This is a genomic window from Catenulispora sp. GAS73 (assembly GCF_041262085.1).
Lineage (GTDB): Bacteria > Actinomycetota > Actinomycetes > Streptomycetales > Catenulisporaceae > Catenulispora.
The window spans coordinates 224,831-276,249 of record NZ_JBGCCM010000011.1; the positions used below are offsets into that span (position 1 = coordinate 224,831).

Below are 51,419 nucleotides of genomic sequence, written 5' to 3' on the forward strand. Positions count from 1 at the left end.
CTCCGGTATGCCGGGGCCGTCGTCGCGGACCGTCACCGTCACTCCTTCGGGCTCGTCCTCGACCAGGATCCAGGCGCGGGCGCCGAGGCCGTCGGCGCCGGGCCCGCCGTGCACGCTGACGTTGTCCAGCGCCGCCGCGACCGCCGCGGCCACCTCGCGCGCCACCGGGCTGGGCAGCGTCACCGGCGCCCCGGGCCCGGCCAGCGTCACCCGGGGCCCGGCCAGCCGGCCGAGCAGCGCGCTCAGGTCCAGGTCCACCGGGTCGCCGGCGTCCTGGTCGTCCTGGTGCCAGCTGTTCACCAGCGACCGCAGCGCCAGCTCCTGCTCCCCGGCCATGCGGCCCAGGTCCCGGCCGGCGCCGCCGATCTCCGCGCCGCGCCGCTGGACCAGCGCGAGCACCTGGAGCACGCCGTCGTGGATGTCGCGGGCCAGGCGCTGGCGCTCCCGGGTGGCGGCCTCCAGGCGCTGGGCCCGGACCAGGGTGAGCTCGGCGGTGCGGCCGAGCTCGGTGAGGTAGCCGACGGCCGCGCCGGTCAGGCCCATCAGGACGATGTTGTGGATCGAGTCCTGGCTCAGCGCCCCGCGCTCCAGCAGGTCCACACAGCCCATCAGCGCGGCCGCCGCCACGCCGCCGCGCCAGCCCAGCGCGATGGCGACGGCGATCACCGGGGCCGAGGACCAGACGGTGGGCAGCGTCAGGGCGCCGGAGTCGATGCGCGCGGCGGTGTCGACCAGGTCGGTGCTCAGGACCGAGGCCGCGCCGACCGCGAAGTCGGCGGCGAGGAAGGACAGCAGCGCGCGGCGGGTCGTGGTGGTGCGGTGGTAGACGATGCCGGTCCAGGCTGTCCAGACAGCCATGGTGAAGAGCACGGCGATCGCGCCGCCTATGTGCGCGTAGCGGTCGTACGAGGCGGCGAAGCGGGCGATCGCGTAGAGGAGCGCGAGAGAGCGGAAGAAGCCGAGTGCGCGCCACATCGCGGTGTCGACGGCTCCGCGCTGCTGCGGCTGCGGGTTCTGCGGACTGTGTGAGTTCTGCGCGCTCTGCGGGCTCTGCACGTTCTGAGAGCTCTGCAAGCTCTGCGTACTCTGCAAGCTCTGTGCGCTATGCAAGCTCTGCGCGCTCGGCAGCTGGAGGCTCTGCGACTGCGGATCCTGCGACAGCGCAGCAAGCGACGACGGATCCCCCGGCCCGCTCATTGCCGCTGGGCGTCCTCGTCGGCTTCGAGCTGCCGCTGCTCCTCGATCGCGGCCCGGCGCTCCTCGGCGGCGGCCTTCTTCGCCTCGGCGCGCTGCTCGGCACGTTCGGCGGCCTTCTCGGCGGCCAGGATCTTCTTGGCGTCGGTGGCGTACATGTCGACGTACTCCTGGCCCGACAGGTCCATCAGCGCGTACATGATCTCGTCGGTGATGGAGCGCAGGATGTAGCGGTCGTCGACGGCGCCGGGCACCTCGCGGTAGCGGGAGAAGTCCAGCGGCTCGCCGAACCGCACGCCGACCCGCTTGATCTTAGGCATCACCTGGCCGGTCGGCTGGATCTCGTAGGTCCCGACCATCGCACAGGGCACGACCGGGATGCCGGACTCCAGCGCGATGCGCGCGATGCCCGTGCGGCCCTTGTACAGGCGGCCGTCGGGCGAGCGCGTGCCCTCCGGGTACAGGCCCAGCGCCTTGCCCTCGGACAGGATCTTCAGCGCGGTCTTCAGCGCCGGGTCGGCGGTCTTGGCGCTGGCCCGGTCGATCGGCACCGAGCGCACGCCGCGGAAGAACGCCGCGGTCAGCCGTCCTTTGACGCCCTTGCCGGTGAAGTAGTCGCTCTTGGCCAGGAAGTACACCGGCCGCGGGACCATCAACGGCATAAAGAAGGAGTCGGAGAAGGACAGGTGGTTGCTGGCCAGGATCACCGGACCGTCGGCCGGGATGTGCTCAAGCCCCTTGGCCCACGGCCGGAAGAGCACCCGGAGAAGCGGCCCCAGGAAGATCACCTTGAGCAAGCCGTAGAACAACCGTCTGCCTCTCCGTAGGGCGATATACGCGTACAGTGACTTCATACCTGCAACGCGCGGGGTTATCTTCGGGTTTCCGAAGCGAACACTACTGCGTGCGGCGTCGCTGTACTCCCCCCGTCCGCCGTGGAACGATGGTGACCATGACCGCGCCCGTGCTCCCCGGTGCCGAACCCTTCTCGCACGACCAGACCGAGGCGGCCGGCCAGGCCGCACCGCGGATCGGCGTGCTGTTGTGCCACGGCTTCACCGGCTCGCCGCAGTCGCTGCGCCCCTGGGCGGAGCACCTGATGGAGGCCGGGTTCGGGGTGCGGCTGCCGCGGCTGCCCGGCCACGGCACCGACTGGCACGACATGCAGGTCACCACCTGGGACGACTGGTACGCCGAGGTCGACCGGGCGTTCCACGAGCTGCGGGCCGGGTACGACCTGGTGTTCGTCATGGGCCTGTCGATGGGCGGCACGCTCACCCTGCGGCTGGCCGAGCGGCACGGGGCCGACGTCGCGGGGATCGTGCTGGTCAACGCCTCGGTCAAGCCCGACAAGGCGGTCATCAAGCTGGTGCCGGTGCTCAAGCACCTGGTGCCCAGCGTCCCCGGGATCGGGAACGCGATCAACAAGCAGGGTGTCAGCGAACTGGCTTACGACCGGGTGCCGCTGAAGGCCCTGCACTCCTTCGCCGGGGGCTGGCGCACCGTTCAGGCCGACCTGCCCAAGGTCACGCAGCCGACCCTGGTGTACCGGTCGGAGAAGGACCCGGTCGTCCATCCGTCGAACAGCGCCGTGATCCTGTCCCGCATCTCCTCCACCGACGTGACCGAGAAGGTGCTGGAGAAGAGCTCGCACGTGGCAACCCTGGACCACGACGCGGAACAGATCTATGCCGGAAGCGTGGAATTCGTCCGGCGGGTCGCCGGGTTGGGGAATTGATGTGAGCACCGCCAGCGAACAACCGGGGCCCGGTCTGCCCGAGGAGCCCGCCGAGTCGAGGGAGCCGGCCGACGCGCCCGCCGAGGAGGTGGCGACCGCCGAGGCCGCCGCCGACGGCGCGGGGTCGGACCTGCCCGAACTGAACGAGCTGAACGAACTGAACGATTTGACCGAACTGCCCGGGCTGGTCGACCTGTCCGGCCTCACCGGCAGGTCCGGGGGGTCCAACGCGCCCGACACGCCCGACCCGCACGCTTCCGACCCGCACACGTCAGCCCCGCACACGTCCGACGAGCCCGAGACCGAGGACGAGCGCATCGCGCGCGAACGCGTGGAGTTCGACAAGCTCGTCGCCGCCTTCCACGGCGAGTCCGCCCCCGACCCGCAGCCGCAGGGGCCACAGACCCCGGCGCCGCGCAAGATCGTGCGCTACCCGGTGCTCGACCCGCAGCCGGAATGGCACCCGGAGATCGTCGAACCGACCGACGAGACCACGGTCGACCCGCTGGACCACGTCGAGCACTACGAGCCGCCGGACCCGCCGCTACCGCAGGTCGCCGCGGCCACGCTGGCGTCATGGACGCTGCTGCTGGGCGGCGTGGGATTCCTGGTGCTGCACACGCTGCTGAAGTGGAATACGCCGGACTACTTCGGGTGGCTGGCCATCATCGGAGTGTTCGGCGGGATCATCAGCCTGGTGGCGCGGATGAAGCCGGACCGGGATGAGTACGACGATCCGGACAATGGTGCGGTGGTCTGAGGCGCTGCGGGGCTGAGTCGCTGCGGGGCTGCGGGGCTGAGTCGCTGCGGGGCTGCGGGGCTGAGTCGCTGCGGGGCTGCGGGGCTGAGTCGCTGCGGGCGCGGCATTTTGTTAGGCACTTTCGCCCCCTAGCACATGTGTACAGCAGGCCACCGACACTGCCGCCTACATAACCACCGCCACGGCCGTCACCAGGCCGCCGCCACCGCCACGGGCCCATCACCGCCGCCCCCTCAGATCCGCACCACCGCCAGCACCGGCCGGTGGTCGGTCGCCAGCGCCTCGTCGGCCTTCGAGATGAGGTCCGTGGGCACGCCGGCGCGCACCACGTGGATGTCCCTGGAGACGAACACCGCGTCCAGCCGCTGATAGGGATTCACCCCGGTCGACGTGAACTCGTCCCCCACCGGGGCCAGCATCCACGCGTCGTTCATCCGCTCGGTGATGATGTTCCACTCGACGCTGCCGGGGTAGCTGTTGAAGTCGCCGGCCAGGATCCGCGCCTTCGTCCGGTTCCGTTCTGCGAACCCGTCGAGGTGTCCCAAAACCTCCCCGGCCTGGTAGACGCGCTGTTCCAGGTTCATGCTCAGGTGCGTCGAGGCGAGGGTGAAGCGGCTGTCGCCGATCCGCAGCGCGGCCAGCGCCATCCCGCGCAGGTGGTAGCCCCTGCGGTGCTTCAGGTAGAGCACCTCTGTGGCGTCCACCTTTACGTCGGGGCCTGCCAGCAGCAGGTTGCCGGAGGCGTTGGCGCCGCCGGTCACGACCCGCAGCCCGAAGGACGCCGCCATCGCCAGGGCGGCGCGCCGCCAGCCGAAGAAGCGGGGTGCCTCCTGGACGCAGACCACGTCAGGGGCACAGGAACGCACGACACGTGCGAGCGCTGCGCGGTCGTCTCTTAAGGACCGCACGTTGTAAGTGAGTATGCGTACTGTCTCCTCCATAGCGATCACCACGCTAGGCGGTGATCGCTATAGAGGAAAGCGCTCACACCCGTGCGAGGTCGGCGGCGCCGATGAGGCCGGCGTCCGGCCCCAGGGTCGCGGTGAGGACCTGCGCGTAGGGGCGGTGCCCCTGGCCGGCCAGCTTGCGGCGGTAGGCCTCGGCGGCCGGGGCGCGGAGCAGGTCGCCGGCCTCGGAGACGCCGCCGGCCAGGACGAAGGCGCTGGGGTCGAGCAGGGCGGCGATGTCCGACATGCCCTGGCCGAGCCAGTCGGCGATCTCGTTGAACGCGGCCAGCGCGATCACGTCGCCGTTGCGGGCGGCCTCGGTGACGTGCGCGCCCTGGATGCCCTCGACGGTGCCGTCGCCGAGGCCGAGCAGGTCCTTGGCCCGGCCCGGGGCCGCGGCGGCGCGCTCGCGGGCCGCGCGGACCAGGGCGTTGCCGGAGGCGTACTGCTCGAAGCAGCCGCGGTTGCCGCAGCCACAGGGCCGGCCGTCGGGCACCACGCGGTAGTGCCCGGGCTCGCCGCCGATGCCGAAGCGGCCGCGGTACAGCGAGCCGCCGAGGATCAGGCCGCCGCCGATGCCGGTGCCGACGGTTATCACCACCACGTCGTCGTGCCCGGCGGCGGCGCCGAACTTGGCCTCGCCCCAGGCCGCGGCGTTGGCGTCGTTCTCCACCACCACCGGCAGGCCGATGCGCTCCTCGATGCGGGTCTTCAGCGGCTCGTTGACCCACGAGACGTTCGGGGCGAACAGCACGGTGGCGCGGTCGGCGTCGATGAAGCCGGCGGCGCCCAGGCCCACGGCGCCGATCTCGTAGTCCGCGCGGACCTTGCGTACCGCCTCGGCGATGGCGTCGGCGGTCAGGTCGGAGTTCTCCGGAGTGGAGACTTTGACCGAGTCGAGGATCTTCCCCGTCTCGTCGACCACGCCGGCCAAGATCTTCGTGCCGCCGATGTCTACGCCGATGGTGAGAGTCATTAGTCCCTGTTCTTCTGTTCGGGCGGATCGATCCGGTCCACCCGCTCGACGGTGATGTTCTCCTGCTGCCGCGCCTTGTCGCCGTCGGGCCCGCCGGTCCGCCAGGACTGCTCGGAGCCGCGTACCGCCGACCGGAGCGCCGCGGCGACCTCCCGGCCGGCGGCGCCCAGATGGCGCGCCACCTCAGGGTACGACTGGACCGCCGGGGCCACGACGCGCGCCTCCAGCGTCGCCCAGAGCTTGCGCGCCTCCTCGGCGAGCGTCCCGAGATCCTCGCGCACGCCGGTGGGCCCTGTCGAGCCGGGGCCGGGCGGTGTCCGCTCCTCGGAAGCCTTCGCGGACGGCTCCGCGGGCTCGGCGTCCGGGTTGCCGGTTTCGGGACCCTTGTGCCCCTGATCTGCGGTGTCCGCACCGCCGGTGTGATCAGTGCCGGCGTGATCGGCGCCAGCATGATCAGTGCCGGCGGGTCGTGGCGGACTGTCCTCGAAGGGGATGTCTTTCTGGTCGTCGCTCACGGCTGTGTCCCTCCCGTCACCGGTCGCCGTTTTGTGTGTCTTCACTATGGTCCGTCAGGAAGCGCTCGGGCCACAGGCTCTCGTCCGGCTTGAAGCCGACACGCAGCACGCCGTCGGCGATGCGCGCGGTGGCGATCCGGCAGCGCCGCAGCGCGGCCGGCAGCGGGAACGCCCGGCGGTGCGCGGCGACCCCCGGCACCTCGATGCTGACCACCAGCTCGTCGCCGGAGCGCACCAGGCCGAGCTGGTCCCGCTCGACCCCGGGCAGCGGCACGTCGTAGCGGTAGCCGTCGGCCTCGGTGATCATGGTCGGCTCGGGCGGGTCGACCAGCCCCGGGCCGGGATCGGCGTCCTTGTACACGAGCCCGCCGAGGGCTTCGAGCGCCGCGACTCCCAGCGGCTCGTCCGGGACCCGGGTGACGTCGGCGAGGGTGCCGAGATCGGCGCGCAGGCCCTGCAGCGCGAGCAGCGTCGGGGTGGCCTGCAGCAGCGGCTGCGCGGCGGCCGAGGACGAGCCGACGACGCGCACCACGCTGCCGGGGTGCACCAGCGCCGCGCGCACGCCGGCGATCTCGGCGGCGGCGTTGTCGGTCCACTGCGTGACCATCGCGAACGGCGTCGGCAGGCCGACGAGCCCGGCCAGCAGCGGACGCAGCGCGCGGGCCGCCTGGCCCTCGATCGGCCGCACCCGGCGCAGCGCCGCCGCCGCGGTCTCCGGCCAGGCCAGCATCGCCAGCGCGGCCTTCAGCGGCGGGCCGTCGACCACGACGGTGTCCCACTCGGAGGAGGCGACCGCGGTCGAGATCTCGCGCAGCGCGAGGATGTCCGGCAGCCCGGGCACCGGGCCAAGCTCGGCGGCGTCCGGCGCGGACAGCCCCGCCGCGGCCAGCGGACCGGACAGCAGCTTCGCGAGGTCGGCCAGGGCGGTCTCGGTGGCGGCGGCCGGGTCGAAGCGGCGGACGGTCAGGCGGGCCAGGGTCTCCCGGCGGGCGGCGCGCTCGGCGGCGGGGCCGAGTTCACGGTCGGCTTCGCCGTCTTCTTCGAGTTCTTCGAGGTCGAATCCCTCGTCGATATCGAGGACGTTTCCGTCCCCCGACACGCCCGAGGCGCCGAGCACCGCGGCTAATTCGCCCGCGTCGGACACCCCGAGCAGCAGCACCCGGTGGCCCTCGGCGGCGGCCCGCAGCGCGGTGGCCGCGGCCAGGGTCGTGGTGCCCGCACCGCCGGGGCCGGTCAGGAAGAGCAGACGCGTCACGCGGAGATCGCCTCGACACGCTTCTTCAGCCCGGACAGCGCCCGGTCGATGATCAGCTTCTCCACCTTGCGCTTGAGCAGGCCCACCATCGGCAGCTTCACGTCCACCGCGAGCTGGTAGGTGACGTGGCTGCCGGCCTCGGTGGCCTCCAGGACGTAGGAGCCGTCCAGCGCGCGCATCATGTTCGAGGACACCAGGCTCCAGCGAACCTCAACATCGGAGGGGTACTCGTAGGCCAGCGTGTGCTCGTCGCGCAGGGCGCCGGCGTCCATGCGGTACCAGGCCTTGGTGGCGCGGCCCGCGTCGTCCCGTTCTTCGATGCGTACTTCCTTCACTTCAGAGGTCCACTGTGGGTAGGCCTCGAAGTCGGTGATCACCCGCATCACGGCCTCAGGCTGAGCCGCGATGTCGATGCTGGACTTCGTGCGCTCGGACATGGCCCGCCTCCTCGCCGTCGGTGGTTGCGGCCAAGGCTATCGCGTACGCCGCACCTGACGACCGGCCGAGGGTCGAGGCAGGGCATGATGGTGTCCAGCAGTACTGGCATGGCCAGGAGTCGTACAGGTTACGAAACAGCATCAAGTACTACCTACCGGTTGGTAATAAGCAGTAGCGTCAGGGCGCGCCTCGACCCCACGCGGCGCCCGGCCGCCCCGTCGTCCGGCCTCGAAGACGAGGAGTCAAGACAACCGTGCGTGAGTTCAGCGTCCCGCCGCTTTACGAGGTCGGAGCCACCGGCAATCTGACCGACGTGGTGCACAACGCGGCCGAACAGGCCCCCGCCGCGGCACTGCTGGGCCGCAAGGTCGGCGGTGTGTGGCGCGATGTCACCGCCAAGGACTTCCTCGGCGAGGTCACCGCCGTGGCCAAGGGCATCGCCGCCGCCGGGATCGCGGTCGGCGACCGCGTGGCCCTGATGTCCCGTACCCGCTACGAATGGACGCTGCTGGACTTCGCGCTGTTCGAAGCCGGCGCGGTCGTGGTGCCGATCTACGAGACCTCCTCGGCCGAGCAGGTCGAGTGGATCCTGTCGGACTCCGGCGCGGTCGCGGTGTTCGCCGAGACCAGCGCCAACGCCGAGTGCGTGGAGGCCGCGCGTACCGGCGAGACCAGCTCGGGCCTGGGCGGCGCGCCGCTGGTCCGGCAGGTCTGGGTGATCGAGCCGGACAGCGGCAAGACCGCGGTCGAGGAGCTCACCGCGGCCGGCAGCGCGATCAGCGACGAGGACCTGGCCGAGCGCCGCCGCGCCGCTACCCCGGAGTCGCTGGCCTCGATCATCTACACCTCGGGCACCACCGGCCGACCCAAGGGCTGCGTGCTGACCCACGGCACGTTCCTCGCCGAGTGCGAGAACGTGACGCGGATGGCGGCCGCGGCGTTCAACGACTCCGGCTCCACGCTGCTGTTCCTGCCGCTGGCGCACGTTCTGGCCCGGGTCATCCAGACCGCCGCGCTGACCGCGCGGGTGAAGCTGGGGCACTGTTCGGACACCAAGAAGATCGTCGATGAGCTGGGCGGCTTCAAGCCGACCTTCATCCTGTCGGTGCCGCGGGTGTTCGAGAAGGTCTACAACGGCGCGTCGCAGAAGGCGCACGCCGAGGGCAAGGGCGCCATCTTCGACAAGGCCGCGGCCACCGCGATCGCCTGGTCCCGCGCCGAGTACGCGGGCAAGGTGCCGCTGGGCCTGAAGGTCCGGCACGCGGTGTTCGACAAGCTGGTCTACGGCAAGCTGCGCGCGGCCCTGGGCGGCAACGCGACGCTGGCGGTCTCCGGCGGCGCGCCGCTGGGCACCCGGCTGGTGCACTTCTTCCACGGCATCGGCCTGCAGGTGCAGGAGGGGTACGGCCTGACCGAGACGTGCGCGGCGATCACGCTGAACCCGATCGGCAAGTCCCGCCCCGGCACGGTCGGCGTCCCGGTCCCCGGTGCCTCGATCCGTATCGCCGAGGACGGCGAGATCCTGGTCAAGGGCCCGATGCTGTTCTCCGGCTACTACCACAACGACGCCGCCACGGCCGAGGCCATGCAGGACGGCTGGTTCGCCACCGGCGACATCGGCTCGCTGGACAACGAGGGCTACCTGTCCATCACCGGCCGCAAGAAGGAGATCCTGGTCACCGCCGGCGGCAAGAACGTCGCCCCGGCCGTGCTGGAGGACCGGATCAACGCGCACCCGCTGGTGAACCTGTCGATGGTGGTCGGCGACAAGCAGCCGTTCATCGGCGCCCTGGTCACCCTGGACCCGGAGTCGCTGCCGACCTGGGCCGCGGCGCACGGCAAGCCGGCCGACTGGAGCATCGCCGACGCCGCCGCCGACCCGGAGGTGCACGACGAGGTGCGGAAGGCGGTCGACGACGCGAACCGCGCGGTGAGCCACGCCGAGGCGATCAAGAAGTTCACGGTGCTCGGCACGGAGTGGAGCGTCGAGGGCGGGCAGGTGACGCCGTCGATGAAGCTCAAGCGGAACGTGGTGATGCTGGAGAACGCCGCTGACGTGGAGGAGCTTTACGCCGGGGTCGGGTCGACGACCGGGCAGTAGACGGCTGGGCAGTAGCGGTTCTCACAAGCTGGAAGGGCGTCCCTCTGGGGGCGCCCTTTTTGCGTTCAGAAAGGTCCTTCCTCGGCGAAGCGGCGCAGCCCTCGCGCGAAGGCCTCAGCCTCGCCTGGAGGCCACGTCGAAAGCGCCGACGCGACCCGCTCGGCGAAGCGCCCGCGCATCTTTGCGACCGCGGCCGCGCCATCATCCGTGAGGACGAGCAGCACCGAGCGGCGGTCGGCGGGATCGGCCTCGCGGCGGATCAGGCCGGCCGCCTCCAGGCGCGAGGCGTGCCGGCTCACGCCGGAGCGGTCCAAGCCGATCACGGCGGCCAGGTCGGCGGCGTTGCGGGGGCCGGTGCGGGCCAGGCCGCTCAGGACCGGGTAGGCGTTCTCGTCGAGGCCGTCGGCGACGTCCTCGACCAGCGCGGCGTAGAGCCCGGCGCGGGTGCCGCGCTGGATCAGCAGGCCGAGGGATTCGGCGACCTCGTGGCCGAGGTCAGGGTTGTGATCGGGGCTGGGGTCATCGTGCACAGTTTCAGAATAGCGTGCATCGCGCACGCATCTGCTACAGTTCGAGGCACGAGATGCGTGCACCTCGCACGCATCACCGCTTCGGAAGGACTATCCCCATGCCCGCGACCATCGCCACCGCCCTGACCGACCTGCTGCTGACCCCGGGCCTGCCCCTGGACGATGCCCTCGACCGGCACTTCGCGCCGGAGTACCGCCAGCGCACCGACGGGGCGTGGATCGACCGCGCCGGGTTCGCCGAGCACATCGCGCACCTGCGGGGCGTCGTCGCCGACGGGACGATCCGGGTGCACGACGAGCTCGGCGAGGGGGCGGCGTACGCCGAGCGGCACACGATCGACGTCGTGAAGGCCGACGGCTCGACGGCCTCGCACGAGGTGTACGTCTTCGCCGAGCGCGCGCCCGACGGCCGCTTCGTCCGCCTGGAGGAGGTCACGCTGATGGTGGCCGGGAGCGAGGCGGACCGCGGCCTGGGTAGCGCGCGGTAGGTGCTGACCGCAGTACGCAGTGCGTGGTGCGCAGCTACGGCTGCGGCAGCGGCCGCGGCGTCGTGAGCCGGATGTGGTTGCCGGACGGGTCGCGGAACGAGGAGTCGCTGCCCCAGGGCTCGTCAGTCGGCTTCTCGACGAACTCGACGCCGCGCGCCGTCAGGGCGGCGTACTCGGCCTCCAGGTCCTCGGTCGTGAGGAAGAGGGTGCCGGCGAAGCCCTTACCCATCAAGTCCTCGACCTTGGCCCTGGTGGCGTCGTCCATGATCGGCTCGCCGGGGATCGGCATCAGCACGACGCTGATCTCCGGCTGGTGCTCCGGCCCGACGGTGAGCCAGCGGAATCCCCCCATCTCGGGCAGCGTGACATCCATCCGGACCACGAAGCCGAGCTTGCGAGTGTAGAAGTCGAGGGCCACGTCCTGATCGTGGACCCAGAGCTGGGTGCTGAGGTAGGAGATCATGGCCTCACGCTAGGACCCCGGCCCGCGGGTGTCTTCTCGAAACGTCCGGTTCTTCGGCCGGCCGTACGCGCGCAGCACGCAGCCGGGCACGAGGGCGTAGTCGGCGGCCGGCGGATACGCGGCGCGGTAGGCGGCCGGCGGCATGCCGTAGACCCGGGTGAAGCTGGTCGTGAAGGACCCGACACTGGTCAACCCGACCGCGCAGCAGATGTCGGCGACGGCGTAGTCGGTGTACCGCAGCAGCGCGGCAGCCCGCTCCAACCGCCGCGTGAGCAGATAGGCGTGCGGCGACTCCCCGAACGCCCGCCGGAACTCCCGCGAGAAGTGCGCCCGCGACAGCCGCGCCGCCTCGGCGAGGTCGGCGACGGTCAGCGGCTCGGCGTAGCGCGAGTCGGCGAGGTCTTTGGCACGCTGCAGGTGGCGGGCGGGCGGGACGGGGGCCACGGTGCGAGCGTAACCGGGGCGGGTGACATCTGCGGAGCGGAGTCGGGGCTGGTCAGGCTCTTCGCCCCCGGTCTTCGTCGCCACAGACTTCGTCGCCACAGACACAAAGACATGCGTCCCCAGCCGCCCGCCGATACCGTGATCGCATGGTCGACACGCCCGCTGAGCAGCCGAGCGCGGGCTCCGATCCGATGATCCGGGTCCACGACGCCACCGAGCACAACCTCCGCCACGTCGACCTCGCGGTGCCGCGCGACCGGGTGGTGGCGTTCACCGGGGTGTCGGGGTCGGGGAAGTCGTCGCTGGCGTTCGCGACGATCTACGCCGAGGCGCAGCGCCGCTACCTCGAATCCGTCGCCCCGTACGCGCGCCGCCTGATCGAGCAGGCCGGGGCGCCGCGGGTCGGGGGCATCAGCGGACTGCCGCCGGCGGTGGCGCTGCGGCAGCAGTACGGCGCGGGCAGCGCGCGCTCCAGCGTCGGGACGGTGAGCCGGGTCTCGAACGTGCTGCGCATGCTCTACTCCCGCGCGGGCACCTATCCAGCCGGGGCCGAGCCGGTCGACTCCGACTGGTTCTCGCCGAACACCGCGGTCGGCGCCTGCCCGACCTGCCACGGGCTCGGGCGCCGCCACACCGTCGAGGAGGACCGGCTGGTCGGCGATCCCGAGCTGAGCATCCGGCAGGGGGCGGTCGCCGCGTGGCCCGGGGCGTGGCAGGGCAAGAACTACCGCGACATCCTCGGCGAGCTGGGCATCGACATCGACGCGCCGTTCCGGACGCTGCCGGCCGAGCGGCGGCACTGGCTGCTGACCACCGAGGAGCAGCCGGTGGTGACGGTGCATCCGGTCCGCGAGGCGCACCGGATCACCCGGCCGTATCAGGGGACGTACATGTCGCCGCGCAGCTGGGTGCTGCACACCTACGCCACCACGAAGAGCGCGTCGCTGCGGGCCAAGGCCGCGTCTTTCCTGACTGAGGAACCGTGTCCGACCTGCGAGGGACGGCGCCTGAACCCCTTCGCGCTGAGCGTCACCATCGCAGGGGTCGATATCGCCCGCGCCACCGCGCTGCCTCTGACCGAGCTGGCCGATCTGCTGCGTCGGGCTCGTGTTCATCCCGACACCGAGGCACTGTCGCCGGAGCGGCGGCAGGCTGCGGTGGCGCTGATCGAGAATCTTGAGGAGCATCTCAAAACCCTGACTGAGCTCGGTCTCGGGTATCTCGGCACCGATCGGGCCACGTCCACGCTTTCTGGCGGCGAGTCCCAGCGTCTGCATCTGGCTACGCAGCTCGGCAGCGGTTTGTTCGGGGTCTTATACGTGCTCGACGAGCCGTCCGCCGGCCTGCATCCGGCTGACACCGAGCTGCTGCTGACCGCGTTGCAGCGGTTGCGGGCTGCGGGGAACTCGGTCTTCGTGGTCGAACACAACCCGCGGGTGATCGCCGACGCCGACTGGCTCGTCGACCTCGGGCCGGGGGCCGGGACGCATGGTGGCCGCGTGCTGTACAGCGGGCCGGAGGCGGGGCTGAAGGACGTCGCGGAGTCGGCGACCGCGCGTTATCTGTTCGGGAACGCGCCGAGCATCGCGCCGGGCGGCGTTCGCGAGCCGTCGTCGTGGCTGACGCTGCATGACGTCACGCGGCACAACCTCGACGGTGTCACCGTGCGCTTTCCGCTCGGCACGTTGACCGCGGTGACCGGCGTTTCCGGCTCGGGCAAGTCGACGTTGGTCGGGCAGGTGCTGGCGGCTACGGTGCGGGACCACCTCGGTACTTCGGAAGTGGCCGAAAACGATGCGGATTCTTCGGATGAGGACTCCGCCGCGCTGGACGACGACCGTATCGTAGCGATCCCGAAGGCCGAGGGGTTGGAGGCCGTTCACCGGCTGGTTCAGGTGGATCAGAAACCGATCGGGCGGACGCCGCGGTCGAACCTGGCGACTTATACAGGGCTCTTCGATGCTGTTCGCAAGCTGTTCGCGGCCCAGCCGCTCGCCAAGTCGCGCGGGTACACGGCGAGCCGCTTCAGCTTCAACCTGCCCGACGGCAGGTGCCCGAACTGCCAGGGCGAGGGCGTGGTGAGCGTGGAACTCCTTTTCCTGCCTACGGAATCCGCGCCGTGCCCGGTGTGCCACGGTGCGAGGTACAACCCTGAGACGCTGCAGGTTCTCGTCGACGGCAAGTCGGTCGCCGACGTTCTCGCGCTGAGCGTCGAGGACGCGCTGGGCTTCTTCGACGCGCTCGGCGAACTGCCGGCCGCGCACCGCATCCTGCGGCTGCTCGACGACATCGGGCTGGGCTATCTGACGCTCGGCCAGAGCGCGACGACGCTGTCGGGCGGGGAGGCGCAGCGGATCAAGCTGGTGAGTGAGCTGCACCGGGCGCGGCGGGGGCACACGTTGTACCTGCTGGACGAGCCGACCAGCGGGCTGCACCCGGCCGACGCCGACTTGCTGCTGGCGCGGTTGCAGGAGCTTGTCGACCAGGGCAACACGGTGGTGATCGTCGAGCACGACCTGCGGGTCGCGGCGGCTGCCGACTGGCTGCTGGACCTCGGGCCCGGGGCTGGGAGGGACGGTGGGCGGGTCGTGGCCGAGGGGACGCCGGGTCGGGTATCCGGTGGCGGGTCGGGGGTCACGGCGCGATTCTTGGCTGCGTACATCTCTTAGAGGGGTTAGAGGGTTTAGAGGGGAATGAGTAATTTGGAACAGACACGACTGGGCCGCAGTGGTCTGAAGGTCTCGCGCCTGTGCTTGGGCATGATGAGCTACGGCAGCCCGGAGTCCCGGGCCTGGATCCTGCCCGAGGATGCCGCGCTGCCTCTGGTGGCCCGTGCGGCCGAGGCGGGGATCACGTACTTCGACACGGCGGACATGTACTCCGGCGGGGCGAGCGAGGTGGTGACCGGACGGATTCTGCCGAAGCTGTTCGCGCGCCGGGAGGACTACGTCCTGGCGACCAAGGTCTTCTACCCGACCGGGCCTGGCGCGAATGACTCTGGTTTGTCTCGTAAGCACATCATGGCCTCGATCGACGCCTCGCTGCGTCGGCTCGGCACGGACTATCTGGACCTGTACCAGATCCACCGCTGGGATCCCGAGACGCCGATCGAGGAGACGATGGAGGCGCTGCACGATGTGGTGCGCGCCGGGAAGGCGCGGTACATCGGGGCGTCGAGTATGGCGGCGTGGCAGTTCGCGACGGCGCAGTACACCGCGGATCTGAACGGGTGGACGCGGTTTGTGTCGATGCAGAACCACTACAACCTCGTGTATCGCGAGGAGGAGCGGGAGATGATCCCGTTTTGTATCGATCAGGGCGTTGGTATCTTGCCGTGGAGTCCGCTGGCGCGCGGCCTGCTGGCCGGGGCTAGGGATCGGGAGGGTGCGGCTACGACGACTCGGTCGACTAGCGATCCGTTCGCGTCGGAGCTTTACAACGCGGAGGACTATCCGGTGGTGGACGCGGTCGAGGCGATTGCTAAGGCGCGGGGCGTGCCGCCGGCGCAGATCTCGTTGGCGTGGCTGCTGACCCGGCCGGGGGTGACGGCGCCGATCTTCGGCGCGACGAAGCCGCATCACGTTGATGATGCGGTGGCGGCTTTGGAGATCGAGCTTACGGCGGAGGAGGTTGCGGCTGTGGAGGGGCCTTATCGGGCGCGGGGGCTCGCGGGGAGTGGGGGGTAGAGGGTAGGGGGCCCTGTGTCAGGGGGCTGCGGGCGTGGTTGGGTGACTTGGTTGCGGTTGGCGTGTGGTTGGTTTTGCAGGCGATCTTTACGGCTTCGCCAATGGTTGGATGGCCTCGCAGGGGGACGCAGTTCGGTTGAGCGACTCATTTCGCGCTGGCGGCTGGCGGTTTTCGGGGGCACGACCACGCATGCGTCCGAGTCACTGCGCATGTCGTAGGCGGCAATCGTCGTGCGTGGTGGGCACCTTGAGGCCTCCGGCGGGCGCTCTACAGCGAGGGGGCGACCCGTGCGTCCGGCGCTTCGGCGGCGGTCCGCGACTGGTCGGCTTTCTGTCCGCTGTTGCCTGCGTTGCGCTGCTTGGTGGCGGTGTTGCTTGTGGTCGCCGGGTTCTGTGCCCCTCGCCGCGTCGTCGCCTTACGGAACCAGCCCGGTTTGGTGGCGTCAGAGGCTGTTGTCAATCCGAACATAGTGTGTGAGCTGGGAGAATGGTGTGGTTTGGGTGGTGTGGGCTGGTGTTGTTGATGGCAGTGTTCGAGGCGTAGTTGTTGTTCGTTTCGGTGCTGTTGGAGGTGTCGCGGGTGGTGTCGGTGGATGCGCTGCTGGATGGGCATGAGGTGGCGGTGCGGGCGCAGGTGGAGCAGTTGCGGTCGCAGTTGACTGATGCCGAGCGTGTGCTGGAGGAGGTGGCGATCACGCGGCGGACGTTGGCGTTGGTGCTGGCCGGACCGTCGGGCGGGGCCCGGTCGGCCGGGCCCGGTCGGCCTGCGGGGCCGCCTGCTCAGGTGCCGGTGTGTGAGCGGGGTATGAGCGGTGAGGTGTTGCCGGGGGTGTATCGGCAGGTGTGGTCGGCGGTGGCCGACAGTGCTGAGGGGTTGCGGTCGGTGCAGGTGTGCCGGGTGGTGGGCGCCGGTACCGGGACCAATGAGGTGGAGTTGATGCGGTCCAAGCTCAAGCGGCTGGTGCAGCGGGGCTGGCTGGCCGAGCCGGCGCCGGGGTTGTTCCGCCGGGTGTGAGTGGTGCCGCCGGCAGGCCCAGGCGGCGGATCATGGTTTTCAGCATCGCCCAGAAGGTCATGGCCTCGGCGGTGTCGGTGCGGCGTTCGTAGTCGCGTACGCAGCGGCGGCAGCAGCTGATCCAGGCCAGGGTGCGCTCGACCACCCAACGGCGGGGCAGGACCTGAAAGCCTGGGGCGGTTCCGGTGCGTTTGACGATCTCAAGGTGCAGCCGTAGTTGTTCGGCGAGGCAGTCGACCAGCCGTCCGGCGTATCCCCCGTCGGCCCACAGGTGGCTGATGCGCAGGCAGGTGCGGCGCATCCGGGTCAGCAGCGGCAGCGCGCCGTCTCGGTCGTGCAGCCCGGCGGGGGTAAACAGCACCGCCAGCAGCAGCCCCAACGTGTCGGTCACGATGTGTCGTTTGGTGCCGGCCACCTTCTTCGCGGCGTCGAAGCCACGCCGGTCGGCGCCCACCGTGGCCGCCGCGCGCAGCGACTGGGCGTCGATCACCCCGGCACTGGGCTCGGCACCACGCCCGGCCTCCTCGCGGCAGGCCCGCCGAACCCGGTCGTGCAACACCTGCAGCCCCCCGCCATCCCGCCAGCGGCCGAAGAACCGGTAGACCGCGTCCCAAGCCGGGAAATCGGTCGGCATCGCCCGCCACTTGATGCCGTTGTCGACCAGATACAGCACCGCGTCGATCATCTCCCGGTGGCAGAAACCCTCCGGCCGGCCGCCGCGCCCACCCATCCAACCCGGCACCGGAATCAACAGCCTGATCTGCCCCCACTGCGCATCGGTAAGATCGGTGGGATAGACCCGCGCCCGCACCGGCCGGTCACCGGCATTGCCGAACCTGTGCGCCAAACAATCACACGACACGGCGTGGTGCACCGACGACCCAGCATCGATCACGTACAAAGAAGACAACAAGGCCTCCGGCAGCCACTGGCTTAGACACCTGTGAGCTACACCGGAGGCCTTGCCCCTACTCCCAGATCACCCGAACGAGACCACACCAAGCACCCTGTTCGGATTGATAACAGCCTCTCAAGCCGCATCGCTGTTGCTGTGGTCCGGCTCCGTCCGGCTGGACACCACCAAACCGGCCAGGTTGGCTTCGCCCGCCGACGCGGCGAGGGACCCAGAACCAACACCCCGCATGGTCCGGTCGGACACCACTCACCACGTGGCCAGCCGGGGCTGGCCCGTCACCGCCCGGGCGGCGCCCTGCACACCGCCGGGCCGCACCAGCCGGGCCGCCATGAGGCGAGTCAGGCCTCTGCTCCGGCCTCCGGCGCCGCGCCCATCCCGAACCAGTCGTGGATCGGTCGCACCTCGACAGCCACCACGTGGAAGTCCAGTACTCGCGCCGCGATCTCCTTCGCGCGCTCCGCGCTCTCGCACTCGACCACGTAGTACGCCGTCACGTGCTCTGCCGCCGCCGCGAATGGTCCGTCCGCCGCCGTCGGGGCGGCGTCGGGTTGCCAGCGCAGGGTCGTGGTGTCTGCTGGGAACGCCAGGCCGGCGCCGTTCAGCATCTCGCCGGTGCTCTCCAGGTCCTTGTGGAGGGCTTCGTGGCGGGCGAAGACGGCGGTGCGTTCGGTGGGGGTCATCGCGGCGGTGGTTGCGGGGTCGGCGTACATCAGGACCATGAATTTCATGGGGCGACGGTAGCTGTCGGGTCCAACAGGCGGCGGAGGGTGGCGGCGATCGAGTCCCACTGCCAGGTCTGCTCGACCCAGGCTCGGCCGCGTTCGCCCATGGCCTTGGCCTTCACCGGGTCCTGCAGGAGTTCCACGCAGCGGGTGGCTGTGCGCTCGACTGAGTCGCCGGGGACCACGTAGCCGGTTTCGCCCTCCAGGACTGCCTCTGGGGCGCCGCCGCTGTCGCCGGCGATTACCGGGAGGCCGACTGCTGAGGCCTCCAGGTAGACGATGCCGAGGCCCTCGACGTCCAGGCCGAAGCGGCGGGTGCGGCAGGGCATTGCGAAGATGTCGCCGACTGCGAACAGGGTTGGCAGTTGCTCCCAGGGGACCGAGCCGGTGAAGATCACGTGCTCGGCGACGCCCTGCTCGGCCGCCAGCTTCTGCAGGGTCTCCTTGTATGGGCCGCCGCTGCCGATCAGCAGGGCGGCGTCGGGGACGGCGCGGCGGATCAGGGGCAGGGCCCTGATCAGGGTGTCTTGGCCCTTGCGGGGTACCAGGCGGGACACGCAGGCCACGACCGGGCGGTCGGCGAGGCCGAGGGAGGCGCGGAGCTCGGCTGCGCCGGCGGGGTGCGGGTGGAACATGTCGACGTCCACGCCTGGTGTGAGCTGCACCATGCGGGACGCTGCCGCGGGGCTCAGGGCCTGGGCGATGCGCGCGCGGTGGTACTCGTTGAGGTAGGTGACGCAGTCCACCTCGTCGGCGATCTTGCGGAGGAGGTCGCGGGCGCCGGGGAGTTTGGCCCAGCCGGACTCGTGGCCGTGGGTGGTGGCGACCAGGCGCTGGACGCCGGCCTTGCGGAGTGCGGGTGCCATCAGCCCCAGGGGAGCCGCCGCGCCGAACCACACCGATTCCGCGCCGATCTCCTTGGCGATCGCCACGGCGCGCTTCGTCCGGTCCGGGGTCGGCAGGAGCATGCCGGTCTTCTCGCGGATCACCCGGTGCTTCTGCTGGGAGTCGAACTCGCGGCAGCGCGACGGGTCGCCGTGCCAGGAGGAGGCGTAGACCACGGTCTGCTCGGCGGGCAGCCGCTCGACCATGTTCTGCACGAACTGCTGGATCCCGCCGGGCCGGGGCGGGTAGTCGTTCGTGACCACGAGAATCGTCAAGGTCGGCCTTCCATCTGCGACAGCCCGCTAACTCAACGGAGTTTAGCCGGTGCCGGCCCCCGGTTCGGACGCGCCGGGCCGAGCACCGCGCGGGGCCGATTAGGATGGCACGCACCATGAGGATCGTCCGCCGCCAGCCCGTCGTGCCCTGGTACGCGGCCACCCGCGCCCTGCTGCTCCTGCTGGCCCTGAACGTCCTCCCGTACTTCAACCGCGGCGCGGTCACCGGTGACGTCAAGCTGTACCACCAGTGGATCACCGAGTCGTTCGACCACGGACGGTTCCCGCTCGACGACCAGAAGTGGCAGTACCCGCCCGGCGCCGCCGCCCCGCTGCTGCTCCCGCACTGGCTGCCCGGCAGCTACTACGTGCTGTTCTTCCTGATGTGCCTGGCGGCCGACGTCGCGGTGTTCGCGATGCTGCTGCGGGCGGCGAGACGAGGTGATCCCGAGCAGCCGTCGCCTGCCGGCCCCTGGCTGTGGACGCTCGGGATCGCCGCGATCGGGCCGATGGCCTACGGCCGCTACGACCTGGTCGTCACCGCGAGCGCCGTCGCCGCGCTGACCGTGACGCTGCGTTCCAAACGGTCCACAGCCGTGGCGCGCGGCGTCCTGATCGGCGTCGGCGCGTTCCTCAAGCTGTGGCCCGCGGCGTTCCTGTTCGGGGCGCCGAAGCGGCGCAACGGCCGGCTGCTGTTCGGCGTGGCGGCGGCCACGGCTGCGATACCTACGCTGGCACTGGAGCTGTTCTTCCCGGGTGTGCTGTCCTTCTTGACTAATCAGAAGAGCCGCGGGATCCAGATCGAGTCGGTGTTCGCGACGCCGTTCCTGGCCGGCAAGTGGTTCGGCTGGTCCGGACACATCGAGAACACTCAGTACGGCGCGTACGAGTACATCGGACCTGGCGTCTCGTTGGCCGGCAAAGCGGCGCTGGTCTCGACCGCGGTCGGGGTGGTCGTGCTGCTGCTGATCCGGCGGCGGGTGGCGGTACGCGGCGGTTTCCCGTTCCCGGCGATGATGGCCGATGTGGGCTTCGCGGGCGTACTGGTCTTCGTCGTCACCAGCCGCGTGCTGTCGCCGCAGTACCTGGTGTGGCTCCTCGGCGTGGCCGCCGTGTGCCTGGCCCGCCGCGAGACCCTGATGCGCACGCCGGCCTGGCTGGTCCTCGGCGCGGTCTCGGTGACCCAGCTGATCTTCCCGCTCTTCTACCACTCGCTGCGCGGCGGCCAGATCTACTCCGGCCTGATCCTGATGGGACGCAACGCGGCGTTGGTGGTCGCGGCGGTGCTGGCGCTGCGCGCGCTCTGGCGGGCGACCGGACCGGCGTCGGGACCTGTGCTGTCAGGGGTGCTTCTTGGCGAGGATCGCCGTGACGGTGTGCGCCTCGTTCAGGACGAAGGTGCGCCACTTGACCGTGAAGTCGGCCGTGGTGGTGTCGAGCACGGTCCGGAACGCGTGGTCGACGGGGTCGTCGGTCCCGGACGGGTCGGTGCCGACAGCCTTGTAGAACGCGACTAGCTTCGCCTGTCCGTACTTCTGCGCGATCAGCGCGCATGCCAGATTGCTGATCTGGTACGTCCGCGACACCGAGTCGCCCGATCCGGCGAAGTCGTCGGTGGTCGGCAGCTCCTGAGGCCGCCAGCCGTCCTTCGACACCGCGCTCGCCAGTTCCTCGAACCGCCGGTCGAGGGAGATGGACGAGCCGAGGTAGCCGGTGTAGTCGGCCGCGCCCTCGGAGAGCCACAGCGGCACCGCCGGCGTGGTCCAGGCGCGCGTGGCGACATGCGTGAGCTCGTGGTCGAAGAAGAACTGCCAGGCGTCCGGCGCTTCGCCGTTGAAGGCGTCCGGGTTGACCAGCACCCGGCTGGCCGGGGCCGCGGTCAGTGCCTGGCCGCCCTCGCCGGCGGTGATCGCGACCACCCCGGTCAGGCTCCCGGCGGCGCTGTTCAACAGCGTCTCGACCTGCGCCTGGGTATTCGGGACGACGACCACGACGGTCCCCTTCCAGCCCGCCGCGCCCCACACCGACGCCGCCTTCGTCGCGGCGTGGTCGGCCAGGTCCGCGAACGGCTTGAGCCGCTGCTCGCCGCCGAGCCCGAGGACCAGCGACCGCGAGCCGTGCACGACCGAGACCGCGCCCTGATCCCAAATCTGGGTGTCCGAGTGCAGACCAGCGGCTGCGGCGTCGCTGTTAGTGGACAGCAGCCACCTGTCTCCGCGCTCGACGAATGTCAGATACCGGGTGTCGGTCACCGGCTTGTAGTCGACGCCGGATAGCTCGTAGGACTCGGTCACCTGGTACAGGCGCGCCGAACCGAGCTTCCTCGCCACCGTGCTCTGGCCGGCGGTCAGCGTCACGGTCCACGAGGCCAGCGGCAGCGCCGTCAGGTTGTCGAAGACCTGCGCGTCGGCGGCGCCGAACGTCCCGCCGACGTCGGTGGCGAGGTAGGCGGCCTTGTCGTGGGCGGCGACGGCGGCCGTCCGGGCGGCCAGGGTGGCGGCCACGGCCGCCTGCACCTTCGCCTCGGGCTGCGCCCCCGAGGAGTCGACAGCGCATCGCGCGGCGACGGCCACGATCACGACCGCCAGCAGCGCCGCACCGGCGCGCACCGGTCCCCTGCCGAGGCGGGAGGTCGGCCCGTCCGGTCGCCGCAGCCCTGCTATGCCCGCCATAGCGGACCATGCTAAGCCTTGCGGTCGAACATCCGGGCCACCCCGGCGACACCGCAGGCAGCCTGCTCACCTGCCGGTCTCACGCACCGTCACCGGCAGGAGCGCCAGTCCTCGCAGGTTGATCCGGCCGTTCCACACCGGCTCCCCTGCCAGCCCCAGACCGGGGAACCTCGCGACCATCCGCTCGACCGCGACCCGGGCCTCCAGGCGGGCCAGCGCCGCGCCGAGGCAGTGGTGCGGGCCGCCGCCGAACGCCACGTGGTTGCGGGCGTTGGGACGGTCCAGGCGCAGCTCGTCGGCGTCCGGGCCCCAGTACGCCTCGTCGCGGTTGGCCGCGGCCAGGCCGGCGATGACGAACGCGCCCTTCGGGATCAGCTTGCCGCGCACCTCGTACGGCTCCAGGATGATCCGCCGCGACTGCTGCACCGGGCTGTCGTAGCGCAGCATTTCCTCAACGGCGTTGACGGCCAGCTGCGGCGCCTCGCGCAGCTTCTTCAGCTCCTCGGGGGCGTTCAGCAGGGCCAGCGTGCCGTTGCCGATCAGGTTGACCGTGGTCTCGTGGCCGGCGACGTACAGCAGCACCACCTGGGCCACCAGCTCCTCGTCGGAGAGCCGGTCGCCGTCCTGCTCGGCGGCGATCAGCGCGGTCAGCAGATCCTCGCCGGGATGCTCGCGCTTGTAGGCGATCAGACCCCGGACGATGTCCTGCATCTCCAGACGCGCCCGGTTGATGTCCATCAGCAGATCCGGGTCGCCTATCGGCTCCAGCGTGCGGACCAGCAGGCCGCTCAGCTCCCTGATCCGCACGTGGTCGGTGTCCGGGATGCCGAGCATCCGGGAGATGACGGCGAACGGGATCGGGAAGGCGACGGCCTCGATCAGGTCGCCGCCGCCGGCGTCGGCGAGCCGGTCCAGGGCGGCGTCCACGAGCTCGGTGACGAACGGCTCCAGCGCGGCCACCGAACGGGGCGTGAAGACCTTCGAGACCAGGCAGCGCAGCCGGGTGTGGTCCGGCGGGTCGCGGTCGAGCATGGACATGCCGTACGCGTCGAGGGTGTCCCCGGTCGCGGGACCGGCGGCCTCGATCATGGCATCGGCCTGGAGCCGCGCCGCGCTGTCCTCGGCGGAATTGCGGTAGTCGACGGAGTTGGCCGAGCGCAGCAGCGCGGAGACGTCGTCGTGCCGGGACAGGACCCAGAAGCCGAACGGGTGCTCGTGGACCGGTTCCTCGGCCCGGAGCCGGCCGTACGCCGGATAGGGGTTGTCGGTGTATCCCGGGGCGAACGGGTTGAAGAGCGGTTCGGGCTGTTCGAGCGTTTCGAGATCAGTCATGCGGACTCCCCTCGGTCTCCGGGTCCGTCGGGGCCCGGACGACCCTTCGGATACTCAGAGTCGGAAACATACACTGTGTATGTCGTATGCTCTGGGCATGTCCGGTGTCAAGAGCAGGCGCGAGCAGTACTCGGAAGCGACCCGCGCGGCTCTGTTGGAGGCCGCCGCGCGCCGGTTCGCAGAGCACGGCTTCGCCGGTACGGCGCTGGAGGACGTCGCCGCCGACATCCAGGCCACGCGCGGCGCGGTCTACCACCACTTCGCCAACAAGACGGCGCTGTTCCGCGCGGTGCACGAACAGGCCGAGGCCGAGATGCTGAAGCGGGTCGAGGCCGCCGCCGCGGTGCACGCCGACGACGTCCGCGCCGCCGCCGAGGCCGCGCTGGAGGAGTTCCTGGAGTGCTGCTGCGAGCCGGAGTACGGCCGATTGGTGTGGCAGGAGGCGCCGGTGGCGCTGGGCTGGTCGGACTGGAAGGCGAGCGAGGAGCAGTACGCCTTCGGGCTGATCGAGCGGACCATCAAAGCCCTGATCGACGCCGGCGCGCTGCCTCCACTTCCAGCCGGCACGATGGCGCGCGCGGTGTTCCAACTGCTCGGCGCGGCCGGGATCGAGCTGGCGCTGACGGCGGAGTCGGACAAGATCCGGGTGAAGGACGAGTACGCGCAAGTGCTGCGCTACATGGTCGGTGACAAGTCCTGATCTAATCGGGACATGGCCGAGCTGATCGGGAAGAACGGGACGTGGACCTTCGACGGTGACGTGGTGCGCGTCGTGCCGAGTCACGAGAAGGATGTCCCGCGGCTGCGTTCGGCACTGGGCGAGATCGCGGTACCGCTGGAGGCGGTGGCCGGAATCGCTTTCGAAGCCGGGACGAAGGCGAAGAACAGCGCGGGCCGCATCCGTCTCCGGCTGCGCGTCGGCGCCGATCCGCTGGTGCAGGCCTGCGGCGGCCGGCTCGCCGACGAGGCCGACCCCTACCAGCTAGAAGTGCCGGTCGAACGCGGCGGTGTCGCGGAGTACTTCGCCGACGAGGTGCGTAACGCACTGAGCGTGGCGCAGATCTCCGCAGAGCCGACCGACCAGTACCTGATCGCGCCGCCGTCGGTGCCGATCTCGGCCACCGGGAACGACGGCACCGCCTCCTTCGACGGCGACACCGTACGCCTGGAGTGGGGCTGGCTGGCCGACGGGAAGAAGCGCACGGCCGGGAACCGCACGTGGCCGCTGGCGGCGCTGGAGAGCGTGGAGTGGCGGCCTGCGGTGGGGATGGACTGGGGCTGGATCCGTTTCCGCGTGCGCGGGGACGCCGGGATCGTCTCGGCGAACCCGCGACTGGACCCGAACTGTCTGGCGCTGTGGGGGACGAAGAAGGAGAGCGGGACCAGCGCGGTGTTGGCCGCCGCGATCGTGGGGCGGATGGCGCACCCGAATGCGAGCCCTGAGACACCCGCGCCGTCCGCGCCCGCCGCCGTTTCCGATCACGACGCGCTGCTGCGGCGGCTGCGGGAGCTGGGCGGTCTGCACCGCGACGGCATCCTCACCGACGAGGAGTTCGCGACGGCCAAGCAGGCCGTGCTGAAGCAAATGTAGGAGCGGCCGGACCGGTGGGAGTAGGAGGGGCAGCTCAGCACCCGATGGACTTGCGGACGTCGGAGGGCGCCCCTCGCACGACGCCTTCGCAGATCGCTGTCCCGAGATCGACCGCAGTCCATTGGGCGCCGTCGTATTCGTAGACGACCACGGCGTTGCCGAAGCTCACCGACGTGAGTCGGCCCCCGGCCCAGCCCTGGTCGCACTTCTGGACGGTGACCTTCGCGTCGGAGGGCAGCGAGCCGCTGTTCCTCTGCTCGGCGAGGGTGTACGCCTCCTTGTTGTCGAGGCACGCCGGGTTCGGCGCCGTGTCCTTCGACGTCGGAGCCGTCATCGACGGAGCCGTCACCGGAACGTTGGTCGGCGGCGCGCCCGCGCTCTTCGAGCCGGAGGTCGCCGGTGCCGGGGTCGAGGGCTGCGAATCCGACCGGGACACCGACGGGGTGCCCGCCGACTCCGAAGGCGTCCCGAAGCCCGGCTCGGGGGCCGCCGAGTCGGACACCGGCGGGCTCGCGGCGGACGGCGACGAGCCGGAGCTCGTCGAGACCAGGGCCGCCGCCGTGCCGCCGACCGCGAGCGCCGCCACGGCCAGGACCGCGGTGAGGGCCCGCCTCGGGCCGCGAGCACGCCGATCGCCACGCCCGCCGACGACCGTCGAGCCCTCCGGCGCGCCGGACCGGACCGAGGTCGGGGGTTCGGCGGGCCCGGCTCCGGTGTCGGATATCGCGGCCAGCAGCGGCACCACGGCGACATCCTCCGGCGCGCCGCCGTCGCGCAGCGCGGCCACCACCGCGTCGTGCTGTTCGGTGATCAGCGCGTGCACGGCGTCGGGCCAGGTCCGGGTCACCGCCGGCACGTCGCCGAGCTGCGCGAGCACCTGCTCCGGCGTCGGACGCGCGGCCGGGTCCTTGGCCAGGCAGGCCGCGAGGACGGCGCGCAGCTGCTCGGGCGCCGCCTCCAGGTCGGGCTCGGCGTGCACGACGTTGTACAGCGTGGCCGGGGTCGAGGCGCCCATGAACGGCTCGGTGCCGGTGCACGCCATGTACACCACCGCGCCGAGCGAGAAGATGTCGCTGGCCGGGGTCAGCGGCTTGCTCTCGGCCTGCTCGGGCGACATGTAGCCGGGCGAGCCGACCAGCCAGCCGGTGTGCGTGAGCTCGCTGGTGTTGCCGTCGGTGACGCGCGCCACGCCGAAGTCGATGACCCGCGGGCCGTCGGCGGCCAGCAGCACGTTGGAGGGCTTCAGGTCGCGGTGCACGAGCCCGACGGCGTGGATCTCGCCGAGCGCGGTGGCCAGCCCGGCGGCCAGCCGTACGGCGGTGTCCGCGGGCAGCGGTCCGGCGGCGTCGATCGCCTCGCGCAGCGAGGGGCCCGGCACGAACACCGTGACCAGCCACGGGATCTCGGTCTCCACGTCGGCGTCGACGACCGGCGCGGTGTAGGCGCCGGAGACCCGCCGCGAGGCGGCCACCTCCCGGCGGAAGCGCTCCCGGAACCCGGGCTCCTCGACGTGCTGCACGTGCACGAGCTTGAGCGCCACGAGCCGCCCGTCCGGCGCCCCGGCCAGGAAGACCCTCCCCATACCGCCGCGCCCGAGCTGAGCGAAGATCCGGTAGGGTCCGATCCGCCGCGGATCGGATAACCCCAGTGGCTTCATAGACGCCCACCCTAAAGGGGATGCTTTCTCTGGGGAAACGCCAGGGGGCGGTTCTGGGCGGACGCGCCGCGCGAATCCGGTGGTCGTCGGGCAGGTCCGGATTGAGGTTCGGCTGGATCCACCAGGTGATCGTCAGCGGGGCCTCAGCCGGTCGGCACGTCGGCGGGAGCGGCGGTCGCGGCGCCGGCGATCACGGCCAGCCGCAGCTTGGTCTCGTCCTCGCTGCCCGGCGCCGCGGTCATGACCACGATCTTCAGCTCGGTGTCGCCGTCGCCCAGCACATCGCAGTTCACTGTCACGGTGCCCACCGACGGATGCTCGATCCTCTTGTGGTCCTCGCGATGCGCACCGACCGTGCCGGAGGCCCACAGCTGCGCGAACCGCGCGTTGCCCGCGCTCAGGTCCGCGATCAGCCCGGCCAGCCGCCGGTCCTTCGGGAACCTCCCGGTGGCGCGCCGCAGATCGGCGACCACCGCGCGGTCGACCATGTCGGGATCGGACTCGATCACCGGCCAGTGCGCCAGGCGCGCCGCCTCGGCGCCGACCGGGAACTTGCTGCGCGCGAAGTTGCGCAGCCGGGGCGCGGTCGCGGCCGGATCGCCGAGCAGCGCGGCCCAGCCCCGGTTCCACCACACCAGCTCCCAGTCCGCGGCGAACACCGCGACCGCCGTGTCCCCGAGGCGGCTGAGCACGCGGTGCACGCCGGGCGGGATGTGGTCGCTGATCATGTCGTCCGTCGGCGGGACGAGGTGCGCCAGGCGGTACAGGTGGTCGCGCTCGGCGACCGTCAGTTGCAGGGCCCGCGCCAGCGCCGCCACGACCGGGGCCGACGGCGTCGTAGCCCGGCCCTGCTCCAGCCGGACCAGGTAGTCCACGGACACCCCGGCCAGCTCGGCGAGCTCTTCCCGGCGCAGGCCGGCGGCCCGGCGTGCACGGCCCGACGGGAGGGCCAGCGCGGAGGGCGGCAGGCGGTCGCGCCAGGTGCGGATCGTCGCGCCGAGGTCGGTTGCCGGTGGAGTGCTCACGTATTCCATGTTCGCTCACCGTCGAGCCGCGCGGCCTGCTCAAGGGTGGTACTGCCGTTCCTACCGTTGAGCCGGTCCTGGCCGCCGATTCGCAGCGGGCGAATCATGAAGCCATGGCAATCATCTTCATCACCGGGGCGAACAAGGGGCTCGGCCACGAGGCGGCCCGGCGCCTCATCGGGCTCGGCCACACTGTGCTGCTCGGTGCTCGGAACGCTCAGTCGGGTCAGGTCGCCGCCGACGCGCTCGGCGCGCGCTTCGTGCAGATAGACGTCACCGACGACGCGTCGGTCACGGCCGCGGCGGCGGACGTCGCCGGCCACGAGGGCCGGATCGACGTGCTGGTCAACAACGCCGGGATCCACGGCCCCTCCGGCGATCCCGGTTCCCTGACCGGCGCCGACGCGCTCGCCGTGCTCGACACCAACGTGGCCGGGGCGGTGCGGACGATCTCGGCGTTCCTGCCGCTGCTGCGCGAGTCGGCGGACCCGGCGGTCGTCAACGTCAGCAGCGGCATGGGCTCGCTGTCGTTCACGCACGACCCGGAGCGCGTCGAGTCCAAGGTGATCGCGCCGCTCTACTGCGCCTCGAAGGCCGCGCTGACGATGCTCACCACGCAGTACGCCAAGGCGCTGCCGGACATCCGGATCAACGCCGCCGACCCGGGCTATACGGCGACCGATCTGAACGACCACCGCGGCTTTCAGACCGTCACCGAGGGCACCGACGCGATCGTCGCGCTCGCCACCGAGGGGCCGGGGGCCGGATCGGGGCGGTTCGTCGATCGGGAGGGTGACCTCGGCTGGTGACGGGGGCCGGGACCGGGCCGGATCAGCCCACTCCCACGCTCTGCCGCTCGGGCTCGATGAGCAGGACGACGCGGTCCATGCTGTGGTCGTAGGGCTGGCCGATGTACTTCATCGCGATCGGGTCGATGATCTCCCAGGCCGCGTCGCCCTCGACCCACTCCACGACCCGGCCGCGGACAGCGACCGGCAGGTTGGGCCTGTCGACCGGGGTCAGCGACAGGGCCACGCGCGGGTCGCGGCGGATGTTGCGGGCCTTGAGGCTGTCCGGGCCGGTGAGGATCGCGATGCGGTCGCCGTGCGGTGCGGCCCAGATGGTGACCGAGTGCGGAGCGCCGTCGGGCATGACCGTGGCGAGGTGCACCAGCGGGGCGGCGTCGAGGATGCGGCGGATTTCCGGGTCGAGCGTCATTTCTGGACCTCATAACGAAGGTGGGTGACGCCGGGAGCCGGGACGGCCTCGACGAGGTTCAGCCGGATGTGCTTCGGCAGTTCCTGGAAGAAGGGACGGCCCGCACCGAGCAGGATCGGCACCTGGTGCAGGATCAGCTCGTCCACCACGCCGGCCTTCAGCGCCTCGGTGGTCACGCCGCCGCCCATGAGGCCGACGTCCTTGCCGCCGGCGAGCTTCTCGGCGGCGGCGACGGCGTCCGCGATGCCGGTGGTGACCACCGTCTGGCGATCGGAGACGCCGTCGGTGTGGTGGCTGAGCAGGACCAGCGGCACGTTCTCGTGCGGGCTGCCGCCGCCGAACCGGTCGGAGTCCTCGAAGGTGTTACGGCCCACGACCACGGCGCCGAGCCGGCCCGCGACCTCGTCGAAGACCCGGGCGCTGGGTTCGCTGAGGTGGAAGGCGGACAGCACGCGGCTCTGCGTGTCGCCGTCGAAGTACCAGTCGAAGAGCGTCCCGCCGTCGCCGAGACCGCGACCGGCCCTGGGATCGCGGCCGGTGATGTAGCCGTCCACCGAGACGGCGAGGGCGGTGAAGACCTTGCCCATGGCGGTGTTCCCCTCTGGAGTTCCTTTAAGAGACCCTGTCGCTGAGTGAACCGTAGCACCTTGGGTTCCCTGAGGGAACCCCGAGCGCTAAACTGGTCGCATGCAGCGCACGAACTTCAGCGAGGAACTGGCCGCGTGCTCGGTCGCCCGCACGCTCGACGTGATCGGGGAGCCCTGGTCGCCGCTGGTCCTGCGGGACGTGTGGGTCGGGCTGCGGCGCTTCGACCAGATCCAGGCCGATCTGGGGATCTCCCGCAAGGTGCTGACCGAGCGGCTGGGGTACCTGGTCGAGCAGGGGGTGCTGGAGCGGCGGCCGTACGACCAGCGGCCGCGGTACGAGTACCACCTGACGCAGAAGGGGACCGAGCTGGTCGATCTGCTGATGGTGATGACGGCGTGGGGCGACAAGTGGCTGTCCGGCGAGGCCGGGCCGCCGGTGTTGTACCGGCACCATGCGTGCGGGGAGATCAGCCATGCGGAGCTGCGGTGCGCGCACTGCGGCGAGCCGATGCATGCGGACGGTATCGATGCTCTGCCCGGGCCGGGGGCCACGGCCGCTCCCGCCGCGGCCGCCACCACCGGCTCTGCCGCTTGAAGCCGGTGTGCGACGCACTGAGTGCTCAGCACAATGATTGCGTCACGCAACATCTTTCCGTAAGCTGAGCCACCTCGGAGAGGGGGTCGGCCGATGGCGCGTGCCACACGCCGCGAGATCGAGCAACGCGTGATGACCGCGTTGCCGAGCTGGGTGAACACCATCTCGCAGCTGAACCGCGTGATCGCGGAGCGGATGGGCGTGACCGCCAGCGACCTGGACTGCCTGCACGTGCTGCACATGCAGGGCCCTGCGACGGCGGCCGAGCTCGCGCGCGAGGTCGGGCTGACGCCGGGGTCGGTGTCGCGGATGATCGACCGGCTCGACGCGGCCGGGTGCGTCACACGCACGGACGACCCCGAGGACCGGCGGCGCGTGCTGATCGAGGCGTCCGGCGAGGGGCTGGCGCGGATCGCCGCGTACTACGACGGGCTCACGGCGCGGTCGCACGACGATCTCGCCGAGTTCACGCTCGACGAGATGCGGGTGCTGCTGCGGTTCATCGAGCGGTCGCAGGTCGGCGCCACGGAGGAACTGGCTCGGTTGCGGAGGGGGTAGTGATGGTGGAACTGGCTTGGGACGCGGAGGGGCTTCAATCCCCGGGAGCGCTTGTATTGGCGAGCCCTGATTTCGTCGAAGGAGGGCCGATTCCGCAGATCCACGCGGGGATACGACTCGGCGGCCAGGAGCTGTCGCCGGCATTGGCGTGGTCGGCGGCGCCATCGGGAACGGCGGAGTTGTTGCTGGTTGTCGAGGACCCCGATGCTCCTATGGCGACGCCGTACATCCACGCGCTCGCGCTGATCGAGCCGTCCGTGACCGGCTTGGAGCACGGCGCGCTTTCGGCGGAACGCCCCGGTCGCGGCGTGCGACTGCTGCGGTCGAGCTCGGGACGCGGATGGATCGGGATGGCGCCGCCGAAGAGCCACGGGCCGCATCGGTACGTCTTCCAGCTCTTCGCTCTGGCCGAACCGGTGGCCATCGGCTCCAAGGGCGGCGCGGAAGAAGCACAGCCGCGCAAGGTGTTGGCGGCCGCCGGGCCGGTACTGGCCCGTGGCCGGATCGACGGCCTGTATCAGCGTTCGTAATAACGAGTAGGCAGGCAGCCGCCCCGCCTCAGTTCGCATAGGCGCGCTTGGCGCGGCGGCTCATCTCAGTGTTCTGGAACGCCACGCACTCCCAGCCCCGGCCAACGCGCCGCAGCATGCAGGTCTGGAACTTGTCGACGGCTTCTGCCACTTGGTGAAGACGTCGTGGTGGGTCTGGCCGATCTGGTCGCGACCGAACATGGCATCGCCCAGGAAGATGACATAGGAGGCGTCCTCGGCGAACAGCGCCGCGTAGGCGGTCGCGTCGGCGGCGTCCCAGGCGCGGCGGATCTGGTCGAGGAAGGCCGAGATGCTGTCGCGGTCGGCGGGTGAGGCGGTCTGGGTCAAGGTCTTCTCCGCCGCCGGCAGCGGGCCACGAGCCCCCCGATCACCAGACCCGAGCGGGCCCCACCTGCGCGTTCTCGGGCGCCACATTGCCGTACACGACGTCCAGCAACCGCCGCAGCTCGGCCTGGTCCTGCGCACTCAGCCCCGCGGTCAACCGCCGCTCCGACTCCCCCGCCAGCTCGAAGAGCCGCTGCAACTCACCGCGCCCGGCATCCGTCAGCCGCACCAGCTTCGCCCGAGCGTCCTGCGGCGCCTCCCGCCGCTCCACGAAGCCCCGGTCGATCAGCACCTGCAACAACCCGACCAGCCGGCTCGCCGGAATCCCGAGCGCGGTGGCGAGCTGCTGCTGCGACTGCTCCCGCCCGTCCCGCAGCCCCCGCATCACCGCGAAATGCCGGGGATGCACATCCGCCTCCGCCAACGCCGCCTCGAACGCCAGCGCCGCCGCGTTACCCACCGACGCGACCACGAAGCCGAGCGGTTCGTCGGCCGCGACACTGCGCGTAGCAGGGGCTTTCCTCATGGGGCCAACCTAGCAAGCGGCACGGAGACCGCTTCCGTCGGAACGGTCCGCAAGCTTGCGGCTCGCGACTCACATGTCGCATTCCCGCCAGACCGAGCAGCCACCGGTCACCCCCTCAAACTCGCACCACCGTATTCACCGGCATCGACATCAAAGGCGCCATCCGCACCTGAGCGCCCGGATGCGGAGCGTGGATGATCTTCCCGTCCCCCACGTACATCCCGATGTGGCTGCGGCCCGCGTAGTAAATCACCAGGTCGCCGGGCTGGATCTGCGAGAGCGGCACCTGTTCCCCGGCCTGTGCCTGCTCCGACGAGGTGCGCGGCAGCTCCACGCCGGCCTGGCGCCAGACCTGCTGGATCAGGCCGCTGCAGTCGAAGGCGTCGGGGCCTTCGGCGCCGAAGACGTAAGGCTTGCCGAGGTCGGCCAGGGCGGCTTCGATCGCGGCGCGGGCGCGGTCGGAGGGGGCCGGGGCGGTGTGGTCGATGAGGGTGGGGGCGACCTGCTGGCCGGCGAAGGCGGAGGTGGGGTCGGTGCCGAGTTCGGCTTGGACCGCCGCCGCGCGCTGGGGTGCGGACAGGGTGTTCAGGAGCGCCTGGGCCTTGTGCAGCTGCTGTGTGACCTGGGTGCGGGACTGCGCCGCGGCGTCGCGGGTCTCGTCCAGGGCGGAGAGCTGGTCGGCGGCGGCGTGCTGGAGCTGGACGATCTGCCGGCGCTCCTCGACCACCTCGGCGATCTTGCGGCGTTGCTCGTCGGAGAGGCGGGAGGCCATGGCCTCGTTGCTCAGGAAGGAGTCCGGGTGGTCGGCGAGCATCAGGGTCAGCTCTTCGTCGACGCCGCCGGCGCGGTACTGCTCGGCGGCGATGCTGCCGAGGGTGGCGCGCTGGCGCTGGTAGTCGGCCTGTATCGCCTGCAGTGCGGACTGGGAGCGCTGGACCGCCAGGGTGAGCTTGCCGGCCTGCTCCTGCGCGGCGTCATAGGTCTGCGTCAGCTGGTCGGCCTGGCGGTACAGCGCGGCGATCTGCCCCTTCACCGTCTGCTGTTGCACCGTCGAGCGGTCGCCGTCCGGGCCGCCGGACGGCGACCCCGGTGCCGGTGCGGCGGCGGCCGTGCCGACCACGCCCGCGGCGGCGGCCACCGCGGTCAGCGCCGCGGCGGCGACGGTGCGGCCCCGAGCGGGCAGGGCCGAGGCGCGGTGCCTCTTTAACCGCTTCGTACTGTGATGCGCCATTCTGTGATGACCTCCGCATCAGGGAACGCCGGACATTACCGGCAGAACAGCGCCCGAACCTAAACCCACCAGACACCCATGAGCAAGGATCAACCACTCAAATAGGTGAGCGGATCAGAGATGAGACATCTCGGGCAAGTCGCCGTCAGGAGCGAGCGAGCCGATTGAGCAGCATCGACGCCGGCACCGGCCGCGCCCCCGAGCGCCGCACGCCCTCGGCCACCTCGCGGTCCGAGGACACCACCACCACCGGCCGCCCGGCCGGCTCGGCCGCCACCAGGCGCCGGATCAGCTCGTCCGCGATCTCCCCCGGCGCGGAGAACAGCACCCGCACGCCGCGCGGCTGCGTGAGCCGCACCGGGCCGTCCAGCGCCGCCCCGTCGAAGACGCACGTCACCTCGGCCCCGGTCCGCGCGGCCAGCGCCGCCAGCCCGCCGACCAGCCGCACCCGCTGCTCGGCCAGCGACAGCGTCGGGTACCCGGTCTTGGTGACGTTGTAGCCGTCGACCACCAGGTGCACCATCGGCAGCGCCAAGTACTGGTCCAACAGTGCGGGATCGTCCTTGGCACGCCCCTGCATGGACATGTCCGAGGGCGCGACAGAGTCCGGAGACGTCGCCCCGACCGTGTCCGCCGGACGGGTCTCCGTCGGCGGCAGCGCCAACTCGCGCTCTATGCCCTTCACCGCCCCGGTCACGGTGTCCAGGAGCAGCCGCAGGCGCATGTCGCCCTCAGAGCGCCCTGAACGGGCCGAACGCCGCGCTGTGTCCAACGCCGACTCCGCGGCCGTCAGACGCGTCCGCAGGCGCCTTAGTTCGGCCTCTGAGGCCGACGCGGCAGATGCCGCGGCCGCCCGTTCGGCTTCCAACGCCGTCTCCGCAGCCCGCGCGGCCGCCTGAGCACGCCGCATGTCGGCTTCCAGCTGCCGCACCTTGCGACGCAACTGGTCGCCCTCACGACGGGACTCCTCCTGAGCGGCCCTCAGTCCGTCGGCCGTCGAGCGCGCCGTCTCCTGCACCTCTGCGAGTTCTGCAGTGAGCCGCGCGACTTCGTTCTCGGCAGCCTCTCCAGCGGCTAACCGCGCCCCCTGGGTAACCGCCTCCAGAGCGTCCTTGACGATCCCGGTCCAGCCGTGCGGACGCAGCACATAAGCAACCGCCGCGACCTCGTGCGGGTCCGCGGCGGCCGGTACCACCCCGGCGTACAGGGAGTCGGACAGGTCAGGGGAGCTTTCGCGCACCCGTTCGGCGACCCGGGCGCGGAACACTCCGTCGCTCTCCAGAGCCGCGGCCATGGGGATCGCCGCGGCTTTGGCGCGTTTGGCGGGGGCGAACTTGGCGAACGGACGCAGCGGGGCCGGGACGTCGGCGGCCGGGAGCTTGCCCAGCGCCTCGGAGGCGATCTCCACGACCCGCTGCCGGACCGAGTCCGGCAGCGTGATCGTGAGACGTTCGCCCTCCGGTGAGCTCACGTCGCCCCACTCCCTCGCCTAGCCGGAGAGTCCTCCGGACATCGTTCCTGATCCGCCGACCTTATCGGCCGCGCTTATGCGTCCACACCAAGCTCTCCCTTAAAGGTAGGCCCTGCGCGCCGCGTTTCGGATCTCCCGCGCGCACGGTGATGGGCCATGATGCAACAGTGGTGATCCCCATTCACGACAAGAACCCGGTGTCCCGGGCATCCGTCGTCACCTACGGTCTGATCATCGCGAACGTCGTGGTGTTCCTTTCCGGGCCGATCGCGTTCGCCGGCATGAACCCGGACGCGACACGAAAGGCCAGGGAGAACGCATACCTGTACCACTACGGCGCGATCCCGGCGCAGCTGCTGAACGGGCACGGGAATCCGGTGTGGCCGGTGTTCACCGCCATGTTCGTGCACGCCGGCTGGATCCACCTTCTGGGGAACATGCTGTTCCTCTACATCTTCGGGAACAACGTCGAAGACGTTCTGGGGCGCTTCCACTTCCTGGCGTTCTACGTCATCGGCGGCGCGGCGAGCACGTACGCCTTCGCCTGGGCGAACCCGACGGCCACCGGGCCGCTGGTGGGAGCCTCGGGAGCGATCGCGGCAGTACTCGGCGCGTACGTATACCTGTTCCCGCAGGCAAAGGTGACGCTGCTAGTACCGTTCCTGTGGTTCCTGCCTATGCGGGTACCGGCATGGCTCGTCCTGGGGTTCTGGTTCGTGATGCAGCTTCCGGAATTCCAGCAGACGATCGGAGTGGCCGGCTCCACCGACGTCGCCTACTTCGCCCACGTCTCGGGCTTCGTCCTGGGACTCCTGTATGTAGCACTGGTCATCGGCCGAGGACCCAACGACCCGGCCCGCCTGCCCGCCGCCGACGCCCCTCCCCCGCCGCCCCCTCTGGCCCCGGACTACCGCTCCGCCGACCCGGAGGATCCCTACGGCCAATACCATCGCTAGAGGAGTCCCGGGAGAGTCCCGTCAGAAGGAGCCGCTGTGATCACTGCCATCGTCCTCATCAAGTCCGACGTGGACGCCATCCCCGAGGTCGCCGAGAAGATCTCCCAGCTGCCCGGCGTCAGCGAGGTGTACTCGGTCACCGGCGAGTACGACCTGATCGCCATGGTGCGCGTGCGCGAGCACGAACAGCTCGCCGACGTGATCCCGGGCGGCGTGAACAAGGTGGCCGGGGTCAGCCACACGGTCACGCACGTGTCGTTCCGGACCTACAGCGCCATGGACCTGGAGGCGGCCTTCTCGCTCGGTCTGGACTGAGCCGCACCGGGGGACCCTTAAGGGAAACTCCCTACAAACGCTGAGCCAACTCCCGGCAATCGGGTAGGCGGGTCGGTCGCCCGACCCGCCTCCCACACCACCGGACATGCGGGCCACGCATCCGGCGGTTCGTCAGGCTGATCTCAATCTCTGCCAGGTCGGTTTCAGCAGCTTCAAGCCCTGGTCATCCCAGTAGGAGTTGGTCAGCGTGCGCTGGAGGACTGGTGAGCCCGCGATCCGCCAGTAGCCCTTACTGCTGTATGACCACTCGTAGGCGGTCTGCCGGGATGCGCCCAGCTTCAGCAGATTGGCCCGGCGCGACGCGGGACGCTTCCATTCCTTCCAGCGGATCTGCCGCATCCTGCGGCGGAACCACTCGTCCAGCTCGGCAAACACCCTCGGGGTGTCCACCAGCCGGAAGTAGCCCATCCACCCGACGACGTACCGGTTGATCGCCGCGATGCGTTCATCCATCGCAATCGACCACCGGCGGCTGGTCAACTCCCGGATCCGGAACTTCAGACGATCGATCGCCTTCGGATCGACCCGGACCCTGACCCCACCACCGGCAACGAAGTAGAAACCGAACCCCAGCATCGTCATGACAGACGCCGGAACCACCTTCGACTTCACCCGGTTCACCACCAGATGCAGCCGGTTCTCGATCACCTTCGTGACCGAGGCCAGCACCCTGGTAGCAGCCCGCTTGCTGCGCACGAAGATACGAATATCGTCGGCATAGCGCACGAACCGCAACCGCCGGGACCACAGCTCCCGGTCCAAGTCGTCCAGCATGATGTTCGACAAAATCGGCGACAGCGGAGAACCCTGCGGGGTCCCCTCCACCGACGCCGAGACAATCCCGCCGTCCATGATCCCGGCCTCCAAGAACCGACGGATGAGCCCCAGCACCCGACGATCTGTGACCTTCCTGGCCACCCTGGCCATCAGCGCATCATGCTGGACCCGGTCGAAGAACCGGTCCAAATCAAGATCCACCACCCAGCGGTGACCATCCTCGACCGCCCGAACCGCCACCCGCACAGCCTGGTGCGCCGACCGGCCCGGACGAAACCCGAACGACGTCGGACAAAAGTCCGGGTCGAAAACCGGAACGAGGACTTGGGCTATCGCCTGCTGCAGAAAACGATCCAGCACCCGAGGCACCCCGAGCATCCGCGAACCGCCCCCGGGCTTGGGAATCATCACCCGGCGGACCGGCTGCGGCCGGAACACCCCAGCGTCGAGTTCGGCTCGAACCTGCTCCCAGTGCCCGACCAACCACGGACGCAACTGCGCCGCGGTCATGCCGTCCACACCCGGCGCACCGGCGTTAACCTCGACTCGATTGAGCGCCGCCATCAGATTCTCCCGCGACAGCAGCCTCTGCCACAGGTCCCCCTGATCGCGGTGGACGACCTCCCCAGCACGCGCCGACCGGCCACTACGCTCTGCCGCAGTACTCAACGGAATGCACCGTCCCCTCCCGCAACAGGCCCGCGTTACACGGGATGGCTGCGATCACCGTGACCAGCACGAGCAACACCAGATCACCCGTCCCACTTGACGTTCAGCCCTTCCCGGCCCGCCATGCACGTTCCCGGCCGGTACTACGACCTCTGCTGACCTCTGCCCCTCGGCCCCCACCCTCACAGGCACGAACCGGTCGGATCCCCCGGCAACCCCGGCCTCCCGACACTGGAGCAGATCTCCCCAGGTAAGAACGATTGCTATCCCTGAATCCCCGCCGCGTTTACGCACCGGCCTTCTTGGTGGACACGGGCGTCACCCTCCGTTGCAGGCTGACCCAACCAGCACGCCTTCTACGCGGTTCGTGTTCCTCGGTACCCAGGTCTCGCCTCGGGCTTCCTCCAGACCCCGCCTCACGACAACGCCCTTGCCTCCGGCTCGGAGTTAGGACCACCTCTCCCTCCAGGGGACTTCCACCCCCAAACAACCGCCCATGCTGGGCGCACAACGCCGAGCCCCGCCTCCCGAATCGGGAGGCGGGGCTTGTGACGCCACGTCATTGTGTGAGTGCCGATTTCAGATCAGCACAGCGTGTTTCCCGGTGGGGCCGGGCGCCCTGCGATCAGGGCCGTCAGGCGTCGGGGTCCTCGTCGATGAGGAAGCCGCGCATCGGGGAGGGCTGCGAGGGCACCGAGGGCTGGCCCAGACCGTTGCCCTGGCCCATGAACGGCGGCTGCTGCCCGCCGCCCATCGACTGCGGCGGCATCGGCGGCGGCATCTGCGGGCGGATCGGCGCCATGGTCTGCGTCAGCGCCGCGGCGTTGGTGCCGTTGTTGCCCTGGCTCTGGAAGGAGCCGGTCGAGCCGCTCTGGAACGAGCCCGTCCCGCCGTTCAGACCCGCGCCCACCGGCGAGGGCGCCTGCGGCATCCCCGGCGGCAGCGAGGCCTGCATCGGCATCGGCGGGGCCGAGGGGGCCGGCGGCGGGGCCGACAGGCCGGTCGAGCTCAGCTGCGGACGGCCGCCCATCGAGCCGCCCATGTTGGAGGCCATGTTGTCGTCGCCGCCGGAGGCCTCCAGCTGGCGCATCTGGCCGTCCAGGTAGGACTTGAGCCGCTGCCGGTACTCGCGCTCGAAGGCGCGCAGGTCGTCGACCTTGCGCTCCAGGGCGGCGCGGGCGGTCTCCAGCGAGCCCATCGCCACGCGGTGCTTCTCCTGCGCGTCCCGCTCCAGCGCGTCGGCCTTGCCGCGCGCCTCGCGCTCCAGGCCGTCGGCCCGGCCGCGGGCCTCGCCGACGATCTTGTTGGCCTCATTGCGGGCCTCGGCGATCGCCTGGTCGGCGGTCTGCTGGGCCAGCGCCAGGACGCGGGCCGCGGAGTCGCCGCCGGGGGCCTGGAACTGCGGGGCCTGCGGCACCGGCAGGGGCGCGGGCAGCGGGGCCGGAAGCGCCGGCTGCGGAGGCGCGGGCGCGGGTATCGGGGTCGGCTCCCGCCGCATCGGCACGGGCGCGGCGGCGGCGCTGGCCGCGGCGCGGGTGGCGGCGGCCAGCTTGGCCCGCAGCTCCTCGTTCTCGCGGATCAGGCGGGTCAGCTCGGCCTCGACCTCGTCGAGGAAGGCGTCCACCTCTTCCTCGTCGTAGCCCTCACGCAGGCGTACGGTCGTGAACTGCTTGTTGTGGACGTCCTCGGGAGTCAACGGCATCTTTCATTCACCTCAGGCGTGGCGTGGTCGTCGGCATTCGCACAGACATTACCCGGTCACAGCGTAGCCGCGACCCGGATCAGCAGTAAGACGATGATCACGAGGATCATGAACGCCACGTCAAACCCCATCCCGCCGAGCCGCAACGGCGGGATGTACCGCCGCAACAGCTTCAGAGGGGGATCTGTGACCGTGTACGCCGTCTCCACGACGACCAGCATGACACCACGCGGCTCCCATGACCGGGCGAATACCAAAACCCAGCCGATGATCAGGCGGATGATCAAGCACAGCGCGAAGAGGTAGAGCACCCACAGGAGCAACGCCCCCACAACGCTCATAGCGCACTCCCCTTCCCACCTACGCCGGCGCCCCGCCGCGTGCGGTTCGTCTCACCGCCGCGGGACGCCGCCGGACCCGAAGTCTGACCGCCAAAGGCCCTCGGCGTCAGCTCTGGTTGAAGAAGCCGCCCTCGGCGATCCGGGCCTTGTCCTCGGCCGTCACATCGACATTAGCAGGCGACAGCAGGAACACCTTCTGCGTCACCCGCTCCATGTTCCCGCGCAGGCCGAAGATCAGCCCGGCCGCGAAGTCCACCAGGCGCTTGGCGTCGGCGTCCTCCATCTCGGTCAGGTTCATGATCACCGGGACACCCTCCCGGAAGTGCTCGCCGATCGTGCGCGCCTCGTTGTAGGTGCGCGGATGCAGCGTCGTGATGCGGTAGGACGCTTCGCGGTCCGCCGACCGGTCCGTCGGGACGCTGTACATCACCGGTCCACCTCTCTCGGCTCGGTCGGCTCGCGAGGACCGCTCGGAGCGGTCCGGCATCACCGTGACATTGGAAGGCGCCGCGAAAGCGCGGCGGTCGTTCTGCGCGACGACGAGCGCGCCGCCGCCAGCCGCTTCCGGCTCGCGGTGCGCGGCGTCCGGGGCCGCTGCGGGCTCGGCGGGCTCCGTCTCGTACTCGTCCTCGTAGTCGTCGTAGTACCGCTCGTCCTCGAACCGCTGTTCGTCAGTGAGCCCGAGGTAGACCGCTGCTCTGCGCATCATGCCGGCCATGGTGTTCGCCTCCGGACTGGGCCTGTTACGGCTGTCTTGCAACTGTCAACGAAAAAAGGTGCCGCGCAGGTTTCCCGTTCGCGGTCGATGAGGTGTGGCGCAGACGTGCGGTCGTCGTATCCGATGTTCGATAGATGCGACGTTACCGGAATCACCGTCTGATACCGAGTATCGCGCTGCCGATGCGGACGTGTGTCGCGCCCGCCGCCACCGCTTCGCCCAGATCCCCACTCATCCCCGCCGAGATCATGGTGGCCGAAGGGTGTGTCGATCGCAACCGCATAGCCAGCACGGACAACCGCTCGAAGGCCGGTCCCGGCTCGGCGCCCAACGGCGCCACCGCCATCAATCCCCCGAGCCGCAGACCGGGCGCCGCGGCGATCGCGTCGGCCAGTTCCGGCACCTGTGCGGGAACTACTCCGCCCCGGGCCGCGTTGTCATCCATGGGCTCTGCGTTACCCAGGTCGACCTGCACCAAACATGTCAATTCTTTGTCATACCGGACAGCCCCTCTGGCGAGCGCGCCGACCAGCCGGAGGCGGTCCACCGAGTGCACGAAGGAGGCGTATTCGGCCACTGAGGCGGCCTTGTTGGTCTGCAGCTGACCGATGAAGTGCCACCGCAGACCCAGACCCGCGGTCTCCCGGGCCTTCGGCGCGGCTTCCTGATCCCGGTTCTCGCCGACGTCCAGGACCCCGAGCTCGGCCAGGATCCGGACGTCGGAAGCCGGGTAGGTCTTGGTCACCGCGATCAGGGAAACCTCGGAAGGGTCGCGGTTCGCCTTGCGGGCCGCGGCGGCGATGTCCTCGCGCACCGCGGCCAGGTTCTCGGCGATCCGCGCACGCCGCGCGTCCGAGGCCTGCTCGCCCCGGACGCGGTCCTCGTTCTGCTCCGCCATCGCTCAGTCCAGCCAGACGAACCCGGCGAACCGGCCGGTCGTACCCTCGCCGCGGAAGGAGTAGTAGTCCTCGGACTCCTGCGTGCACACCCGCAGCCGCACCGACGTCTTCAGGTCGATCCCGGCCGCCTCCAGCTGCGCCCACACGCCCTCGGCGACGTCCAGGCCCGGCGTGCCCTGCCGGGTCACCGTGTAGCTGGCCGGGACCTTCTCGGCCACGTCCGCGCGCATCCGCTCGGGCACCTCGTAGCAGAGCCCGCACACCGAGGGGCCGGTGACCGCGACGATCCGCTCGGGCGCGGCGCCCAGGGCGACCATGCGCTCGATCGCGGCCGGCACCACCCCGGCCTTCATCCCGGGACGCCCGGCGTGCGCCCCGGCGACCACCCCGGCCTTCGCGTCGGCCAGCAGCACCGGCACGCAGTCCGCGACCAGCACCGCCAGCGCCAGGTGCCGGCGGTCGGTGACCAGCGCGTCCACGTCCGGGGCCCGGCCCTGCCACTGCGCGGCGGCGTAGGCCACGTCCGCGCCGTGGATCTGGTTCATGTACACGACGTTCCCGGGGTCGGTGAACCCCAGCTCGAAGGCCACCAGGGAACGGTTGGCGGCGACCGCCTCGGGGTCGTCGCCGACGTGCCCGCCGAGGTTGGTCGCGGTGTAAGGGGCCTTGGAGACCCCGCCCCAGCGGTCGGAGAAGGCGAAGCGGGCCGTGCCGCCCTCACCCTCCAGACCGGTGTGCTGCCATATCGCCACGGAAGAACCCGCTCCTACTTCAGGAAGTCGGGGATGTCGAGCTCGTCGGCCGCCGACGGCGCCGGCTGCACCGGGATGACCGGGACGTTCTGCGTGTCGGCCATCGGGTCGTGCGCCGGCAGCGGGATGTTGTCGGTCGGCTTGGGCAGCGTGCCCAGCACCTGCTCGCGCATGCCGTCGCGGACGCTGGTCTCGTCCCGGAACGGGGAGTTCGCCGCGGCGTGCCCGGTGCTGCGGCGCTTGGCCGGCTCGCCGCCGTCGAAGCCGGCCGCGATGACCGTGACCCGGACCTCGTCGCCCAGGCCGTCGTCGATGACCGCGCCGAAGATGATGTTCGCCTCGGGGTGCGCGGCCTCGCTGACCAGCTGCGCCGCCTCGTTGATCTCGAACAGGCCGAGGTCGGAACCGCCGGAGATGCTCAGCAGCACGCCGCGGGCGCCGTCGATGGAGGCTTCCAGCAGCGGCGAGGAGATCGCCATCTCGGCCGCGGCCACCGCGCGGTCGTCGCCGCGGGCCGAGCCGATGCCCATCAGGGCCGAGCCGGCCTCGCTCATCACCGACTTCACGTCGGCGAAGTCCAGGTTGATCAGGCCCGGGGTGGTGATCAGGTCGGTGATGCCCTGGACACCGGAGAGCAGCACCTGGTCGGCGGCCTTGAACGCGTCCAGCACCGAGACGTTCTTGTCCGAGATGGACAGCAGCCGGTCGTTGGGGATGACGATCAGGGTGTCGACTTCCTCGCGCAGCGCCGCGATGCCGTCCTCGGCCTGGTTCGCCCGGCGCCGGCCCTCGAAGGTGAACGGCCGGGTCACCACGCCGATGGTCAGCGCGCCGAGCTCGCGGGCGATCCGGGCCACCACCGGGGCCCCGCCGGTGCCCGTGCCGCCGCCCTCGCCGGCGGTGACGAACACCATGTCCGCGCCCTTGAGGACCTCCTCGATCTCCTCGGCGTGGTCCTCGGCCGCCTTGCGTCCCACGTCGGGGTTGGCGCCGGCACCGAGTCCGCGGGTGAGCTCGCGGCCGACGTCCAGCTTGACGTCGGCGTCACTCATCAGCAGAGCCTGGGCGTCGGTGTTGACGGCGATGAACTCGACGCCCTTCAGACCGACCTCGATCATCCGGTTGATGGCGTTCACGCCGCCGCCGCCGATGCCGGCGACCTTGATGACGGCCAGGTAATTCTGCGGTGCTGCCACGTCCGACGGCCTCTCCGTGGTATCCGGTAATCTTGTTGATCACCTTAGTCCCGCCCACACCGGCCGGGGACACGGCGGGGTCGTTCGACTGTGAAGTCTTTACAGGACATTAGGTCCCGCGACCTGTGAGGTTCAACGAACACGCCGAAACTGTCGGCAGGTTTTACTTCTCAGCGTTGTCCGACGACCCCGCCTGATCCGTGTGGATCCGATGAGGGGAATACGTATGTTGTTCGATAGCCCGCCAGATCTTAGCCGATCGGCGAGCCGGGATTCGAACGCTCACGAATACGCCGGAGCCGCCGGAGCGCTCACGTCATAGTGCGCCGCGCCATTTCCGATCAGCGCGGCCAGTATCCGTGCCTTGAGATCCGGCTGGTCGGGTCCGCCCCACAGAACAGTCACCGATTTCTGTTTGGCGCTGGACGGTGTCAACGTCACGGTGATGGCGTAAGGCCCGGTCGCCGAGACGGTGAGCACGCGGGAGCGCACCGGGGCCGGCAGGGCCCGAAGAGCCGCCAGCGCCCCGGCCACGGTGGCCGCGCGGTCCTTCACCGCCGGATCGGCGAACTGCTCCAGGTGGATGACCGGGATGTGCGCCGGGACCGCCGAGGCGGTGGCGGCTGTGTCGAAGGCCACGCCGTCCGCGTCCACGATCTGCAAGGAACCGTCGGCCTGCGGCAACGCCGCGGCCGGCGTCCGCTCCACGACGCCGATGTCGATCGTGTGCGGCAGCGAGCGCTCCACCCACGCGTCCTTCACCCGCGGGATCGCCATCAGCCGCGCCTTGACCGCCGAGGTGTCCACCGACGCGACCGGGGCGTGCGCCGGGATCGCGGCGGCGGCCAGGATCTGTTGTCTGGTCAGCACTTTGACGCCGGAGACCGACGTGGACCGGACGTCGAAGACCTTGGTGTGCCACAGGATCGAGTACCCGGTCAGGGTCAGCAGCGCGAGGAAGACGGTGATCGTCACCGAGAGCCGCCGCCACCGGCGCCGGCGCCGCAGCCGGTCGAGGTAGCGCTCGACCAATACCCTGCTGACCCGCGGGTGGCCGGCCTCGGTGGCGTTCATGGGCTCCAGTTTCGCAGATGGGGACCATGGCTTCGCCTCAGCGTGGCCGCCTTTAGTAGAACGGGGTGCGCTAGTTTCCGGATCCGGCCCGGATGGAAACGAAGGGTTTTGGGATTCTCGACGGATTTCTTGTTCATTATCATTCGTCCGCACTTGCGGTAGTTCATCAGGTTTGCGACACCGCCGGAAGAACGGATATTCGGGTGCCCTTCGAGACGAAGGGCGGTAGAACGGCGTCTGTGAGCGAAAACGGGGAAGAGCAGCGGCTGCCCGGCGGCAGACACGTCGGCGGCGTGCGTGTCGGGGACACGGTGCACCGTCAGTCGAACGTCTGGACGCCCGCGGTACACAGCGTTCTGCGGCATCTGGAGTCCGTCGGGTTCGAAGGCGCGCCGCGCGTCCTCGGGCACGACGCGCAGGGCCGGGAGGTCCTGACCTTCCTGCGGGGCGACACCATCGGCGAGCAGCACCCCTGGCCGGCGTGGGCCCACACCGACGCCGCCCTCCAGCAGACCGGCGCCTGGCTGCGCCGGCTGCACGACGCGACCGCCGGCTTCGTCCCGGAGCCGGACGCGGTCTGGTTCTCCGGGCGGCCCTGGCGGCCGGGCCTGGTCGTCGGCCATCACGACGCCTCCCCCCACAACGCGGTCTGGAGCGCCGACGGCCTGGTCGGCTTCGTCGACTGGGACACCGCCGGCCCCTCCTCCCGCGAGCTCGACCTCGCCTTCACGGCCCTGACCTGGGTCCCGCTGCACGCCCGCCGGGTCGTCGAGCGGCAGGGTTTCACCGCGTTCGACGACCGGTCGCGGCGGCTGCACCTGCTGCTGGACGCCTACGGGTACGACGGCGACCGGACCGCCTTCGGGGCCGCCGTCGCCGGCCGGGCCCGGCTCAACGCCGACGCCATCCGGCGCATCGCCGGCGGCGGGGATCCGGCGCTCGCGGCGCTGCTGCCGATCGCCGCCGACCTGGACCAGGCGGTCGTGGAGATCGAGGCGCTGCCGGAGGCGTTCTGGGAGCAGCAGGGCTGACACCCATTCGGACCGCGCCGCATGCGACGTGACGGCACCTGGCGTCAGATCAAGCCATGGCACTCACGTCCAAGCAGAAGAAGCAGGGGATCGGGGTGACCGCGGCCGTGGGCGCCCTGGCCCTCGGCGGTGTCGCGGTCTCGACCCTCGGCTCGTCGGCGGCCCCGGCGGATTCCCAACCGCTCGCGGCCGCGGCCGTACCCGCGCCTGCGGCCACACCCAGCCCTTCGGGTTCTTCCTCGGCCGCGACCATCACGGTCACCGCGAAGTCCGACAACGGCAAGCCCTCCGACGACACCGTGTTCACGGTGTCCGGCGAGGTCAAGGGCGCGAAGCCGGGCACGAAGATCCGGTTGCAGCGGCAGCAGGCGCCGACCTCGGCGAACGCCTCCCCGGCCTGGAGCACGCTGGCCTACACGGCCTTCACCGACAAGAGCAACAAGTTCTCCTTCCCGGTGAAGATGGAGACCGCCGGCTCCTACAACCTGCGCATCCTGCATCCACAGGACCGGGAGGGGCCGGAGACCGCGTACTCAAGCCCGTTCGCCGAGAGCGTGAGCGCGACCTCGACGCCCGCCTCCAGCAGCTCGTCGACGAAGAGCCCGTCAAGTTCCAGCAGCTCCAAGAAGAGCTGACCGACCCCCTGGACCGCCCGGCCACCTGAGGCGAGGAGTGGCCGGGCTTCTTGCTGTCCGGGATCAGAGGGATCACAGGAACCGCGAGCTCGGCACCGGCCCCGGGGACCCGATGTACTCCCGGCGCGCGCTCAGCCAGCTGTCGCCGACCGCTGAGACGAACGCCTCCAGCACCGCGTCGGGATCCGGCGGCGTCTGCCCGTCGCCGGCGTCGTCGACCGGCTCCGTCGCGGCCAGCTCGGCGGCGATCTCCTCGGCCGGCCGCGCGTCGGGCTCGGTCTCGACCACCTCGCCGTCGACCATGCGGTAGGCGGACCCCCACGGCTCGCGCACCGCCTGGCGCAGGAAGCCGATCGCATCCGCCGCGGCCAGCGGCGGATCGGTCCAGTCGGTGGCGCGCTCGAACAGGATCTGGCCGGGCTCGCGTTCCCGCAGCGCGGCCAGGATCTGCGGCTCAGCGGCGTTGAGGTCGTACGCGACGACCAGGGTGTCGGCGCGGTCCGGCTCGAACGGCACGGCCGGCAGGTCGAAGTACCGCGCCGCCGCCAGACCCATGATCTCGCTGTCCCGGTCGGGCAGCAGCGAGACGGTCTGCGGCTTCAGGCCCCTCGCCGCCAGCACCGCGCCGAGCCGGCGCAGCGCCTCGGCGCAGGCCTGGTAGGAGTCGCCGATCATGGCCCAGCGGCCGGTCATGCCGGCGTCGTAGCCGTAGGGCGAGACGGTCAGCAGGACGCCGCCGGTGAGCGCGAACTGCCAGCCGCGCAGGTCCTTCGGCCCGAGCCCGCCGTCGGTGACGGCGACCGCGGCCGCCCGGACCAGCATCGCGCGCACCTTCTCGCGCAGCAGCCCGAGCTCCTTGCGGTCCTCCCCCTCGGGTTCGGGCAGCGCGGCGAATTCCCGCTCGGCGGCGGGCAGATCGCCGGCCAGCAGCGCGTTGAACGCCACCTGGTAGCGCGCCAGCCAGGGCAGCTCGCCGTCGAAGCCGAGCAGCGCGGCCATCGCCTCGCGGTGCAGCCACGACCGCTCGCAGGCGGCGGCCAGCTCGGTGCGGATCTGGATGACGCCGGGCTCGCGTTCGGCGGCCTCGCGCAGCGGCCGGACGGCCAGGAACGCGATGCCGTGCTCGACGCACTCGTAGCCGAACTCGTAGAGCGCGAGCGCCTGGTCCTCGGTTCCGACCGTGTCGGCATCGGCCTCGGCATCGGAGTCGGCATCAGTTCCGGCCGCGGCGGCTTGGGCATCGATAACGGCATCGGTTGCGGCTTCGGGCCCGGCGTCGGCGGCGTCCAACGTCGCGAGCGCCCGCTCGGCGGCGGCCGCCATCTCCTCGAACCCCATGCCGCGCGCGGCGTCGCGCAGGACCCGCACGAAGTCCGGCAGGAGCAGCGCCTCGCCCTCCACCCGCAGGTGTCGGATCACCGCGGCGACGTCTCCGGCGGCAAGGAGATCATCAGCTGTTGTCAGGGGGTCGGCAGCGGCCGGCGCGTCGGAAGTCACCGCTGCACGGTAGCGACTCCGCCGTATGCCGCGCCCGGGATTTACGCAGAGACCGTCTCGAATCCGTTAAATCAGTGAACGAATTTCAGGACACTTACAACCAGATCACATCTCCGTGTCGTCGATTAGTTCGCGAGAGCACAAGGCGCCGCGCGTGGTGCCCGAATCCGCGCGCCGGAGCCGTCCGACGATCTGGAGGAACCGCTTGTGCTAGCACGTACCCGCCGTGTCCCGACCCTGGCGGCGGCCCTGGCCCTGGGGCTGGCCACCGCCGCGGGAGCCGCCGCGGCGACCGCGCCGCCGGCCACCGCCACCGGCCCGACGTCCCCGAACCTCGATCAGGCCGCGCAGAGCACCCTGCTGCCCAACGGCGACCGCGTCCTGGTCTCCGGCAGCGGCCCGTCCGCGGCCGTCGTCGTGGAGTCCCCCGACGGCCGCACCGTCCCGGCCGTGCGCTACGCGCCGGACGGGCACCACGCCTACGTCATCCCGAACTCGGTTCTGGCCCACCCGGCTCAGCTGGTCCCGGCGCAGTACCAGATCCCCGCGCTGAGCACCGCGAGCGCGCCCGCCGCGACGCCGCACTACCCGCTGAGCATCCTGCAGGTCAACGCCCTGGGGCTGGACGGCAAGGGCGCGGACGCCGTGACCTTCCTGACCAACGTCGACGACGTCACCAAGTGGTCCATCCCGCTCCCGGTGGCCGGCGGGATCGAGCGGGTCGCGGTGCCGACCGGGCACTACTCGGCGACCACCATCTTCTCCACCTACGACCCCACCACCGACACCGGCACCGACTACGTGGTGGAGCAGGTCGACCTGACCGTCACCGCCGGCGGGGTCACCACCTTGAACGCCGACGAGCGCACGGCGACCTCGCAGATCACCGCGACCACCCCGAAGCCGACGGTGGCCGACTTCGCCGAGCTGGAGTACTTCCGCCACGACGCCAACGGGCTGCTCGGCGGCGTGTCCGCCATCAACAGCGGGCCCACGTTCGTCAACCCGACGGGCACCGCGCAGGTCGGCACCTTCACCTACGACCTGGTGGGCTGGGGCGGCGAGAGCCCGGCCGGCGCCGCCGAGCCGTACCGCTACGACGTGATGTTCCCGGGCAGCGACCGCGTCGAGGCGAACCAGAACTACACGGTCGACGCCTCGAAGCTGACCACGACCCACAACACCATCGACACCGACGCCGGCGAATCCCGGCGCCAGGGCGAGTACATGATCGGTCCGGTCTCGCAGAGCCTCGGCGGGTTCGAGCTCGGGCACCTCGTCTCGGTCCCGTCGCACCTGACCACCTACGCCGGGGCCCCGGTCGGCGACGAGCAGTGGATGGCGAACGTCATCCCGGCTCTGCCCGTCCCGAGCAACAACTTCCCGGCGATGCTGCAGTTCGGCCAGACCGCGCCGATCTACCAGGGCAAGACCGACGTGTGGCGCACGTGGGCGCACGGTCCGCTGACCGCGCAGGTCGGCCAGTACAAGGACCCGACCGGCTGCCGGTCCTGCGCCGACGGCGGGACCGTCGACCTGAGCCTGAACCCGGTCGTGGACAGCAACCCGGACACCAGTGTCCTGATGTTCGGCCCGGCGACCGGCCAGTTCACCGTCTACCGCGACGGCAACCAGGTGTTCTCCCAGAGCAACACCTCCGGCACCGAGCTCACCGGCCAGGCGCAGACCCCGGGCAAGTACCGCATGGTGTTCGACCTGGACCTGAGCCAGTTCCCGATCACGCAGTCCACCACCACACACACCGACATCACCGTGCCCTACACCCCGACGCCGGACCCGAAGTGGACGCTGCCCAGCAGCGACTTCTGCCAGGCCCAGGGCAAGGGCACCACCGCGTGCTCGGTCCTGCCGGTGATCAACCTCAACTACCAGCTGGCCACCGATGACACCAACACCAGCCACGGCCCGGTGACGGCGCTGCTGCTGACCGTCGGCCACCAGTCCTACAACGGGGCCGGCTCCAACGCCGCGGCCACCGGCGCGACGGTGTCCGTGTCCTCCGACAAGGGTGCGACCTGGACCCCGGCCTCGGTGATCCCGGCCGGCCCGAACCACTTCGTCGCGCTGTGGAAGAACGGCGCCAAGGGCGGCACGCCCTGGCTGAAGGTGACCGCCACCGACGCACTCGGCGGATCCATCACGCAGACCGTCGCCAACGCCTACACCATCGGCTGAGGGGAATCAGGGTTATGAGTCGAATAGCGAATCGAATGGCGAATCACCGGGTGTTGGGCGTCCTCGGCGCCGCCGCGCTGGCCATCGGCACGATCGCGACGGCGGTCGCCCCGGCGAACGCCGCCGGCGCCGCGCACCCCGCGGCCGCGAGCAACGTGAAGAACGTCTGCGGCGCGGCGAAGCCCGGCTTCGACCGCTGCTTCGCGCAGATCCGCACCGACGTGCACGAGCCCGCGCACATCGGCCGCGTCAGCGGCACCGCCGGCACCGCCGGCACCACCGGCGCCAAGGGCGCGGCGGCCGCGGCTCCGGCCGGCTTCGGCCCGGCGGACCTGCACTCCGCGTACAACCTGCCGACCACCGGCGGCGCGAATCAGACCGTGGCGATCGTCGACGCCGGGGACGACCCCACGGCCGAGGCGGACCTCGCCGTCTACCGCTCCACCTACGGCCTGCCCGCGTGCACCACAGCGAACGGCTGCTTCACGAAGGTGAACGAGCGCGGCGCGGCCACCCCGCTCCCGGCCGACGTCGGCTGGGGCGTGGAGGAGGCGCTGGACCTGGACATGGTCTCGGCGGCCTGCCCCCAGTGCAAGATCCTGCTGGTGGAGGCCGACCAGCCCACCGGCACCGACCTCGGCCTGTCGGTGAACACCGCGGTCAAGCTCGGCGCGACCGAGGTGTCGAACAGCTACGGCGCCACCGAGTCCAGCCTCACCCCGGGCAACGCCGCGTACTACACGCACCCGGGCGTCGCGATCGTGGCGTCCTCCGGCGACAGCGGCTACGGCATCCCGGCCGAGCCGGCCGTGTTCTCCTCCGTCATCTCGGTCGGCGGCACCTCGCTGACCAAGGCGACGAACTCGCGCGGCTGGAGTGAGACGGCATGGTTCGGCGCCAGCAGCGGCTGCTCGGCGTGGGTGGACAAGCCGACCTGGCAGACCGACCCCAACTGCCCCGGCCGCATGGTCGCCGACGTCTCCGCCGACGCCGACCCGAACACCGGCCCGGCGATCTACGTCACCGACACCCCCGACCTCCAGGGCCTGCCCTCGGGCTGGAGCATCGTCGGCGGCACCAGCGCCTCCTCGCCGTTCATCGCCGGCGTCATAGCCCTGGCCGGCAACCCGGCGAAGTACGCCGACGCCTCGCCGTTCTACGCACCCTCCGCCCAGGCAGGCCTGAACGACGTGGTCGGCGGCTCCAACGGCATCTTCCAGGACTGCGGCGGCGACTACCAGTGCAACGCGGTGGTCGGCTACGACGGACCGACGGGGTTGGGGACGCCGAACGGGCTCTCTGCTTTCTGAGGGCTAGGGCTTCTCAAAGAACTGCGATTCTGAACTAAGCGCACAAGAACCGGGCCGGTGCCTTTCGGCGCTCGGCCCGGTTTGCTTTCGGCGCGGTACAGGACGCGGCTCAGCGGCAGGTCGGGCAGCGAGGGAACGCGCATCAGGGTTCTGCCGTTGCCCTTCTCCATGACCATGGCGTGCAGCGGATTGCCGACGGCTTCGACCGCGGCGCGCAGCCCCACGGTTTCCAGGGCGGCCAGGCCGTTCGGGGCGACGGTGAGCATGGCGCCGGAGCGGTCGGTAGGGGCGTGGGCCTCGTGCACGGTGGCCTGGATGGAGACTAGTTATCTTGCAACTAGTCTCCATGGCATGAAGAAGGGGCGCTGCTGACCTATGTGTGGGTGCTGGTGGCGGGTGCGGTTTGTTGGTGAGTTGACAGTCAAGGGCGTTTTTTGACGGCTTCGCACGGGTTTAAGAAGGATCCGCTGGGTGGCGCAGTTCGGTTGAGCGTGGTGCGTGGCGTTGGCGGCCGCCGGTGTTGGCGTACACGACCGCGCACCGGTCCGAGTCACTGCGCACGCGTTGCGTGGGCGGCGATCGTCGGGCGTGGTGGGCGCCTGACTCTGCTGGCTTATTTGTTAGGCGGCGAGGGCGGCTTGTAG

At 70.6% G+C, this 51,419-nt stretch carries 53 protein-coding genes (1 of these 53 cut by a window edge); 20 read left to right on the top strand and 33 right to left on the bottom strand.

Annotated features, from left to right (window positions below; genetic code table 11):
- Both macS and ABH935_RS18905 read right to left on the bottom strand, forming a co-directional pair.
- A protein-coding gene (gene macS, locus ABH935_RS18900) for a MacS family sensor histidine kinase (protein ID WP_370379209.1) crosses the window boundary here: on the bottom strand, positions 1-1,197 show its 5' portion. Its footprint begins 201 nt before the window's first position; 1,197 of the gene's 1,398 nt are visible here — the first part of the coding sequence; its start codon is at positions 1,195-1,197; the stop codon falls past the left edge of the window.
- Positions 1,194-2,003: a lysophospholipid acyltransferase family protein gene (locus ABH935_RS18905; protein ID WP_370352345.1), complete on the bottom strand. Its 810-nt coding sequence runs from the start codon at positions 2,001-2,003 to the stop codon at positions 1,194-1,196. Before ABH935_RS18905 ends, macS begins: the two co-directional genes overlap by 4 nt.
- A 143-nt stretch (positions 2,004-2,146) precedes the next feature.
- On the opposite strand from ABH935_RS18905, the gene ABH935_RS18910 reads away from it, so the two are divergent.
- On the top strand, positions 2,147-2,932 hold the full coding sequence (locus ABH935_RS18910) for an alpha/beta hydrolase (protein ID WP_370379210.1): 786 nt from the start codon (positions 2,147-2,149) through the stop codon (positions 2,930-2,932).
- 1 nt (position 2,933) lies between these two features.
- On the top strand, positions 2,934-3,692 hold the full coding sequence (locus ABH935_RS18915; protein WP_370379211.1) for a hypothetical protein: 759 nt from the start codon (positions 2,934-2,936) through the stop codon (positions 3,690-3,692).
- 233 nt (positions 3,693-3,925) lie between these two features.
- Here the strand turns inward: ABH935_RS18915 and ABH935_RS18920 are convergent, their stop codons facing one another.
- Genes ABH935_RS18920 through ABH935_RS18940 form a run of 5 tightly spaced genes read right to left on the bottom strand, consistent with a single transcriptional unit; the run spans position 3,926 to position 7,822 of the window.
- The gene (locus ABH935_RS18920; RefSeq protein WP_370379212.1) at positions 3,926-4,633 is read right to left on the bottom strand and encodes an endonuclease/exonuclease/phosphatase family protein; all 708 of its coding nucleotides are present in this window, start codon (positions 4,631-4,633) and stop codon (positions 3,926-3,928) included.
- Between the two features lie 43 nt (positions 4,634-4,676).
- On the bottom strand, positions 4,677-5,615 hold the full coding sequence (locus ABH935_RS18925) for an ROK family glucokinase (protein WP_370379213.1): 939 nt from the start codon (positions 5,613-5,615) through the stop codon (positions 4,677-4,679).
- On the bottom strand, positions 5,615-6,130 hold the full coding sequence (locus ABH935_RS18930; RefSeq protein WP_370379214.1) for a DUF5304 family protein: 516 nt from the start codon (positions 6,128-6,130) through the stop codon (positions 5,615-5,617). Before ABH935_RS18930 ends, ABH935_RS18925 begins: the two co-directional genes overlap by 1 nt.
- 16 nt (positions 6,131-6,146) lie before the next feature.
- Entirely contained in the window at positions 6,147-7,385 is a 1,239-nt protein-coding gene (locus ABH935_RS18935) for an ArsA-related P-loop ATPase (RefSeq protein ID WP_370379215.1), read from the bottom strand.
- The gene (locus ABH935_RS18940; protein WP_370379216.1) at positions 7,382-7,822 is read right to left on the bottom strand and encodes an SRPBCC family protein; all 441 of its coding nucleotides are present in this window, start codon (positions 7,820-7,822) and stop codon (positions 7,382-7,384) included. Before ABH935_RS18940 ends, ABH935_RS18935 begins: the two co-directional genes overlap by 4 nt.
- Positions 7,823-8,076: 254 nt before the next feature.
- Here ABH935_RS18940 and ABH935_RS18945 point away from each other — a divergent pair, with 254 nt between their 5' ends.
- Positions 8,077-9,924 (top strand): long-chain fatty acid--CoA ligase, encoded by a 1,848-nt coding sequence (locus ABH935_RS18945; protein WP_370379217.1) that lies wholly within the window; start codon positions 8,077-8,079, stop codon positions 9,922-9,924.
- Positions 9,925-9,989: 65 nt separating this feature from the next.
- On the opposite strand, the gene ABH935_RS18950 is transcribed toward ABH935_RS18945, so the two are convergent.
- On the bottom strand, positions 9,990-10,454 hold the full coding sequence (locus tag ABH935_RS18950; RefSeq protein ID WP_370379218.1) for a MarR family winged helix-turn-helix transcriptional regulator: 465 nt from the start codon (positions 10,452-10,454) through the stop codon (positions 9,990-9,992).
- Positions 10,455-10,552: 98 nt separating this feature from the next.
- Here ABH935_RS18950 and ABH935_RS18955 point away from each other — a divergent pair, with 98 nt between their 5' ends.
- Positions 10,553-10,942 carry a nuclear transport factor 2 family protein gene (locus tag ABH935_RS18955; RefSeq protein ID WP_370379219.1) on the top strand — a complete coding sequence of 130 codons (390 nt, stop codon included), beginning with the start codon at positions 10,553-10,555 and terminating at the stop codon, positions 10,940-10,942.
- A 34-nt stretch (positions 10,943-10,976) separates the two neighbouring features.
- On the opposite strand, the gene ABH935_RS18960 is transcribed toward ABH935_RS18955, so the two are convergent.
- Positions 10,977-11,405 (bottom strand): VOC family protein, encoded by a 429-nt coding sequence (locus tag ABH935_RS18960; RefSeq protein ID WP_370379220.1) that lies wholly within the window; start codon positions 11,403-11,405, stop codon positions 10,977-10,979.
- A 9-nt stretch (positions 11,406-11,414) separates the two neighbouring features.
- Positions 11,415-11,849 (bottom strand): helix-turn-helix transcriptional regulator, encoded by a 435-nt coding sequence (locus tag ABH935_RS18965; RefSeq protein ID WP_370379221.1) that lies wholly within the window; start codon positions 11,847-11,849, stop codon positions 11,415-11,417.
- Between the two features lie 146 nt (positions 11,850-11,995).
- Between ABH935_RS18965 and ABH935_RS18970 the strand changes: the two genes are divergently transcribed.
- Positions 11,996-14,518 (top strand): ABC transporter, encoded by a 2,523-nt coding sequence (locus ABH935_RS18970; protein WP_370379222.1) that lies wholly within the window; start codon positions 11,996-11,998, stop codon positions 14,516-14,518.
- A gap of 33 nt (positions 14,519-14,551) precedes the next feature.
- Positions 14,552-15,535, top strand: coding sequence for an aldo/keto reductase (locus ABH935_RS18975; protein ID WP_370379268.1), 984 nt, complete (start codon positions 14,552-14,554; stop codon positions 15,533-15,535).
- 268 nt (positions 15,536-15,803) lie between these two features.
- Here the strand turns inward: ABH935_RS18975 and ABH935_RS18980 are convergent, their stop codons facing one another.
- A complete protein-coding gene (locus ABH935_RS18980; RefSeq protein ID WP_370379223.1) occupies positions 15,804-15,995 on the bottom strand; it encodes a hypothetical protein in 192 nt (63 codons plus the stop codon).
- Positions 15,996-16,082: 87 nt separating this feature from the next.
- Between ABH935_RS18980 and ABH935_RS18985 the strand changes: the two genes are divergently transcribed.
- Positions 16,083-16,550, top strand: coding sequence for a hypothetical protein (locus ABH935_RS18985; RefSeq protein ID WP_370379224.1), 468 nt, complete (start codon positions 16,083-16,085; stop codon positions 16,548-16,550).
- On the opposite strand, the gene ABH935_RS18990 is transcribed toward ABH935_RS18985, so the two are convergent.
- From ABH935_RS18990 to ABH935_RS19000, 3 genes are all read right to left on the bottom strand, one after another.
- Positions 16,486-17,460: an IS5 family transposase gene (locus ABH935_RS18990; protein WP_370379225.1), complete on the bottom strand. Its 975-nt coding sequence runs from the start codon at positions 17,458-17,460 to the stop codon at positions 16,486-16,488. The genes ABH935_RS18985 and ABH935_RS18990 overlap by 65 nt on opposite strands.
- 344 nt (positions 17,461-17,804) lie before the next feature.
- On the bottom strand, positions 17,805-18,194 hold the full coding sequence (locus ABH935_RS18995; RefSeq protein ID WP_370379226.1) for a YciI family protein: 390 nt from the start codon (positions 18,192-18,194) through the stop codon (positions 17,805-17,807).
- A complete protein-coding gene (locus ABH935_RS19000) occupies positions 18,191-19,348 on the bottom strand; it encodes a glycosyltransferase family 4 protein (protein WP_370379227.1) in 1,158 nt (385 codons plus the stop codon). Before ABH935_RS19000 ends, ABH935_RS18995 begins: the two co-directional genes overlap by 4 nt.
- A 116-nt stretch (positions 19,349-19,464) precedes the next feature.
- On the opposite strand from ABH935_RS19000, the gene ABH935_RS19005 reads away from it, so the two are divergent.
- The gene (locus ABH935_RS19005) at positions 19,465-20,865 is read left to right on the top strand and encodes a glycosyltransferase 87 family protein (RefSeq protein WP_370379228.1); all 1,401 of its coding nucleotides are present in this window, start codon (positions 19,465-19,467) and stop codon (positions 20,863-20,865) included.
- A gap of 1,221 nt (positions 20,866-22,086) precedes the next feature.
- Here ABH935_RS19005 and ABH935_RS19010 read toward each other — a convergent pair.
- Entirely contained in the window at positions 22,087-23,352 is a 1,266-nt protein-coding gene (locus ABH935_RS19010) for a cytochrome P450 (RefSeq protein WP_370379229.1), read from the bottom strand.
- Positions 23,353-23,449: 97 nt separating this feature from the next.
- Here ABH935_RS19010 and ABH935_RS19015 point away from each other — a divergent pair, with 97 nt between their 5' ends.
- Both ABH935_RS19015 and ABH935_RS19020 read left to right on the top strand, forming a co-directional pair.
- Positions 23,450-24,052, top strand: a complete 603-nt coding sequence (locus ABH935_RS19015; protein ID WP_370379230.1) for a TetR family transcriptional regulator — start codon at positions 23,450-23,452, stop codon at positions 24,050-24,052.
- Between the two features lie 12 nt (positions 24,053-24,064).
- Positions 24,065-24,943, top strand: a complete 879-nt coding sequence (locus tag ABH935_RS19020) for a DUF4429 domain-containing protein (RefSeq protein WP_370379231.1) — start codon at positions 24,065-24,067, stop codon at positions 24,941-24,943.
- A gap of 34 nt (positions 24,944-24,977) precedes the next feature.
- Here the strand turns inward: ABH935_RS19020 and ABH935_RS19025 are convergent, their stop codons facing one another.
- Entirely contained in the window at positions 24,978-26,600 is a 1,623-nt protein-coding gene (locus ABH935_RS19025; protein ID WP_370379232.1) for a protein kinase, read from the bottom strand.
- 143 nt (positions 26,601-26,743) lie between these two features.
- Positions 26,744-27,634 carry a helix-turn-helix domain-containing protein gene (locus ABH935_RS19030; protein WP_370379233.1) on the bottom strand — a complete coding sequence of 297 codons (891 nt, stop codon included), beginning with the start codon at positions 27,632-27,634 and terminating at the stop codon, positions 26,744-26,746.
- Between the two features lie 104 nt (positions 27,635-27,738).
- Between ABH935_RS19030 and ABH935_RS19035 the strand changes: the two genes are divergently transcribed.
- Positions 27,739-28,434, top strand: coding sequence for an SDR family NAD(P)-dependent oxidoreductase (locus ABH935_RS19035; protein ID WP_370379234.1), 696 nt, complete (start codon positions 27,739-27,741; stop codon positions 28,432-28,434).
- Positions 28,435-28,456: 22 nt separating this feature from the next.
- Here ABH935_RS19035 and ABH935_RS19040 read toward each other — a convergent pair whose 3' ends face one another.
- Both ABH935_RS19040 and ABH935_RS19045 read right to left on the bottom strand, forming a co-directional pair.
- On the bottom strand, positions 28,457-28,843 hold the full coding sequence (locus tag ABH935_RS19040) for a pyridoxamine 5'-phosphate oxidase family protein (protein WP_370379235.1): 387 nt from the start codon (positions 28,841-28,843) through the stop codon (positions 28,457-28,459).
- Positions 28,840-29,430 (bottom strand): dihydrofolate reductase family protein, encoded by a 591-nt coding sequence (locus ABH935_RS19045; RefSeq protein ID WP_370379236.1) that lies wholly within the window; start codon positions 29,428-29,430, stop codon positions 28,840-28,842. The genes ABH935_RS19040 and ABH935_RS19045 overlap by 4 nt, the downstream gene beginning before the upstream one ends.
- Positions 29,431-29,530: 100 nt before the next feature.
- On the opposite strand from ABH935_RS19045, the gene ABH935_RS19050 reads away from it, so the two are divergent.
- The 3 genes from ABH935_RS19050 to ABH935_RS19060 all read left to right on the top strand — a co-directional run bounded on the left by ABH935_RS19050 (position 29,531) and on the right by ABH935_RS19060 (position 31,113).
- On the top strand, positions 29,531-30,025 hold the full coding sequence (locus tag ABH935_RS19050) for a winged helix-turn-helix transcriptional regulator (RefSeq protein ID WP_370379237.1): 495 nt from the start codon (positions 29,531-29,533) through the stop codon (positions 30,023-30,025).
- Between the two features lie 93 nt (positions 30,026-30,118).
- On the top strand, positions 30,119-30,583 hold the full coding sequence (locus tag ABH935_RS19055) for a MarR family winged helix-turn-helix transcriptional regulator (RefSeq protein WP_370379238.1): 465 nt from the start codon (positions 30,119-30,121) through the stop codon (positions 30,581-30,583).
- A 2-nt stretch (positions 30,584-30,585) separates the two neighbouring features.
- A complete protein-coding gene (locus ABH935_RS19060) occupies positions 30,586-31,113 on the top strand; it encodes a YbhB/YbcL family Raf kinase inhibitor-like protein (protein WP_370379239.1) in 528 nt (175 codons plus the stop codon).
- 60 nt (positions 31,114-31,173) lie between these two features.
- Here ABH935_RS19060 and ABH935_RS19065 read toward each other — a convergent pair whose 3' ends face one another.
- From ABH935_RS19065 to ABH935_RS19080, 4 genes are all read right to left on the bottom strand, one after another.
- A complete protein-coding gene (locus ABH935_RS19065; protein ID WP_370379240.1) occupies positions 31,174-31,461 on the bottom strand; it encodes an SgcJ/EcaC family oxidoreductase in 288 nt (95 codons plus the stop codon).
- 40 nt (positions 31,462-31,501) lie between these two features.
- Entirely contained in the window at positions 31,502-31,984 is a 483-nt protein-coding gene (locus tag ABH935_RS19070; protein WP_370379241.1) for a MarR family winged helix-turn-helix transcriptional regulator, read from the bottom strand.
- A 115-nt stretch (positions 31,985-32,099) separates the two neighbouring features.
- Positions 32,100-33,215, bottom strand: a complete 1,116-nt coding sequence (locus ABH935_RS19075; RefSeq protein ID WP_370379242.1) for an NlpC/P60 family protein — start codon at positions 33,213-33,215, stop codon at positions 32,100-32,102.
- A gap of 145 nt (positions 33,216-33,360) precedes the next feature.
- The gene (locus tag ABH935_RS19080; protein WP_370379243.1) at positions 33,361-34,686 is read right to left on the bottom strand and encodes an NYN domain-containing protein; all 1,326 of its coding nucleotides are present in this window, start codon (positions 34,684-34,686) and stop codon (positions 33,361-33,363) included.
- 167 nt (positions 34,687-34,853) lie between these two features.
- Here ABH935_RS19080 and ABH935_RS19085 point away from each other — a divergent pair, with 167 nt between their 5' ends.
- Complete coding sequence (locus ABH935_RS19085) at positions 34,854-35,642, top strand: rhomboid family intramembrane serine protease (RefSeq protein ID WP_370379244.1); 789 nt, start codon at positions 34,854-34,856, stop codon at positions 35,640-35,642.
- Positions 35,643-35,678: 36 nt separating this feature from the next.
- Positions 35,679-35,957 (top strand): Lrp/AsnC family transcriptional regulator, encoded by a 279-nt coding sequence (locus tag ABH935_RS19090; protein ID WP_194915766.1) that lies wholly within the window; start codon positions 35,679-35,681, stop codon positions 35,955-35,957.
- A gap of 132 nt (positions 35,958-36,089) precedes the next feature.
- Here the strand turns inward: ABH935_RS19090 and ltrA are convergent, their stop codons facing one another.
- The 8 genes from ltrA to ABH935_RS19130 all read right to left on the bottom strand — a co-directional run bounded on the left by ltrA (position 36,090) and on the right by ABH935_RS19130 (position 44,106).
- Positions 36,090-37,319 carry a group II intron reverse transcriptase/maturase gene (ltrA, locus tag ABH935_RS19095; protein WP_370379245.1) on the bottom strand — a complete coding sequence of 410 codons (1,230 nt, stop codon included), beginning with the start codon at positions 37,317-37,319 and terminating at the stop codon, positions 36,090-36,092.
- A gap of 739 nt (positions 37,320-38,058) precedes the next feature.
- Complete coding sequence (locus ABH935_RS19100) at positions 38,059-39,126, bottom strand: DivIVA domain-containing protein (RefSeq protein ID WP_370379246.1); 1,068 nt, start codon at positions 39,124-39,126, stop codon at positions 38,059-38,061.
- 56 nt (positions 39,127-39,182) lie between these two features.
- Positions 39,183-39,467 (bottom strand): YggT family protein, encoded by a 285-nt coding sequence (locus ABH935_RS19105; RefSeq protein WP_015794684.1) that lies wholly within the window; start codon positions 39,465-39,467, stop codon positions 39,183-39,185.
- A gap of 106 nt (positions 39,468-39,573) precedes the next feature.
- A complete protein-coding gene (locus ABH935_RS19110; RefSeq protein ID WP_370379247.1) occupies positions 39,574-40,185 on the bottom strand; it encodes a cell division protein SepF in 612 nt (203 codons plus the stop codon).
- Between the two features lie 151 nt (positions 40,186-40,336).
- Positions 40,337-41,083: a YggS family pyridoxal phosphate-dependent enzyme gene (locus ABH935_RS19115; RefSeq protein ID WP_370379248.1), complete on the bottom strand. Its 747-nt coding sequence runs from the start codon at positions 41,081-41,083 to the stop codon at positions 40,337-40,339.
- 3 nt (positions 41,084-41,086) lie between these two features.
- Complete coding sequence (gene pgeF, locus ABH935_RS19120; protein WP_370379249.1) at positions 41,087-41,836, bottom strand: peptidoglycan editing factor PgeF; 750 nt, start codon at positions 41,834-41,836, stop codon at positions 41,087-41,089.
- Between the two features lie 14 nt (positions 41,837-41,850).
- Entirely contained in the window at positions 41,851-43,032 is a 1,182-nt protein-coding gene (ftsZ, locus tag ABH935_RS19125; protein WP_370352386.1) for a cell division protein FtsZ, read from the bottom strand.
- Between the two features lie 282 nt (positions 43,033-43,314).
- A complete protein-coding gene (locus ABH935_RS19130) occupies positions 43,315-44,106 on the bottom strand; it encodes a cell division protein FtsQ/DivIB (RefSeq protein ID WP_370379250.1) in 792 nt (263 codons plus the stop codon).
- 239 nt (positions 44,107-44,345) lie between these two features.
- Between ABH935_RS19130 and ABH935_RS19135 the strand changes: the two genes are divergently transcribed.
- Both ABH935_RS19135 and ABH935_RS19140 read left to right on the top strand, forming a co-directional pair.
- Positions 44,346-45,137: a phosphotransferase gene (locus ABH935_RS19135; RefSeq protein ID WP_370379251.1), complete on the top strand. Its 792-nt coding sequence runs from the start codon at positions 44,346-44,348 to the stop codon at positions 45,135-45,137.
- Positions 45,138-45,193: 56 nt separating this feature from the next.
- Positions 45,194-45,772 (top strand): hypothetical protein, encoded by a 579-nt coding sequence (locus tag ABH935_RS19140; protein ID WP_370379252.1) that lies wholly within the window; start codon positions 45,194-45,196, stop codon positions 45,770-45,772.
- Positions 45,773-45,844: 72 nt separating this feature from the next.
- Here ABH935_RS19140 and ABH935_RS19145 read toward each other — a convergent pair whose 3' ends face one another.
- The gene (locus ABH935_RS19145) at positions 45,845-47,269 is read right to left on the bottom strand and encodes a hypothetical protein (protein ID WP_370379253.1); all 1,425 of its coding nucleotides are present in this window, start codon (positions 47,267-47,269) and stop codon (positions 45,845-45,847) included.
- 207 nt (positions 47,270-47,476) lie between these two features.
- Here ABH935_RS19145 and ABH935_RS19150 point away from each other — a divergent pair, with 207 nt between their 5' ends.
- Positions 47,477-49,465, top strand: coding sequence for a hypothetical protein (locus tag ABH935_RS19150; protein WP_370379254.1), 1,989 nt, complete (start codon positions 47,477-47,479; stop codon positions 49,463-49,465).
- Between the two features lie 35 nt (positions 49,466-49,500).
- The gene (locus ABH935_RS19155) at positions 49,501-50,775 is read left to right on the top strand and encodes a S8 family serine peptidase (RefSeq protein WP_370379255.1); all 1,275 of its coding nucleotides are present in this window, start codon (positions 49,501-49,503) and stop codon (positions 50,773-50,775) included.
- On the opposite strand, the gene ABH935_RS19160 is transcribed toward ABH935_RS19155, so the two are convergent.
- Positions 50,724-51,080, bottom strand: coding sequence for a hypothetical protein (locus tag ABH935_RS19160; protein ID WP_370379256.1), 357 nt, complete (start codon positions 51,078-51,080; stop codon positions 50,724-50,726). The two genes, ABH935_RS19155 and ABH935_RS19160, sit on opposite strands and share 52 nt — an antisense overlap.
- Positions 51,081-51,419 lie beyond the last annotated feature (339 nt).

Coding starts and splice junctions, on each gene's coding strand:
- ABH935_RS18995 (WP_370379226.1), bottom strand. CDS start 18,194: ATGAAATTCATGGTCCTGATGTACGCCGACCCCGCAACCACCGCCGCG.
- ABH935_RS19155 (WP_370379255.1), top strand. CDS start 49,501: ATGGCGAATCACCGGGTGTTGGGCGTCCTCGGCGCCGCCGCGCTGGCC.
- ABH935_RS18970 (WP_370379222.1), top strand. CDS start 11,996: ATGGTCGACACGCCCGCTGAGCAGCCGAGCGCGGGCTCCGATCCGATG.
- ltrA (WP_370379245.1), bottom strand. CDS start 37,319: ATGGCGGCGCTCAATCGAGTCGAGGTTAACGCCGGTGCGCCGGGTGTG.
- ABH935_RS19015 (WP_370379230.1), top strand. CDS start 23,450: ATGTCCGGTGTCAAGAGCAGGCGCGAGCAGTACTCGGAAGCGACCCGC.
- ABH935_RS18955 (WP_370379219.1), top strand. CDS start 10,553: ATGCCCGCGACCATCGCCACCGCCCTGACCGACCTGCTGCTGACCCCG.
- ABH935_RS19110 (WP_370379247.1), bottom strand. CDS start 40,185: ATGGCCGGCATGATGCGCAGAGCAGCGGTCTACCTCGGGCTCACTGAC.
- ABH935_RS19140 (WP_370379252.1), top strand. CDS start 45,194: ATGGCACTCACGTCCAAGCAGAAGAAGCAGGGGATCGGGGTGACCGCG.
- ABH935_RS19070 (WP_370379241.1), bottom strand. CDS start 31,984: ATGAGGAAAGCCCCTGCTACGCGCAGTGTCGCGGCCGACGAACCGCTC.
- ABH935_RS18910 (WP_370379210.1), top strand. CDS start 2,147: ATGACCGCGCCCGTGCTCCCCGGTGCCGAACCCTTCTCGCACGACCAG.
- ABH935_RS19045 (WP_370379236.1), bottom strand. CDS start 29,430: ATGGGCAAGGTCTTCACCGCCCTCGCCGTCTCGGTGGACGGCTACATC.
- ABH935_RS19025 (WP_370379232.1), bottom strand. CDS start 26,600: ATGAAGCCACTGGGGTTATCCGATCCGCGGCGGATCGGACCCTACCGG.
- ABH935_RS19030 (WP_370379233.1), bottom strand. CDS start 27,634: ATGGAATACGTGAGCACTCCACCGGCAACCGACCTCGGCGCGACGATC.
- ABH935_RS19130 (WP_370379250.1), bottom strand. CDS start 44,106: ATGAACGCCACCGAGGCCGGCCACCCGCGGGTCAGCAGGGTATTGGTC.
- ABH935_RS18925 (WP_370379213.1), bottom strand. CDS start 5,615: ATGACTCTCACCATCGGCGTAGACATCGGCGGCACGAAGATCTTGGCC.
- ABH935_RS19050 (WP_370379237.1), top strand. CDS start 29,531: ATGCAGCGCACGAACTTCAGCGAGGAACTGGCCGCGTGCTCGGTCGCC.
- ABH935_RS19105 (WP_015794684.1), bottom strand. CDS start 39,467: ATGAGCGTTGTGGGGGCGTTGCTCCTGTGGGTGCTCTACCTCTTCGCG.
- ABH935_RS18960 (WP_370379220.1), bottom strand. CDS start 11,405: ATGATCTCCTACCTCAGCACCCAGCTCTGGGTCCACGATCAGGACGTG.
- ABH935_RS19040 (WP_370379235.1), bottom strand. CDS start 28,843: ATGACGCTCGACCCGGAAATCCGCCGCATCCTCGACGCCGCCCCGCTG.
- ABH935_RS18920 (WP_370379212.1), bottom strand. CDS start 4,633: ATGGAGGAGACAGTACGCATACTCACTTACAACGTGCGGTCCTTAAGA.
- ABH935_RS19075 (WP_370379242.1), bottom strand. CDS start 33,215: ATGGCGCATCACAGTACGAAGCGGTTAAAGAGGCACCGCGCCTCGGCC.
- ABH935_RS19115 (WP_370379248.1), bottom strand. CDS start 41,083: ATGGCGGAGCAGAACGAGGACCGCGTCCGGGGCGAGCAGGCCTCGGAC.
- ABH935_RS19005 (WP_370379228.1), top strand. CDS start 19,465: ATGAGGATCGTCCGCCGCCAGCCCGTCGTGCCCTGGTACGCGGCCACC.
- ABH935_RS19100 (WP_370379246.1), bottom strand. CDS start 39,126: ATGCCGTTGACTCCCGAGGACGTCCACAACAAGCAGTTCACGACCGTA.
- ABH935_RS18940 (WP_370379216.1), bottom strand. CDS start 7,822: ATGTCCGAGCGCACGAAGTCCAGCATCGACATCGCGGCTCAGCCTGAG.
- ABH935_RS19020 (WP_370379231.1), top strand. CDS start 24,065: ATGGCCGAGCTGATCGGGAAGAACGGGACGTGGACCTTCGACGGTGAC.
- ABH935_RS19035 (WP_370379234.1), top strand. CDS start 27,739: ATGGCAATCATCTTCATCACCGGGGCGAACAAGGGGCTCGGCCACGAG.
- ABH935_RS19060 (WP_370379239.1), top strand. CDS start 30,586: ATGGTGGAACTGGCTTGGGACGCGGAGGGGCTTCAATCCCCGGGAGCG.
- ABH935_RS19010 (WP_370379229.1), bottom strand. CDS start 23,352: ATGACTGATCTCGAAACGCTCGAACAGCCCGAACCGCTCTTCAACCCG.
- ABH935_RS19055 (WP_370379238.1), top strand. CDS start 30,119: ATGGCGCGTGCCACACGCCGCGAGATCGAGCAACGCGTGATGACCGCG.